Raw genomic sequence first — 57,671 nt, 5'->3', positions numbered from 1 at the left:
TATAACCAGCTTTTTGAGCCATTTCAATAGCATCAAATGTTTCAGTTAATGTACCAATTTGGTTAACTTTAATTAAGATTGAATTACCGATACCTTTTTCGATACCTTCTGATAATTTAACAGTGTTTGTAACGAATAAATCGTCACCAACTAATTGAACACGATCACCGATACGGTCAGTTAATACTTTCCAACCGTCCCAGTCATTTTCATCCATACCATCTTCAATAGAAATAATTGGATATTTATTAACCAATTCTTCTAAATAGTCAACTTGTTGTTCTGCTGTAAGTTTTGAACCATTTTCGCCTTCGAATTTAGCATAGTTATAAACACCATCTTCGAAGAATTCTGATGAAGCACAGTCAAAGCCTAAGAACACATCTTTACCAGGTTCTAAACCTACTGCTTTAATCGCTTCTAAGATTGTTTCAACAGCATCCTCTGTACCTTCAAATTTAGGAGCGAAACCACCTTCGTCACCTACTGCTGTTTCTAAACCACGGTTTTTAAGGATTGATTTTAAGTTGTGGAAAATTTCTGCTCCCCAACGTAATGATTCTTTAAATGTTTCTGCACCAACTGGTAAGATCATGAACTCTTGGAATGCGATTGGCGCATCAGAGTGAGAACCACCATTTACAATGTTCATCATTGGAACTGGTAATTGTTTACCATTGAAGCCACCTAAATATTTATAAAGTGGTTGGCCTAATAAATCAGCTGCTGCACGTGCTACTGCAATAGAAACACCAAGAATAGCATTTGCGCCTAATTTACCTTTATTTTCAGTTCCGTCTAATTGAATCATCATTTTATCAATTGAAACTTGTTCTAATACTGAAAATTCACCTTCAACTAATTCAGGTGCAATAATTTCATTTACGTTTTCAACAGCTTTCGTTACACCTTTACCTAAATAACGTGATTTGTCTCCATCACGTAATTCAACTGCTTCGTGCTCACCAGTAGACGCACCTGATGGTACAAGTGTGCGACCAAATGCACCGCTTTCAGTTAATACTTCTACTTCCACTGTTGGGTTGCCGCGTGAGTCAAGGACTTCGCGAGCATAAACATCTGTAATAATTGGCATTTTTGTAATCTCCTTTATAAATAAGTAGTTTAGAAATATTAAATTTCATCTTTATTATAGCTATAAATACTATAAATACAAATAATTTAATTACTTCATTTTGATTATGCGTGCCATCAGTCATTTAAGCAAATCTTAAACAATGACACGCCCTTATATTTCTGGTCTTTGGACCATATTGTGTTTATATTATTTTAATGCTTGATAAGTGATTCGCCAGTCATGTCTTCAGGTTGTTTTACTTGTAACAAATCTAATAGTGTAGGCGCTAAATCACCTAGTCGACCTGTTTCACGTAAAGTTTCACCCTCTTTAGTAACAATCACTGGTACAGGGTTAGTCGTATGTGTTGTCATTGGTTGCTCATCATCAGTGAGTACCATATCTGAGTTACCATGGTCAGCTGTAATGATGGCATGACCACCCATATCAATAATTTTATCTACGACTTCACCTAAACACTCATCAACTGCTTCAATCGCTTTGATTGTAGGTTCAAGCATACCACTATGCCCCACCATATCAGGATTGGCAAAGTTTAATAAGATTAAGTCTAAGTCACCTTTATTCAACTCTTCAATCAGTGCGTCTTTGACTTCATAAGCACTCATTTCTGGTTTAAGATCATAAGTTGCAACTTTAGGTGAGTCAATCAATCTACGACGTTCACCTTCGAATTCATCATTGCGACCACCACTCATAAAATAAGTGACATGCGGGAATTTTTCAGTTTCCGCTATACGTAACTGTTTCAAGCCATTATCTTGTGCAACTTCACCAATTGTATTTGTTAAGTCGACTTTTTCAAAAACAATTTTTGCATCTACATTATCATTATATTTTGTAAATGTAGCGTAAAATAAGTCATTAACTTGGTCTACTTTAAAGCCTTCAAATGCTTTATCTGTAAAGATTTCAGACAGTTGACCAGCTCTATCAGGACGGAAGTTATAGAAGATGACTGCATCTCCATCATTCACGCCATTATTTTGATCTTTGATGATAAATGGTTCGACAAATTCATCAGTTAAATCTTTAGCATAGTTTGCTTCAACACCAGCTTTAGCTGATTCAAATGTTTCTCCACCAAAGTTACGAATTGCGTTATAAGCTTTTTCTTCTCTATCCCAGCGTTTATCACGATCCATTGCATAATAACGACCTGAAACAGATGCGAATTGGCCAATGCCTAATTCTTTGAATTTAGCTTCTGTTTCTTCGATATATTTAAGTGCTGATTTTTGGTCAACATCACGTCCATCTAAGAACGCGTGTACATAAACGTTGTCAACGCCTTGCTTTTTGGCTAATTCTAATAAAGCAAATAGATGCTTGTAATGACTATGCACACCACCATCTGACAATAAACCAAAAATATGAAGTGCTGATTGATTGCCTTTTACGTGTTGAATCGCCTGGTTCAATACATCATTTTCAAAGAAATCGCCATCTTCAATAGATTTATTGATACGTGTTAAACTTTGATAAACAATGCGTCCAGCGCCAATATTCATGTGTCCAACTTCTGAATTACCCATTTGACCTTCAGGAAGTCCAACATCCAAGCCACTCGCTTCGATTTGTGTTGTTGGATATTGATTATAATAACGGTCAAAATTAGGTTTATTAGCTAGTTTCACAGCATTACCATGCTCACTTTCTCTATTTGCAAAACCATCTAAAATAATTAATGCAGTTGGTTGTTTAGCCATATTATTTTGCACCTTCTAACAATTGTACAAAATCGTCCACTTTAAGAGATGCGCCACCTACTAATGCGCCATCGATGTCTGATTCTGCCATGTATTCTTTTATGTTGTTAGGTTTAACACTACCGCCATATTGAATACGTGTTGCTTCAGCAACTGATTGTCCTGATAAGTCTGCAATCGTTTCTCTTACAAATGCACACATTTCATTGGCATCTTTTGCAGTTGATGATTTGCCAGTACCGATTGCCCAAATTGGTTCATATGCAATGACAACTTGTTTCAATTGTGTTTCAGATAATCCTTCAACCGCTTTTTTCACTTGGTTACCAACAACTTCATTAGCTTTGCCACTTTCGCGTTCTTCGTCTGTTTCACCAACACAAATAATTGGAGTCATACCATGATTGAATACGGCATGTGCTTTTTTGTTAATATCTTCATCTGTTTCATGGAAGATTTCACGACGCTCAGAGTGTCCAATAACAACGTATTTTACGCCTAAATCAGCTAATGCTACTGGTGATGTTTCACCTGTAAATGCACCATTATCTTCATAAAAAGCATTTTGTGCACCAATTTGTAAACCTTGTGCTTTACCTTCATTAACTGCTGTTACTAAGGCATCTAATTGAATTGTTGGAGCACAAATGACAGATTCTACCTCTTTAGTATCTGGTAATGCTGGTAATTCATTAATAAAATCTTTAGCCTCTTGAACTGTTTTGTTCATCTTCCAGTTACCCGCAATAATTGGTTTTCTCATTATATACACTCCTATTAGTAAATTATGATTAATGTTTAATCAAGTTTTGCTCGTAAATTAACGATTATTTATTAGCAATCGCAACGACACCTGGCAGTTCCTTACCTTCAAGATATTCTAATGAAGCACCGCCACCAGTTGAAATGTGACTAAAGTCATCAGCATATCCTAATGAAATCGCTGCTGCAGCTGAATCGCCACCACCGATAATTGTGTTTGCATCTTTCATTTCAGCAATTGCTTCACAAACCCCAATTGTACCTTTTGCGAAATTACTGAATTCAAATACACCCATAGGTCCATTCCAAACTACTGTATGAGCGCCTTGTAGTTTTTCTTTGAATAATTCTACAGTTTTCGGACCAACATCCATCGCTTCTTGGTCGGCAGGAATGTTATCAACAGAAACTTCTGTAATCTTCGCATCATTAGAAAATTCTTTTGCAACTTTACAGTCTACAGGTAATACAATTTGATCTCCTGCTTTTTCTAACAATTCTTTTGCAAAGTCTACTTTATCTTCTTCTAATAAAGATAAGCCGATTTCTTTACCTTGCGCTTTGAAGAATGTGTATGACATACCGCCACCAATAAGCACTTTATCTGCAATTTTCAATAAGTTAGTGATTACACCAATTTTATCTGAAACTTTAGCGCCACCAAGAATTGCAACTACAGGTTTATCTGGGTTTTCTACAACACCACCGATATATCTAATTTCTTTTTCCATTAGATAACCTGCTACAGTTTCTAAGTGAGCTGCAATACCTACGTTTGACGCATGTTTACGGTGTGCCGTTCCAAATGCATCATTTACAAATACATCACCTAATGATGCCCAGTATTCACCTAATTCAGGGTCATTTTTAGACTCTTTTTTACCTTCTAAATCTTCAAAACGTGTATTTTCAACTAATAGCACATCACCTTCATTTAAATCTTTAATTGAGTGCTCTAATTGTGTTCCACGTGTTTCAGGAACAAATGCCACGTCTTTATTTAATTTTTCAGCTAATGCATTAGCTACAGGTTTTAAAGTTAATTCTGCTTTATCACTTTCTTCTTTAACTTTTCCTAAGTGAGAGAATAAAACGACTTTACCACCTTGTTCAATAATATATTTTATAGTTGGTAAAGCTTGAACGATACGATTGTCGTCCGTAATTTCACCGTCTTTCATAGGTACGTTAAAATCTGCACGTACAAGTACAGTTTTACCTTTTAACTCGATATCAGATACAATTTTTTTTGTCATGTAATCTTCCTCCTTTAGATGGATGAATAAAGTAAAATAAGCGGAGAAGCGTTGAGCTCCCCGCTTACTCCTAAGCTTATTGATTCAATTTCACAACGCTATACTTGTTAAACTAAAGTGAGCATCAAATTATTTAGCGTGACTTGCTAAATATTCTAATGTGCGTACTAATTGTGAAGTGTATGACATTTCGTTATCATACCAAGCTGCTACTTTAACTAATTGACGATCTCCAACAGTCATAACACGTGTTTGAGTTGCATCAAATAGTGAACCGTAAGTCATTCCGATTACATCAGAAGAAACGATTTCATCTTCAGTATAACCGAATGATTCGTTAGATGCATTTTTCATTGCGTTATTTACGTCTTCGATACTTACATTTTTATCTAAAACTACTGTTAATTCAGTTAATGAACCAGTTGCAACTGGTACACGTTGTGCTCCACCGTCTAATTTACCATCAATTTCAGGAATTACTAGGCCGATAGCTTTAGCAGCACCTGTTGAGTTAGGGATAATGTTTTCAGCAGCTGCACGTGCACGACGTTTGTCACCTTTTCTATGAGGCGCATCTTGTGTGCTTTGGTCACCAGTGTAAGCATGAATTGTAGTCATGAAACCTTCGATTAAACCGAATTCATCATTCAACACTTTAGCAACTGGTGCTAATGAGTTAGTAGTACATGAAGCACCTGAAACAACGTCTTCTGAACCATCTAAAGTATCATGGTTAGTGTTGTAAACGATTGTTTTCAAGTCACCTTTAGCTGGTGCTGAAATCAATACTTTTTTAGCTCCTGCATTGATATGTGCTTCTGCTTTTTCTTTATCTGTAAATAAACCAGTACATTCTAATACTACATCGATATCTAAGTCTCCCCAAGGTAATTTGCTTGGATCTGGCTCAGAAAATGATTTAACTTCTAATCCGTTAACGCGGAAACCATTCTCTTCAACTTCAACTTCTCCTGTGAAGCGACCTTGTGTAGTGTCATATTTTAATAAATGAGCTAACATTTCATCATCTGTTAAGTCGTTTACTGCTACTACATCGATTCCTTCTACATCTTGAATTCTTCTGAATGCTAAACGACCAATTCTACCAAAACCATTAATTGCTACTTTAACTGCCATTATAATGGCCTCCTTTAAAATGATATTTAAAAAGTGGAATCACTTTTTATTACTATTATTCGCGATAATACTTGCCGCTCCTTCATCTGTGATTAACACAGTGTTTTTGGGTGCAATCGAAAGATAAGCTTTAATTGCCTCTCCTTTTGATTTACCCCCAGCAACGGCAAAGATAAACTTTTTCGATACAAGGTCTTCTAATTGAAGTCCGATTGTTTTTACTTTGTGAACGATCTGCCCTTGTTCATCGAAATAATATCCAAATGCTTCTCCCGAGGCATTGTGATGTTGAAGTTTTTCAATAACTTCACTAGGTGATTGACGTCTACGCGCCATCTTCAGCGCATCACCAATGCCGTGGATTGTAATATTTGCTTCTTTAATTTTTTCTAAAGTGTGTATCACTGAAGGCTCTAACATAAGTGTATTATACGTTGTTTCACTGACATTATCTGGTACATAAAGCGTTGTATAATCTCCATCTGTTTGCTGAGCCATACTGGCTGCAATCGTATTGGCTTGATATACAACGTTTTCACCAAGCCCACCTCTTGCAGGTACAAAAAATACGTCGTAAGGTTGCCGATGCATAGCTTCACTTACGTATGCCATTGTTGAGCCACCAGTAACTGCTACAGTTGCATGATCGTATAAAACATCTTCAACTAGCTGTCCGGCTTGTTTAGATAATTCAATTTTAACCGTTTTATCAGTGTCTGAATCACCAGGAATGACATAAACATCTTTAATGCCATATTTTTCTTTGATAATTTGCGCAAGGTGATGATCATCTGAATAAACGTTAAAATAACTATTGAGTTGGCGTACTGTCGTTTCACCAGCTTCAGTGATTTCCATACCTGTAGGTTTAACTTTGATAAGTGCTTGTTTCTTTAAAACATCTGTTTCAGAACGCAACACTCTTTCAGTTAAATCCATATATTCACTTAAACTACGTCTACCGACGGGTTGATACTGAGCGATAGTAGTGAGTATTGAAAAACGACGATACATCTTTTCAACAATTTCTGGGACAAGCTTTTGTTGAATTTTTATCAAGTTCTTCACTACTAACCTCCTCCGTTTCTATATACAAGGGTCAAGTTCTAACCATAGATTGACTTTTTACGTCCCTACTGGGACAAAAAAATATAACCTCTTATATTTGCTATAATACTACTATACATTTAAAAAAGCAAGAGAAATACTTCGGTCTTAAATAAAGTGAAATTTATACTTTTATAGTTCTATTCTCTATAGAAATATTTTACCCATTTTCTTTTTTTATTAATCATTTTCCACATGACATTTTTTAATTATATGTTAAACATAACATCATCAACATGCGTTTCTTTGAAACAATCTCCAATTATGCTTAAAATAAATATAAACTTAATGAGTTATTTTTCAGGAGGAATATACATGTCTAACAATAAACACCCAGAAGTTATAGACCCAGAAGATAAAAGATACAAAGATGACGATTACTTTAAACAAACGAAAGAACATTCTCAAAAAAATCCATATCAATCATTTAATTACAACAAACACATTGGTTGTCATTTAGGTCCATTTGGTTGTTTAGGTGGCTGCTTATCAATCATACTGCTATTGTCATTCATTTCATATTTAGTGAGCTTTTTATTTTAATCATTCCTTTTTTGTTTCATATGATTCTTACTACAAATGATAAGCTGCGTTTCATTTTAGTGCTTAATTCACATTAATATTTATAAAAAACACGCACTGTATGTGACAGCGCGTGTTCTAGAAATATAATTTTCTTTTTATATTTAATCTTCATCAGATGATTGCGAACTTTTTTCTGTGTTTGAATTATTATTTTGAGTTGAACGTTGTTGAGTATTTTGTTGCGTACTGCGTTGTTGAGTAGAAGGTTCACTCGTCTTCTCTTCTGTTGAAGGCTCAGATGTGCGCTCTTCAGTAGAAGGTTCACTCGTCTTTTCTTCTGTTGTTTTTTCTTCTGTTGAAGGTTCGCTTGTTTTTTCCTCTGTTGAGCGTTCTTCAGTAGTACGTTCTTCCTTTGTTTTTTCAGGTGAATCTTTTTCTTCCGTAGTTCTTCTTTCTTGTGTTCTAGGTTGCTGTGTCTGTTGGGTTTGTTGCGTCTGTTGTGTCTGAGGAACTTGTTGTGTTTGTTGTGTCTGTTGGGTTTGTTGTGTTTGGTTTGTTTCTTCAGTTGATTTTTCTTTTTTCTTGTCTTTTTGTTCCTTAGTTTTTTCTTTCTTTTTGTCTTTTTCTTCTTGTTTTTGGTCTGCCAAACGTTCATTGGCTTTATTTGAATGATCTACGAATGCAAAAATTGCAAAAACTAACCCACCTATAAGTAATAGGACAATCAATCCACTGATCAGTTTTGCGAAACCACTCATTTTTTTATTATCTTTGTCATCAAAATTGTTATTTTGATTATGCTTAGGCATATGCTCCCCTCACTTCAATTTATATCAAATCATCATTTTCAAATGGCATTTAACTTCATGTTAGAACTATATTTTACACTATTTCTTTGATTAAACAACCTTATTAACCACATTTTAATGTAGATGTTACTTTGATTTCCAAACTATAGTAAAATAATCACATACAACACTTTTATTGTTGCTTCAACTTAATACTAATCTAATTTCGAATATTGTTTCAATACTTTTACTTAAATTATTCTTTTACTATCAATAATATCATAACAGGATGTGACTAGATTTTGAAAAAGTACGACTTATTTAATGAATCAAATCAATCACAAAAAAAGCCTACCCATTTGCGTCATATGATGAGCGAAAATGATAATGATGAATCAAAAATCCCAATTAAAACACGCTATAAACTTTTTATACTTGTGCTATTTTTGCTTTTAATCGCTTTTGGCATTATCGGCTTATTTATTTTATAATATGTAGTACTTCAATTACACTATTATAATGACATCAAAATAATTTCTACCGATTCAATGATGTATATTAAGAATCACAAAAAATTAGGCCTACACGATAATCGTATAGGCCTCTACTAAAGGGAGTCAAAATTTTACCTTCGCTAGTATATTATGGGGTATACTCGAAATAATTAAGAGATGATTAATTAATATCGAAGGTACCTTTATTATAACGACATATGATTTTATTTTAAATACATCTTAGACATAGTAAATGACATATTTTTGAACAAAATTCGAATAAATTTTGTCATACTCTTTATGAGATTTACTTGCATTTAAAGCCTGAACGATTCCATACTATAATTCTATGAGGTGATACTATGAAACACTATCTAATTACAGGCGGTACTGGTCTAGTAGGTACTCAGCTAATCGAGGCAATACAACAAAGTGATTCCAAAATCACGATATTAACAAGACAAAACAATGCTACATCACATCCTAAAATCACATATGTTAACTGGTCAGAACCGAATTGGGAAAGCCAAATTCCAGATATTGATATCGTGATCAATTTAGCCGGTGCTAGCTTAAATAATCGCTGGACCTCCTCACATAAACAAAATATAATGTTAAGTCGATTACAATCTACTCAGGCACTATACGACCTTTTTAAAAACAGAAAGCAAAAGCCAGCTGTATTCTTTAACGCCAGCGCAGTAGGTTATTACAAACCTGATTTAACACGTACATATACCGAGCTGTATCAAACATTACCATTTGATTTTTTATCTGAAGTGGTATATCAGTGGGAACGTTTAGCACGTCAATTTGAATCATTAGGCACACGAGTAATTATTGGCAGATTTGGAATGGTACTATCAAATCAAGGTGGTGCATTACCATTGATGAAATTACCTTATGATTTAAATGTCGGTGGTAAAATAGGTAGTGGTAGACAATGGTATTCTTGGATTCATATTGAAGATTTAACAAGAGCGATACTCTATACCATAAATAATGAAAAAGCACGCGGCGTATTTAATTTCACATCACCTATTGCAGAACATCAAAATATGTTTGGTTATACCATTGCAAGAGAAGTTCATCGCCCACACTATACATGGGTACCTTCATTTGCACTCAGACTTATCTTAGGTGAAATGTCGACAGTTGTACTTGATACTCAAAAAGTTTTACCTAATAAGTTGCAAGCACTAGATTTTGAATTCAAATACCCAAATCTGAAACTAGCACTAGAAAATTTAGTTCATTAAGAAAGGGACTATTTAAAAATGAAACAAGATAGTATTAGCCATATCTTATTATTCATTGCAGGTTTACTCCTCATCACCAATGGTATTTTGGCATTTGAAAAACCTGCTATTATGATCGTCATTTCTATATCTTTAGTAATCATTGGATTATTGACGTTAGTCATTTCGATTATTTTAATTTATAAAAAGAAACAAAATCTCTTAAATAAACACTAATCATACTTTCAAAATATTATTAAAAAAACAAGCCACACATGTCAACCACATCGTATATGCATCATGCATTTTAGAAATGGTCGTACATTGTCGTGACTTGTTTTTTGTTACTTGTATGTCATTATTATCTTACGCGATATATTATGATTCTGGCACCATAACATCATCGATTAAACCGTATTCTTTAGCTTCTTCTGCTGATAAGAAGTTATCACGGTCAGTATCTTTTTCAATTTGTTCAATTGATTGACCTGTGCGCTCAGCTAAAATTTTATTTAATTTAGCACGTGTTTTCAGAATATGATTAGCGGCAATTTCAATTTCAGTTGCTTGACCTTGCGCACCACCAAGTGGTTGGTGAATCATTACTTCAGCATTTGGTAAAGCAAAGCGTTTACCTTTTGCTCCTGCTGCAAGTAAGAATGAACCCATAGATGCAGCCATACCAATACAAATCGTTTGCACATCTGGTTTAATGTGTTGAATTGTATCATAAATAGCAAATCCAGCAGTTACACTACCACCTGGTGAGTTAATGTAAAGATAGATATCTTTTTCAGCATCTTGTGCTTGTAAAAATAATAATTGTGATACGATAGAGTTGGCTACGTTGTCATCAATTTGTGAACCTAACATAATAATACGGTCTTTTAATAAACGTGAGTAAATATCATAAGCACGTTCCCCACGGTTTGTAGTTTCAATTACTGTAGGTATTAAATTCATTAATATTGCCTCCTTATTTCTAACTGATAAATTTATTTTAACCTAAAAGTCAAATATGGTCAAAAAATAACGCTTAGAATTTCATTAAACATTATAAATTATTGTTGACCAACACTTATAAGATTTGTACACTAATATTATTGTTATTTACCCCTCGTAGTGTAATGGATAACACATAAGATTCCGGTTCTTAGAATAGGGGTTCGATTCCCTTCGAGGGGATATTTTGGATAATCTTCCTTAAAACCATCAAACTGAACATTGAAGTTTTCGGGCTTTCATTGACATTTACTATCCGTTGATGAAAGTCTTTTTTTATTTTCACACCTTGAAAAATACCAAACCAGTAGATTTGAAACTCGCTGTTATTCAAAACGCTTAAATTTCAACATTTAAGCGTTTAAGATTTTGTGAAAATGATTTTGTATTTATTTATCAATATTTAATAACTTAAGCATAACACTATTACTTTACATTGATAAACGTGCTGCCTAAGACATCTCGCACATCATGAATAACTAAAAAGGCATTTTCATCTACTTCATTGACTAATTTTTTCACTCTTGTCACCTGAGATTGCGGCACAACAACATATAACATCGTTGTTTCCGTTTTTGCATAACCACCTTTTCCATTTAATAAAGTTGAGCCCCGACCAGTAAAGGAATTAATTTTGTCACTGATGATTTCATTCTTATTAGATATGATTGTAACGCCTTTTTTAGGATTAAAGCCTTCAATTATAAATGAAGTCGCTCTTTCAGTAATGAATAGCATAATAATCGTAAACAAGACATTCTTTAATGGTAACACCATCAAGAATGATAAGACGACAATGCCATCTAGAATAAAAATACCTTGTGATGTCTTCATTTCTGAGTATTTACTTATAATTTTAGCAATTACGGATGTGCCTCCAAGTGTACTCCCTGTAGAAATTACTAGTCCAGCACCTATTCCTATAATTGCACCACCAAATACAGAATTTATAACAAAATCATCTATCCCTAAATTAATATTTTCAGTTACTCGTAAAAAGAATGAGAGTGCCGTGTTTGAAATAACGGTATAAACAGCGATTGTTTTACTTAAATACTTCCAGCCGATAAAAACGACTATTGTATTAATAATCAAAGAAGACCAAGCTGGAGAAAATCCCAAAGTGTATTTTAAGGCTAGCGCAATACCTACCGTACCGCCATCACCCAAATTCGATCCAAGTAAAAAGCAATTTACACCTATAGCGTTGATAAACGTTCCAATTAAACATAAGATGATACTTTTATAATGATTTTTTATTAATGCTGTCATTGATTCACTCCCATTCCATTTCATTTAAATTTTAATCATGTCACAGACTATCTGCCATAACCTGTACTAAATATGATACTTAGCTGTATCTAACCTTAGACTGCAATAGCATACGCTTTATCGTCATAATCTATTTGGTGTCAACAAAGTAAATTGATGCTTCAGAAAATACAACTCCGTTTGAAACATATTAAAAAAGACACCTCATATGAGGCGTCATATATAAATCTAATTAGCATATTATAATATCAAAACGCAGTTTTTTTCAATAACATTTTAATATATTTTTAAAATTAATTTTATCACTGGTAATAAACGCCATTTTCTTTTACAGACAAATGATTAAAGTTCAATTGTTTCACCACTACGAATTTTATCAGCCATTTGGTTTAATTTTCTTAAACGATGATTGACACCGGATTTAGAAATTGTACCTGTAGACATCATTTCGCCTAATTCTTTCAGAGAAATTTCTTGATGCTCTATGCGTAACTTCGCTATTTCCCGTAATCGATCAGGAAGATTATCTAAACCAATTTCTTGGTCGATTAGTTGAATGCTTTCGACCTGCTTCATCGCTGCACTAACGGTTTTATTTAAATTCGCCGTTTCACAATTGACCAATCGATTTACGGAATTTCTCATATCTCTAACAATACGCACATCTTCAAATTTAAGTAATGCCTGATAGCCACCGATTAAACTCAAGAAATCAGAAATTTTTTCAGCTTCTTTTAAATAAGCAATGCTTCCTTTTTTTCGTTCTAGATGTTTAGCATTGAGTTCATATTCATTCATTAAATTCGTAATACCTTCGGAATGGTCTTCATACAATGAAAATATTTCTAAATGATAAGAAGATGTTTCTGGATTATTCACTGATCCACCCGCAAGAAAAGCACCTCGTAGATAACTTCTTTTCATTTCATCTTCACGAATCATCGCTTCATCTATTTCATGCGTAAAGACACCATTTTTCAATATACCTAATTCATCTAAAATTTCTTTAGCACGTGCTTTAATTCTACAAATATAAATATTGTTCTTTTTTAATTTCATTTTTTTTCTTACAAGTAGCTCTACTTCAACATTAAACACTTTTTTTATTAAGGAATATATCCGTCTTGCTGTCGTAGCATTTTCAGTTTGAACATTAATCACAAATTGTTGATTGGAAAGACTGAGTGCACCATTCATCCGTATAAGCGCACTGAGCTCTGCTTTTGCATTTGTTTCATCTACTTCTATTCTAGTCAGTTCATTTTTCATTTCTGATGCAAAGCTCATACATCTTCAGCCCCTTCTTATCTAAGTTTAATACTTAGTTTTTTTACGATTTTATTTATCTCGTTTAAATTCAATCGTTTCTGTCTCTCTCATAGCGATCTCGTAAATCATTTTAGACAAGACCTCTGTATTGTGTCGAACATAATTTTCTTGTGATACTTCCACCAAGTTTTCGTGCGTAAAAACTTTGATGTTTTGTGCTTCCATATCACTCATATTGCATTTAACTGGAACTGCCCCATCTTCTTTATAACGTTGTAAGACATCAGTGTTAAAAGTTTGGGTACTACATATAGCATAGTTTATACATTGACGACCCATGTGATTATGTATTGCTTCGACATGATCTAAGGCAGTGTAATGATTGGTCTCACCAGGTTGTGTCATAACATTTGATACATATAGCTTAGGCGCATCACAATTTAATAACGAATCCGCAATACCTTTAACGCATAAATTTGAGATTACACTTGTATATAACGAACCTGGTCCTAAAACGATTAAGTCTGCATCCTCTATCGCTTCAACCGCTTCTTCCATAGGTTCTACATTTTCTGGTTCTAAAAATACACGTTCGATTTTTTTATTTTTTTTAGGAATTTTTGATTCACCATAAACAATTTCGCCATCTTCCATCACTGCATTTAAGCGTACACTAGAATTTGTAGATGGTATCACACGGCCTCTTATATTTAAAATTTTACTTAATTCTTTTACTGCATGGCCAAAATCATCATTCATATTCGTTAATGCAGCTATCAATAAGTTGCCTAAAGAATGACCTTCAACTTGATTTTCTTTAAAACGATATTGAAACAATCTTTCAATTGTTGATTCAGAATCACTGAGTGCTGAAATTACATTTCGTATGTCACCTGGTGCAGGAATATCCATTTCATTTCTGATTTTCCCCGTACTACCTCCATCATCAGCAACTGTGACAATCGTTGTAATATCTATCGGGAAGTCTTTTAAACCACGTGCTAAAACAGATAAACCTGTACCACCGCCAATAAGTACAAGTTTAATTCTTTTCATTTTTTCGTTTCACGCCACTTTCAATTTGAGCATCTCTATGATGCACATATACATTATAGTCAAAATTTTCATTAAGCTCTGCACCAATACGTTTTGCTAAAGCTACAGAACGATGCTGGCCTCCAGTACAACCAATCGCTATCACAAGTTGTGATTTACCTTCTTTTTTATAACCTGGAATCATAAATTTTAATAAATCCATTAATTTCTCATAAAAAATATTTGTTGCTTTCCATTTCATAACGTAATTATATACTGCTTCGTCTTCACCAGTTAATGGTCTGAGTTCATCTACATAATGCGGATTTGGCAAAAATCTCACATCAAACACTAAATCTGCATCCATTTGAATACCATGTTTAAACCCAAAACTTGTTACATTGATATTAAATGTTTGATAATTACTTTGATTAAAGTAATCTCCAATGCGCTTACGAAGCTCTTTAGGTTTCATAAATGATGTATCAATCGTATAATTTGCTAAACTTTGAATTTCAGCGAGTAAGCTACGTTCTTCTTCAATTGCTTCAATTAATGAGCGCTGGCCTTGTTCGTTTAATGGATGTGCACGTCGCGTCTCTTTATAACGCGAAATCAACTTTTCGTTGGATGCTTCTAGGAACATCATATCAACGATAATGTCTGAGTTGCTTTTGATTTGATCGATTTCTTTAATCAATGATTTGAAAAGTTCTTTCCCTCTTAAATCAATGGCAATGGCAACCTTTTGCAACGAAGGATTTCCTTGACCCATTAATTCTACAAACTTCGGCAATAGTATTGGAGGTAAATTATCTACACAAAAATAACCGATATCTTCTAAACTTTGAATTACAACCGACTTACCTGCGCCAGACAAACCAGTCACAACTAATAATTCACTTTTAGTCACTTCTTTTTCTTCTCGTTGCATTGCTTTACACCATCCAAAGATTATTTTTTATATTCCATTTATAGTATTGGAATTTTTTATCCATATACGCAATCGTTTTAACTTAGTCAGTTTATGACCACTATGCTATCACATTATATTTTACATGAAAAACGACTTTGGTAGTAGTTTTATCACTTAATTCACCTTAACTGCTATTGCAGACTGACTTAAAAGTAACAAAGTTGTTGCCAAAAATGTTAAAGGACCTTTATCTTCTTTTCGATTCACATCATTTATGAAAACAGCATCCCTTTACGACGTTTTAAAAATCATCACGCATACATCTGCATAATAAAACTAAAACGCACAACTAGCGAATACTTCAACCCTAAAATGCGATTATGTAAAAAAGCTAGAATGCTCAACCTACATGATTCGTGTAAGGTTGGTACATTCTAGCTCTGTCTGAATCTCGTTATTATTTAATTAATTACAGTAAATAACGCGTTTATGCCTATGCTTCTATAACATCTTTTAATTCTTCAATATATGAAATTGCACTTTGTGCTGCAATACTGCCATCGCCTGTTGCAGTTACGATTTGACGTAGACCTTTTGCACGTACGTCACCAGCAGCATATACGCCTGGTATTTTCGTACTCATATCTTCATTAGTAACAATATAACCTACTTCATTTGTAATGCCTAAATTTTCAAATGGTGCTGTTAGTGGTTTCATACCAATGTATACGAAAACACCATCAGCATCTAATGTTTGTTCAGCACCATCTTTAGTAGATTCTAAAGTAACTGAACCAACTTTGCCGTCTTTTTCATTGATTGTTTTTAGAGTATGGCTCCAAATAAAATCGATTTTATCGTTTTTAAATGCACGATCTTGTAAGATTTTTTGCGCACGTAGTTCATCTCTACGGTGTACGATTGTTACACTATCAGCAAATTTTGTAAGGAATGTACCTTCCTCAACTGCTGAATCTCCACCACCGATGACAAATAATTTTTTGTTTTTGAAGAATGCACCATCACATACTGCACAATAACTTACACCGCGACCGCCTAATTCTTGTTCACCTGGCACACCAATTTTTTTATATTCAGCACCAGTAGATATAATCACAGCTCGTGCAGTAATTTCACTGTTCCCAAGATTTATAACTTTGTATTGACCTTTGTCTTCTATTGATTTGATATCACCATATTGATATTTTGCACCAAATTTTTTAGCATGTTCAAACATTTTAGTTGATAAATCTGGCCCTGTTATCATTTCAAAACCTGGGAAATTTTCAACTTCTTCTGTATTTGCCATTTGTCCACCTGGCATACCACGTTCAATCATTACAGTACTTAAGTTTGCACGCGATGCATATACGGCAGCAGTCATACCAGCTGGTCCTGCGCCTACAATTGCAACATCAAAATCCACTTGTTCAGCCATTTAAATTGCCTCCTGTTTATTAATTCATTATACGCATTATATACGATTTCTTGCATTTCATAAAATTATATGCTTACCAAATAATCTATCGTTTTATTCAAACGATAAGCTGTTATATCAAACCATTCCAATACTTGTTGCTTCGTTATCTTAGCATCCATACTACGATAATACATATAAACAAAAGCTGCCACATAATCATCTACATATGTTAAATCTGCTTGTTCTGCTATAATTGCCTCTGCTTTATCAATCCATACAATAAATAATTCTGCGTTATTTTTCAAATATTCAATATTATACAACATTAACATGCCTCTATGAATGAAATCTAACTTATTTAACTGTAAACCTTGAATAAGATAAGTTAAATATAGTTTTTCATAATCATTCATATCTTCTAAGACAGCCCATATATCTTGTGTGAGTAGTACTTCACGACCCTTTAATTGATTTAACAAGAAAATCCCGTATAACCTATGATGACTATCATCACTTAATAATAGTGGTAACACTTGCTCGTTAAAGTACGACTTGCTTTGTTCAATGACCCAAGGTGCATAACCTACATCTACCTTAGATATTTCTTGTAACTTGGACCAAAAAAACTTGCTATCTTCAATATGATTGAGATGATAATAATTATGGCTCAACGCATTATACATTTGTATAGAAAGAAATTTCCCTTTTCTATAAAGAGGTTGTAATAATTTTTGGGAAGCTTCATATTGTTTTAAATAACATAGGACAATACCTAATTTGAATGATTCATCATCATTCATAGGTACAACTTTACTTAAAATATTTAAATAACGTTGATACTTTTCTTGTTCATTAGTGTTATACAATAATAATGTGTAATGGCAAAGCGCATGTACATCAGTATTGTCCTCATTAAGTAAACGTTCAAACATTACTTTAGCAGTATCATATTCATTGAGATAAAGGTAACACATAGCTAATAAATTTCTAACCACTCGATGATCTTGAATCGCTTCATTTTGATTCAAAATAAAATTTCTTGCTTCAGGTAGTCTACCTTGTGAGAATAAATATTGAAAAATGAGTTGAACAGCAAATAATTGACATTCAATCTCAATCTTTTCTTCTGAGTTATAAGTAACTTCAAACATTTCTTCTAGCTCTTCTTGGTAATCATCATCTTCTGCTAAAATGACGTAATTCATTCCAAATAAAAAAGCTTTATTTGCTTCATTTAGTGTAATATTCAGTTGACTGAGTTGATAGTAACTATCCATGACTGATTCTTGCTTTGCAATCATTTCATAAAAAATATGTTCTGCTCTATTGTTATAACCAAGATGTGCGAGACACTCTGATAATTTTACTTTAATTTCAAAAACATCAAATTCCTGGGGTGACATTTCAAGCACTTTTTCATAGTATTCTGCTGCCTTTTTATAATCTTGTTGTTGATATTTTTGGTCCGCTAATTTCCTATAAAAAGGACTGTCAAGCTTCATTGAAATAATTTTATTGTTGTTTTGCGCCATCCATGTTCACCTCCTGTATTTAGTCATTGTTTCAGTTGCATTGGATTTCCGTACGCCAATGTGTGATTTGGGATATCTCTAGATACTACAGTACCAGCACCAACTTTCACATAATCCCCAATTTTTACACCAGGCAAAATGGTTACATTGGCTCCGATTAACGTATGATTTCCAATATCAACATGCCCTGTTCGAAATTCATTTACTAAAAATTCATGCGTCAAAATAGTTGTATTATAACCTATGACACAGTTTTCACCAATCGTGATATATTCAGGATGCAATAAATCAGGTACGACTTTAAATGCAAATGCACTATGTCTACCTATATTCATATTTAATAAATTGCGATACATCCAATGCTTTAATTTCACATTAGGTAAGTAGCGACAAACTTCAACAATCACTGTTTGCTTAAACATTTTGAGGCGGCTTATATAACGATACATATGCCACAACGGATTTTCACCGTCAACTTTTAACTTTTTTAAGTCACGCATTATATTCTATCACTTCACCTTTTGCTTTGACCATGTTAAAGGGCCAACATCTTTATATCGTGGTGCATTATATTTCATTCTTCTAACTATCATAAGGACAATTCCAGCAACTATAAGCACGACAGACATCAGTTGAGCAACACGTATATCTCCAGTGAGCATTAAACTATCTGTGCGCAAACCTTCTACAAAGAATCTACCTATAGAATACCAGATAAGATATAGTGCGAAAGTATCACCTATACGTAAGTGTTTTCTTAATGAAATTAATATAACAAAACCTAGAATATCCCATATAGATTCGTATAAAAACGTCGGTTGGTAGTATTGTCCATCAATATACATATTGTCAATAATAAAGTCCGGTATATGGATATTTTCTAAAAATGATTTAGACACAGGACCTCCATGGGCTTCATGATTCATAAAGTTACCCCATCTACCAATACCTTGTCCTAAAATCAAACTTGGCGCAATCACATCACCAATTTGAAATGGATTGATATTTTTTTGTTTACACACGAAAATACCTGTGATAAAACCACCAATTAGACCACCGTGGATAGCGATACCACCATACCAAATCATTGGTATTTCTATTGGATGTTGTGCATAGTATGGCCATTGAAAAATAACAAAATAGATTCTGGCTGCGATAAAACCAAAAATCGCACTCCAAAAGATGATATCAATCAATATATCTTTATCAAAACCTATGTGTTTAACACTTTCTTGAGCGATAAAATATCCTAATAGTATACCTGCGGCGATGATAATGCCATACCAATGAACCGAAATAGGACCAAGCTCAAATGCGATTGGATCAATATAATTCAATAACATCATTGATTCTCCTTATTGTTGCTACCGTTACGCATAATTTCAGCATTTAAGCGTTCATTGAATTCTTCTGCAGTGTTAATGCCCATAATATTAAGTCTGTAGTTCATGGCTGCAACTTCAATAATCACTGCTACGTTACGACCTGGTCTAACCGGTATCGTCTTTTTAGTAATCTCAGTATCTAAGATGCGCAATGTTTCCTCATTCAAGCCAACACGGTCATACAATTTATCTTTATGCCAATTTTCCAAATGAATATTTAAACGTAAACGCTTTTCAGTCAAAATGGAACCTGCACCAAACAGTGTCATGACATTAATAATACCTAAACCTCTAATTTCTAATAAATGCTCTATTAATTTAGGTGGCCTACCAATCAATTCATCTTTACTTATTTCTCTAATTTCTACGTTGTCATCCGCGACAAGTCTGTGACCACGCTTGATTAATTCAAGTGCTGTTTCACTTTTACCAATGCCTGAGTCTCCTGTTATAAGCACACCGACACCATACACATCTACCAACACACCGTGCAATGAAGTTGTTCTTGCCAGCTCATGTTCTAAGAAAGTCGTTAAACGACTCATTAATTGCGTTGTTGCAACTGTTGATGTGATAAGCGGTGTATCAAACTCTTTTGCTGATGCTACAAGCTCTTCTGGCGGTTCTAAATCTCTTGTCACAATAATTGCTGGTGTTTCTGGCCGGCATAATTTTTTCATACGTCCTTTGCGCTCTTCATCAGGTAGTAGGTTATAAAATGACAACTCTGTTGTCCCTAACAACTGAATGCGGTCGGATGCATAGTGAGAAAAATATCCAGCCATTTCTAATCCTGGTCTTGATATATCTGTATTTTTTATTTGTTTATTTAAGCCTGACTCTCCAGCTATAAGCTCAAGGTTAAAGCGTTCAATTAAACTCTTTGTTGTTAACATAGATTCACCTCTATTAATATTTCTCCTGAAATTACATATGTCATTATCATATCAAAAAGGACTGATAATCTATATAAAAAAGTACAGAAGTCCAAAATAAATCCTATCGTAAACATCATACCTTATATTATTTATGAATGAAATTACTGTCACTGATTTAAACATTTAATTTATTTTAAATCATTTTAAATTATTGCGTTGACCACCCAACATGTCTAAATAAATTAAAATATTAGGTATCAAAAAATACTCCATACATTCTGACATATGATGATGTCTACTTGTATGGAGTAACTAATATTTTATATGTTATTACAAAGTTTATTCAATATAACGTTATGCTTGAACAGTATCTCTTTCTAAAACTGGTTTTAAATATTGACCAGTATAGCTACCCTTCACTTTTGCGATATCTTCTGGTGTGCCTGTTGCAACAATTGTGCCACCACCATCACCGCCTTCTGGACCTAAATCAATAATGTGATCAGCCATTTTTATAACGTCTAAATTGTGCTCGATGATAACAACTGTGTCACCATTATCAACCAATTTATTTAATACTTTTAACAATCGACTAATATCATCAACATGTAAACCAGTGGTTGGTTCATCTAGAATATAGATAGAACGACCTGTAGAGCGTTTATGCAATTCTGAAGCAAGTTTAACACGTTGTGCTTCACCACCAGATAATGTCGTAGCCGGTTGTCCTAAAGTAACATAACCTAAACCAACATCAACTAATGTTTTCAATTTACGATGTATTTTAGGCACATTTTCAAAAAAGTTTGTTGCTTCTTCGGCAGTCATAGCCAAGACATCTGCAATGTTTTGACCTTTGTATGTTACTTCAAGCGTTTCACGATTGTATCTAGTACCATCACAAACTTCACAAGGCACATAAACATCTGGTAAAAAGTGCATTTCTATTTTAATGATACCGTCACCTTTACATGCTTCACAACGACCACCTTTAACATTAAAACTAAAGCGACCTTTAGAATAACCTCTCACTTTTGCTTCATTCGTTTGTGCAAAAATATCTCGTATATTATCAAAAACACCAGTATAGGTTGCTGGATTAGAACGTGGGGTTCTACCAATCGGTGATTGATCAATATCAATAATACGATCAAGTTGGTCTATACCGTTAATTTCATCATAATCTCCTGGTTTGACTTTAGATTTATTAATCTTCTTAGCTAATGACTTATACAATACTTCATTGACTAATGTACTTTTACCAGAACCAGACACACCTGTAACAACATTCATCGTTGAAAGCGGAAAGTCTACACTAACATCTTTCAAATTATTACTTCGTGCACCTTTAACACTAATCTTTCTATCCGTAACTTCACGACGTGATTCTGGCACCTCAATTTTTTTCTTACCACTCAAATATTGACCTGTTAATGAATTTGTATTTGCCATAACTTGTTTAGGCGTACCACTAGCAACAATTTCACCACCGTGTTCACCAGCACCTGGTCCTACGTCTACTAAGTAATCTGCAGCACGCATCGTATCATCATCATGTTCAACAACGATTAAAGTGTTACCTAGATCGCGCATTTCTTTTAATGTGCTAATTAACCGATCATTATCACGTTGATGCAAGCCTATAGAAGGTTCATCTAAAACATATAATACACCAGAAAGCCTAGAACCAATCTGAGTTGCCAAACGTATGCGTTGCGCCTCACCACCTGATAAAGAGCCAGATGCACGATTTAAGGTTAAGTACTCTAAACCTACGTTATATAAAAATTCTAATCTCGAATTAATCTCTTTTAGAATTTGATTGGCAATTTTTCTGTCTTGTTCTGACAATGTGATATGTTCATAGTTATATAATGCATCTTTAATTGAACGTTCTACCACTTCACCAATGTTTTTCCCATCCACATATACTGATAAGGCTTCACGGCTTAATCGTTTACCGTGGCAAGTTTCACAAGTGAGTTCTGTCATGTATTTGCTCATCATTTCTCTTACAAGTTCTGAAGGAGAATCATGATAACGTCTATTGATATTATTAATCACACCTTCAAACGCCATTGTACGTTTTCTCGTTTGGCCATTTCGTTGCTTGAATGTAAATTCAATTTCTTTATCTTTGGAACCATAAAGAATAATATCCTTTTGACGTTCAGTTAATTTTTTGAATGGTTTGTCCATATTTATTTTATAGACTTCACAAACACGATTTAATAATGTTGGATAAAAGTCTGAACTTGATGATTCCCAGGCAACGATTGCACCTTCATTCAATGATTTTTCTTTATCAGGAACGACTAAGTCTAAATCGACCATCAGTTTTTGTCCTAAACCATCACAAGTTGGACAAGCACCGAATGGGCTGTTAAAACTAAACATTCGTGGTTCTAATTCTCCGATTGAGAATCCGCAAATGGGACAAGCATGATTTTCGGAAAATTTTAACTCATCGCCACCAATAATATCTACGATTAAGTTACCTTCAGCTAATTGCAACGCCGTTTCTATAGAATCTGCTAGACGGGTTTCAATACCTTCTTTGATTACAAGGCGATCTATGACAACTTCTATCGTATGATTCTTATTTTTATCTAAATTCGGCACTTCATTAACATCAATAATTTCGCCATCAACACGCACACGTACATATCCCTTTTTACTAATATCATCAATTAATTTTTCGTGCGCACCTTTTCTATGAGTTACTACAGGCGCCAGTAATTGAATCTTACTACGCTCTTCAAGTTGTAATACTTGATCGACCATTTGTTGCACAGTTTGAGATTCAATTTCGATACCATGATTAGGGCAAAATGGCTTCCCAACACGCGCATATAACAGACGAATATAATCATAAATTTCAGTAACTGTAGCAACCGTAGATCTTGGGTTTTTACTCGTTGTTTTTTGGTCTATTGAAATCGCAGGAGATAAACCTTCAATTGTATCGACATCTGGTTTATCCATTTGTCCTAAAAACTGTCTTGCATAAGCACTTAATGACTCTACATATCTACGTTGACCTTCTGCATAAATCGTATCAAAAGCCAATGAAGATTTGCCTGATCCAGATAAACCTGTCATAACTATAAGTTTATTTTTAGGTATTTCAATATCAACATCTTTTAAATTATGGGCACGTGCCCCTTTAACTACAATGGATGGTTGTTTCATTTTCGTCACCCTTCTGCTTTTAATTCAAACAACATATCTCTGAGTTCAGTTGCTTTTTCAAAGTCTAAGTCTTTAGCTGCTTGCTTCATTTCTTTTTCTATATTATCAATCGTTTTCTCACGCTCTTTTTTCGTCATTTTCTTAGGTACTTCCGTACGTTTTGCTTCGTTTGTTTCATCTGTTTCAACAGTAGCACTGATCACATCATGAATTTTTTTATTAATAGTAGTTGGTGTAATATTATGTTTTTCATTATATGCTTGTTGGATCGATCTACGACGCTCTGTTTCATCAAGTGCATAGCGCATTGAATCCGTAATTTTATCACCATACATAATCACTTCACCACCACTATTACGGGCTGCACGACCTACTGTTTGGACAAGTGATCTCTGAGAGCGTAAGAAGCCTTCTTTATCTGCATCTAAAATAACGACTAGTGATACTTCTGGTATATCAATACCCTCTCTTAATAAGTTAATACCAACAATCACATCGTAGGTACCCACACGTAAATCTCGAATAATTTCAATTCGCTCTAAAGTTTTAATTTCTGAATGTAAATAATTCACTTTAATGCCTGCTTCTTTCATATACGTGGTTAAGTCTTCACTCATCTTTTTAGTCAATGTCGTTACTAAAACACGTTCATTTCGTTCAATACGCGTTTGTATTTCGCCAAGCAGATCATCAATTTGATTTTCTGTAGGTCTCACTTCAATTTTAGGATCTAATAATCCTGTTGGACGAATGATTTGCTCCACCATTTCATCTGTATGTTCTAATTCATAAGGTCCTGGTGTAGCAGATACATATACGAGTTGTTTCGTTTTTTCTTCAAATTCTTCAAATTTTAACGGTCTATTGTCTAAAGCACTTGGTAGCCTAAATCCATGATCCACAAGTACTTGTTTACGCGCACGGTCACCATTATACATACCTCTAATTTGTGGTAATGTCACATGTGACTCATCAATCATCACAAGCCAGTCATCTCCAAAATAATCAAGCAATGTATAAGGCGTGGAACCCATGGGTCTAAGTGTCAAATGTACAGAATAATTTTCAATACCTGAACAAAATCCCATCTCTCTCATCATTTCCAAATCATAATTCGTTCTTTGTTCTAAGCGCTGAGCTTCAAGCAATTTATTCTCAGAACGTAATTCTGATAATCGCTCTTCAAGTTCATTTTCAATACGTTGGATGGCAGATTTCATTTTTTCTTCTCGTGTAACGAAGTGGGAAGCTGGGAAAATAGCAAAATGATCGCGCTCTCTCAACACTTCTCCAGTTAAGTAATTAACCTCTCGTATTCTATCTATTTCATCTCCGAAAAATTCAACGCGAATACACATTTCTTCACGAGAGGCAGGAAATATTTCTACAACATCTCCTCTAACTCGGAACGTACCGCGTCTGAAATCTATATCATTTCTTGTGTATTGCACATCTACTAATTTTTTAAGTAACTCGCTTCTGTCCATTTCCATACCTACACGAACACTAACCACTAAGTCCCGATATTCTTCTGGATTACCTAAACCATAGATACAGCTCACACTAGCTATGATAATGACGTCATCTCTTTCAAATAGTGCACTTGTCGCAGAGTGACGCAATTGATCAATTTCATCATTAATTGACGCATCTTTTTCAATAAATGTGTCAGTTGATGGTACATACGCCTCTGGTTGATAATAATCGTAGTAACTGACAAAATACTCGACTCTATTTTCAGGAAAGAATTCTTTAAATTCACTATATAATTGTCCTGCTAACGTTTTGTTATGGGCGATGATTAAAGTCGGTTTACCAACTTGTTGAATCACATTACTCATTGTAAATGTCTTACCTGTACCCGTAGCTCCAAGTAAAGTCTGATGTCTCTTACCCGCATTCACACCATCTACAATTTGTCGAATCGCTTCTGGTTGATCACCTTTAGGATCAAAATTCGATTGTAATTTAAATGGGTAGTGTTCCATAATGACACATGCCTCCTATTATATTTCTATCCGTTCGAACATAGTTTAAATATCTCATTTAATACGCGACTTACTATAGTGGCTGTAACTATATTTTACTTAAGTATACTATTAACAGTTTACATTTTAACAGATTTATTACTTTCAATACAAACATTTGTTCGCAAAAATGATATTTCACTAAATAAAAACAAACACAGTATAATACCATGTTTGTTTGCGTTCATAAATTTTTATTCAGATAAAATGAAGTTAAATAATTATATACCTTTCATCATGCTATTACAATTAAGTTGCTTAACGCTTAATACTTAATCATCTTCTTTTTTATGGAGTTCTAGTTGGTCAATAATTAAGTAACCTGCTAATAATGAAGCAACATCTATAAAAATAATCCATTCATCATGAAAAAATCCTTTTTCAATTGAAGTACCTATTAAAATCAAAGTTAAAATCGTACCTACCCATTTACTCCTAGTCAGTACGCTAAACAATACGACAAGTATGCATGGAAAAAAAGATGCAAGTATATACCAGATCATTCATGTCACCCGTTCCTATTATTTAAAATAGACATCGTTGTTTCTCGTAATTCCGATTTTGGTATAAATCGCTCTGTAAGCATTTCAGGAATAATATTTTCTATAAAATCTTGTACTGAATTCAAATGATCAAATTGCATGATTGTTTCTAATGACATTTCGTATATTTCAAAAAATAGTGGTTCAGGGTTACGTTTTTGAATTTCACCAAATGTTTCATATAACAAATCAATTTTATCAGCAACTGATAAGATTTGACCTTCTAGCGAATCGTCTTTTCCTTCTTGCAGTCGCTCTCGATATATGGATTGATATTGTTCTGGTATTTCTTCGTTTATAAAATGATCTACCATTTCTTCTTCTACTTGTGAGAATAATTTTTTTAATTCTCCACTCGCATATTTGACTGGCGTTTTTATATCTCCTGTAAAAATTTCGGCGAAATCATGGTTTAAGGCTTTTTCGTATAAGCTTTTCCAATCTACTTTATTGCCGTGATATTCTTCTACTGTGCCTAAATACTGAGCAATTTTAGTCACTTTAAAAGAATGTGCAGCAACATTATGCTCAAAATATTTAAATTTCCCAGGCAATCGTATTAATTTTTCTAAGTCTGATAAACGTTTAAAATATTGATGTACTCCCATGATAGCGCCTCCTCATTTATTTAATGATTGATTATACTTGATTTTATAATATCATTCCATATGTAAAATGTCTTTTTAATGCCGTTAAATATCATCAAATCGTTCTAATTTTAAAATATAACTTACTTTTTTGTCTTTCAAGTTTTACTCATTTTACAAGATTCAAAAAAATAAGACTGTAATAAATTTTAGTGAAAATCATATTGAGTGTGAAAAATACTGATTCTGACACGTTTAGCCTGCACGAAGGGCCTCTAAAATAATAAGCCCGAGACATGTTTATGTCCCGGACTATACATTAAGAATATTGTTACAATTGCAGATAAAACTGCTAGATATAAGTTTTTATTTTTTAATGAATATAATTATATTGTCCTGAATTGTAAATCGTTCTATAGGATTTTTGTCCCAAGCCTTGCATGTTCATCTCTGAAACTAAAATGGATCCATCACTGTTTTGACGTTCTACAATCCCTACATGACCATAATTTCCAGCGCTACTCTGTAAAATAGCACCTACTTCAGGTGTAGAATTAACCACATAACCATTTTGACGCGCAGCCGATGCCCAGTTATTAGCATTGCCCCATAAATTGCCTATAGATTTACCAAGTTGTTGACGTCTATCAAAAGCGTAGTATGTACACTGTCCCCAAGCATAATAATTCTGCCCACCAGCTACATAGTGTTTTGATTGATAGCTATTGTTGTGAAGGTTGTCACCATTTGAAGGGGTATTGCGCGCATCAACACTATGATTTGACCAAGATTGCTGCTTTACTGGTATATAATCGTTCGCTAATCTTGTGAATGCATTACTGTTTTCAGTTGTTACCCCTGTTGTGAATGGATCATTATTCGAGTCACTTTGTGCGTATGCACTCTGTAGTTGGTTGTCTAAATGTGACGATCCTTTTTCAGAAACTGCAATGAGTTGACCAGGATAAATTGTTTCAGTAATGAAGGGATTTAATTGATAAAGTTCATTTAAACTGAGGTGATGTTTATTCGCAATACTTTGAAGTGTATCGCCTTCTTTAACTTCTACAATATCTTCGTCAGGTAATACAAGCGTTTGCCCAACCTTAACCGACTGCACAAATTCCATATGATTCAATGATTGTATCGTATGAGTCGTTGTTGCGAATGCATGCGCTATATTTGATAAATCCGTATCTTCTTTCACTGTATGTACTTGATCAGCTGACGCTAGACCATTCATTCCAAAAAACAGTGCTGCAGAAGTTACAGAAAAAGTTAAGCCTTTCTTCATGATGTATTTCAATCCTTTGCTGTCTAATTTTATTCAATATTTAATCAATCATAATATAGCATATTCTCTGAATACTTTTACCCTTGTTATCGTTTTGTAATGCAAAAGATATTTTTGAATGAATCCCCTTTTAACGCTTTAATCATAGCTTTCTTATCTTTATCACAATAGTTTTAATCACCTTTGAATATCTGTTAACTTTAACTGTAATATTTAAGTTTGTATTTTACATATAAGTAGTAGTTTATCTAAAAATTACTGAAATAAATTAAGCAGTCGTTTCGTATGAACGTGTCAGTCTTGCCTACTTTATACTGCTATAAAAAATATGAGTAAGTTAGAAAACAATAAGTGATACATTGGTTTCTAGCTCACTCATAAAGTTATGAATAATACTTGTTCTATTTAAGTATTAATCTTTTTCTGAATGATTCAGATTCATTTGCTTGCGTAGATAAGCTTCGATAAACGGTCCTAAATCACCATCCATGACTGCATCGACTTTACCGGTTTCTTCGTTTGTTCTATGATCTTTAACCATTGCATATGGATGGAATACATAAGATCTAATTTGACTTCCCCAACCGATTTCTTTTTGTTCTCCACGGATTTCGGCCATTTCTTGTTCTTGTTCCTCAATTTTTAATTGATATAGTTTAGACTTCAATGTTTTCATTGCAGCCTCTCTGTTTTTGATCTGTGAACGTTCATTCTGGTTATTTACCACAATACCTGTTGGATGATGGGTAATTCTAATAGCAGATTCGGTTTTATTGATATGTTGACCACCTGCGCCCGAAGCTCTAAATGTATCAACAGTAATATCATCAGGATTGATTTCTACTTCTATTTCAGTGTTATTAAATTGTGGTATGACATCACATGAAGCAAAAGATGTATGTCGACGACCAGATGAATCAAACGGTGATATGCGTACGAGTCGATGTACACCTTTCTCGGATTTTAAAAAACCATATGCATTATGACCTTTCACAATCATTGTTACACTTTTTACGCCCGCTTCATCTCCAGGTAAATAGTCTGCGATTTCAACTTTAAAGCCTTTTTGCTCACAGTAGCGTTGATACATTCTCAACAACATATTTGTCCAATCTTGTGATTCAGTACCACCTGCACCAGGATGCAATTCAATAATTGCATCATTCGCGTCATAAGGCCCATCTAACAATAATTGTAGTTCAAATTGGTTTAATTCGTTTTGAAAATGAGTGACGCTCGCTTCTAAATCGTCTTTCATCGACGTATCGTCTTCTTCTAACAATAATTCTCGTGTCGTTTCCATATCTTCTATATTTGCTTCTAAATCTCTGTACGCATTGACAACAGATTTTAAAGCATTATTTTTATCTATTACGTCTTGCGCTTTATCTTGATTATCCCAAAATGAAGGATCCGCCATCATTTCTTCGTATTCTTGTATGTTCGTCTCTTTTTCTTCTAAGTCAAAGAGACCCCCTAAGTTGTTCTAACTTTTCTTTATAAGCATCTAAATTACGCTTAATTTCAGATAATTCCATTATGCATCTCTCCTAAATTTTTCGAATGAAGTATAATTGCTAAATTAATTACTAGACTATCATACATATGATACAAAATATAAACTGTTAATTTCAACTTAAGCACCAAATCATTGCTAGCTTATGTTAAAAAAAACATCTTTCACAGTTAAACGCTACAATTTAACTGTAAAAGATGCCTGACATATAAAAATAATTCAAATAGTGAAATCCTGTCTCACATGTGTATCATATTAGATAAACTTAAGCGCCATGACAGTTTTTATACTTTTTACCACTACCGCAAGGACATGGGTCATTTCTACCTATATGTTCATCTTTAACATAAGGCTCTGCTTTCGCTTTTTCTTTTCCATCTTCTGCTGATACATGCTCAGCTTTACCAAAATCAGTTGTCTTATCACGTTCTACGTCATCTTCAACGGAAATCACTGATTTTAGAATATATTTACTTACGTCTTCTTCAATGTTTTGCATCATAGTATCAAATAATTGGTGACCTTCATTTTGATAGTCACGTAGTGGATTTTGTTGTCCATACGAACGTAAGTGAATACCTTGACGCAATTGATCCATTGTATCGATATGGTCTGTCCAATGTGTGTCAATAGAACGAAGTAAAATCATACGTTCAAATTCATCAAACTGACTACCAATTTTTTCTTTTTGCTCTTTTAATGCTATTTCTATTTTTGACCATACAACCTCAAAAATATCATCATTATCTTTTCCATTAATATCTTCAACTTTTAATTCGCCTTCATTCAAGAAGACGTCTTCTACATAGTTGATGAATGGTTCATAGTCTGGGTCGTCATCTTCTTCATTTACATAATATTGAATACTTCTTTCTAATGTAGAGCGTAGCATTGCGTTAATTAATTCGCTACTTTCGTCGCTGTCAATAATATCATTACGTTCGCTATAGATAATTTCACGTTGTTTACGTAGTACATCATCATACTCAAGGACACGTTTACGAGCGTCAAAGTTATTACCTTCAACACGTTTTTGAGCTGATTCAACAGCACGAGAAACCATTTTAGATTCAATTGGTGTTGAATCATCCATACCCAATCGATTCATCATATTTTGTAAACGTTCCGAACCAAAGCGCACCATTAACTCATCTTGTAACGATAAATAGAAACGGCTATCACCTTTGTCACCTTGACGACCTGAACGACCACGTAATTGGTCATCTATACGACGTGATTCATGGCGCTCTGTACCAATTACTGCTAAACCGCCAATTTCTTCAACACCATCACCTAATTTGATATCCGTACCACGACCAGCCATGTTGGTAGCAATTGTCACTGCACCGCGTTGGCCAGCACTTGCGATAATGTCCGCTTCACGTTCGTGATTTTTCGCATTTAAGACATCATGACGTACGCCATGTTTTTTCAATAAGTTAGAAATATATTCACTTGTTTCAACGGCAACAGTCCCTAATAAGACTGGTTGACCTTGTTTGTGCTTTTGAATGACATCTTCTACAACTGCATCAAATTTACCTTTTTGACTGATATAAATTAAATCTGGCTTATCAATACGTTGTACTGGTCTGTTCGTAGGAATTTGTGTAACTGTCATATTGTAAATATTTCTAAATTCTTCTTCTTCTGTTTTTGCAGTACCTGTCATACCAGATAATTTATTATACATTCTGAAGTAGTTTTGGAATGTAATTGAAGCCATTGTTTTGGATTCGTTTTGAATTTTCACACCTTCTTTAGCTTCAATCGCTTGGTGCAATCCTTCTGAAAAACGACGTCCAGGCATTGTACGTCCTGTAAATTGGTCAACAATCAATACTTCGCCGTTGTTCACCATATAATCTACGTCTCTTTGTAACGTAACATGCGCACGTAACGCTGTATTAATATGACTGATGATATCAACATTTTTCACGTCGTAAAGGTTATCAATTTTAAACATACGCTCTGCTTTATCAATACCTTGTTCTGTTAATTGCACAGCTTTTGTCTTTTCATCATAATTATAATCATCTTCGTTTTTAAGCATTTTAGCAAAAACATTTGCTTGCGTATAAAGTGACGTTGACTTCTCTGCCTCTCCTGAAATAATAAGCGGCGTACGTGCTTCATCAATTAAGATTGAGTCTACTTCATCAATAATCGCAAAATTAAGTGGTCTCATCACGCGTTCTTCTGCATAATTCACCATGTTATCACGTAAGTAGTCAAATCCTAATTCGTTGTTGGTACTATAAGTAATATCACATGCGTAAGCTTCTCTTTTCTCTGCAGTAGTTTTACTATTTAAGTTCAAACCAACACTTAATCCAAGAAATTCATATAATTCTGCCATTTCTTCACTCTGTACACTAGATAAATATTCATTGACTGTAATAACATGTACACCACGTCCTGTTAACGCATTTAAATAAACTGGCATTGTCGCCGTTAACGTTTTACCTTCACCAGTTCTCATTTCAGAAATGTCGCCACCATGAATGGCAATACCACCCATAACTTGTACTTTATAAGGAATCATGTTGAATACACGCTTTGATCCTTCTCTTACCAATGCAAAGGCTTCTGGTAAAATATCATCTAAAATTTTATTTTGCTTTTTAATATCGTCTTCTGCTTGAACTTGCGCTTGAAAATTTTTCGTCTTTTCTTTAATTTCTTCATCAGTTAATATCGACATATCCTCTTCTAGTGCAAGGACTTTGTCGGCTAATTTACCAAGGCGTTTTATTTCTCTTTTATTGCCATCTGCAATTTTTGATAAAAAACCCATTCTGTTCGCTCCTTTAGCTATATAACTCTTAGTTTACAACAATTTATAATATCATTTATAAGCCTAAATTTACACTTATTACGTTTATCGTGCCATCTATACTATATTTACTTACATGTTTTTGAATACAAATTATAATATTGACTCATTTAAAATATACACAACATACATGTTCACTTTCAAATTATTACATAATAACACAGCAAAAAATGAGCGTCCATGATTTCACTCAATCATGGACGCTACTACTTTTATAAATATGACACTAATTTAATTAAATTATTCAGTTGTTTCAATTAGCCCATATTTGCCATCTTTTCTTTTATAAACTATGCTCGTACCATCTGTTTCACGATCTGTAAAAATGAAGAAATCATGGCCCAATAAATCCATTTGCAATACTGCTTCTTCAGAATCCATAGGTTTTAAACTGAAATTTTTTGAACGAATAATCTCAATTTCACTATCATTGTCATCATTTTGAAGATTTTCTGCTTCTTGTTCTTCAGGTAATGATGCAAAAGCTTCTTGTTCGTCATTTTTTCTATTTTTACGATTTACACGCGTTTTATATTTTCTAACTTGTCTTTCCAATTTGCTATTAATTAAATCAATACCAGCGTATAAATCATCATGACGTTCTTCCGCTCTTAGCGTAACATTTTTCAATGGAATAGTTACTTCTATTTTAGTTGCTGAGTTTTGGTACGTTTTAACTTTAACGTGTGCAGTTGCATTTGGCACATTGTTAAAGTAACGTTCTAATTTACCAATTTTCTCCTCAATATAGTTGCGAATCGCATCAGTAATAGTGAGGTTCTCTCCGTGAATTTCAAATCTGATCATAGTAATCGACTCCTTTAAAACCTCTATATTGGTAATAGTGCTTATTTCTATAATACCACGAATAACCTAGCGTGCAAACGTAAACACATCGAATTTTCTGATTTTTCTATCAAGTAATAGCTGTGCCGCATTATGAACCGTTAAGCCTGTAGTATAAATGTCATCGATCAATAAAATACATTTTCCTTTTAAATCCACACTTTGTTCCATTACAAAAGGATTGGGTCGTTGCATACGTTTTTCTTTACTTAATTCTGATTGTTTAATATGTGAGTGTGTGGCAAGCAGACAATAATACTTAACTTTTTGTATGTCTAATACTAGTTGTACGGGGTTAAATGTTCTTTCTTTATCTCTAAATAAAGGGGACGGTATGGGGATAATGTAATAATATTTGTAATGAGGCAATTTAACTTTTTCTGCGATTACTTCTGCGATTGCAACATCTCTTTGAAATTTATATTGTTGAATCATTTCTTTTACAATACCGTCATATCGGTAATGACAATACAATTTATTCATTAATTTAAACTTCGAAGCTAACTCGGCACAATCCGAACATAATATTTCAGTTTCATTGCGTAACTTCAAACATGTTGCACATCGATTCGTCGTCTTTAATTTCATTACCTCCCAGAGATGATTGCAATCATCGCACAATTTTGAAGCCTTTTTGTAAAACGTAAATGCATTTAAAGGTTCTGAATAATAGATGTGACAATATAAACATGTCGCAGTCAATCTATCCACCTTCTTTTTTGTGCAAGTTGATTCATTTTCCTTATCTGATATTGAGCTTTAATCATAGATAGTGTGATCCCTTCATGCAAACAAAATACACTTCCTGTAGGTGCTTCTGCTTTTCTTCCAACTCTTCCTGATATTTGAATGATGGCACTCGTTTCAAACTGATGACTGTTTATGATTACAACATCGAGTTTTGCCATAGTAAAGCCTCTTTCTAAAATGGTAGTGGTGAAAACAACGGTATGTTCCCCGTTTCTCAAACGTTTCACCTTATCAAAACGAAATACATCATTGCTGTAGACATATGTTAAAGATGGAATTTCAGCTTTATATAACTGATACAGTTGTTTCATTAAAGTAATATTGTTAAAAAAGACTAGCGTATATCGTCGTTGATTGACTTGATGTTGTAAAAATCGTAATAATTTATATTGCTTCTTATTGGGATTGATTCTAAGGAATTTAAATTGAGGCACGGGTAAAGGATGTCTATGAAAACGCGCAGGTAATTGAATAATTTCTAAATTGCTAATTTGTTTCATTAAAGCTTTTGTTGGTGTGGCAGTCATTAATATATGACAGTGTTTTAACTTCGAGGCATGCTGCAATGCTTGTATTAACGTTGGTTCTGTAGGTAAAGGAAAGGCATCTACTTCATCTACAATTATCACATCAAAATGTTGTTTGAAACGATAGAGTTGATGAATTGTGGCGATAACAAAATGGCCATTATATTGTTGCTGTGATGATTGATGCAATACATCTATTTTTTCTTCGTGAAAAGCTGACTTAATCCTCATACTGACTTCTAAAACAACATCAACTCGAGGAGATACAATTGCGACATTATAACCGTGGTTCCGCGCAAATTTAATTCCTTCAAATATCATCTCAGTTTTACCTGCACCTGTGACTGCATGGAGCAATAGTGAACGAAAGCCTGCAATCGCTGATACAATTTTGTCAGATGCAAATTGTTGTTGTTCTGATAATTTGAATGGTAATTGATAATGACAAGGTGTCATTACATTCTGACTTTCTATGATATAGATTTCAGTTATATTATCCATTCTACCCATATTGATACAATTTCTACAGTAGACAATCTCCTTATCTAACACTGTTGATAGATATTTGTAAAAATGCGTTTGTCGGCGTGAGTGACATTGAGCACATGTCCAATAGCCATTATCTAATACCACACCTTTCGTTGTTTGCTTTATACGTTCATCTGTTAATAAAGATTTATCATTAATCATTCTTCCATAATATTTAATTGTATGTTTCCTCCAAACCAAAAAGCGAGTCAAAAATTAAATTTCACTTTAATTTCAAAGACCCGCTATAAAATAAATGATTTATTTGTTAGTCGTACAGTAATTTAAATGCTAAACAACTCATTTGTCATATTATGGTTGGCATCGATGACTGAACGAAGTGTTGGTTTCACTATACATCTCTTGCAAAAAATACTACTTTTCTTAAAAATGATAATAATACTTTTGAATCTATAATTTAGTCTATACGAATAGATCTACCAGTGAAACCTAAGCCCATACCGCCTGGACCTAAATGAGCTGCGACCACAGGGCCTAAATTTGAACGGTGTACTTTATATTGTGGATAGTTTTTTTGTAATTCATTGTACAGCCAGTCTGTATCCTCTTGAACATCTCCACCTATAACTAATAACGTAACCTCTTCATAATCTTTAACGATATCAATCACTTTATTGATAATTTCTTTAAGCGCACGTTTTTTAGTACGTATTTTTTCATCTGGCAAAATTAAACCGTCTTCAAACCTTAAGACTGGTTTCATTTTTAACATCGTACCAATCCACGCCTGGGCTCCAGTAATACGTCCACTTTTTTGCAAGTTTTTTAAATCGTCTACCATCAATCTCGCACCAGTGACTTCTCGCATTGCTTCAAGCTCTTTAATGATAGCGTGCGGTGTTTCATTTTGTTCAATTAATTCAATTGCTCGTAATACGAAACTCCCCATTGCCATAGCTGAAATTTTCGAATCAAACGTATGAACATTAATACCTTCAACCATTTCACCCGCTTGTGTAGCTGTTTGATAAGTACCACTGATACCTGAAGAAAGGAAAACGCCTATGACATCCGTATAGCCTTCATCACGTAATTGTTCGTATTTAGTTACAAATTCACCGATTGCCGGCTGACTTGTCGTAGGAATTGTTTTAGATGCTTTCATTCTTTCGTAGAATTCATTTGCTGAAATAGATGCATTTTCTTCAAAATTTTCACCGTTATCAAAAGTTACACTTAGTGGCGCAATATTTATATTATATTTATCAATTAATGTTTGAGATAGATAACTCGTTGAATCTGTTAATACAGCAATTTTCATCATAATCCTCCTCAATTATACTCACAACTATGATACATTATTTTATATTAAAAGAAAATTTATTTTTACATTAAACTTGAATTCAGAACCGTGTATAATAATAGGTATTGATCGAAACTATGACTGGAGTGTTTAAATATGGATGAATCAATCATAACAATAAAGCAAGAACATATGATAGAAAATGTAATTAGCAAATCACGCTTTATTGCCCATATCAAACCTGTTGAATCTGAAGCAGACGCTAAAGACTTTATCAACTTGGTAAAATCAGAACATCGGGAAGCGACACATAATTGTTCAGCCTATACAGTTGGAGCACAGATGAATATTCAAAAAGCAAATGATGACGGAGAGCCAAGTGGAACTGCAGGCGTACCAATGCTTGAAATATTAAAAAAACTAGAAGTTCACAATGTTTGTGTCGTAGTTACGCGTTATTTCGGTGGTATAAAATTGGGCGGCGGTGGTTTAATAAGAGCATATAGTGGTGCTGTGAGAGATGTTATTTATGAAGTAGGACGTGTTGCTTTGCGTTCAGCAATACCAACTACAATCACTATCGATTATGATCTTACAGGTAAATTTGAATATGAATTAGCACAAACATCATTCTTCTTACGAAACACAACCTACACAGACAAAGTGAGTTATCAAATAGACGTGGTAGAAGCGGAGTATGACGATTTTATTGCTTTTCTAAATAAAATCACTTCTGGTAACTATGATTTAGATGAGCAAGCTATCATTAAGCTACCATTTGACATACCAACAAACTAAACCATTTCCATTTCAGTTTATGACCTTTCAAAAATGCATAACTGTCATACAATTATCAGGTAAACATAAACTTACCTCTATACATTGATGCATGTGATGAATGTATAATTTGAAAAATTAAGTATTATCAGTCGTGGCTTTGTAAATCATTGTTAATCATATAAAATTAGAACCTGAGATATTCATATCTCAGGTTCTAATTAGGTAGTTTATCTATTCATCTTCTTTATGTCGCTCTTTATTTTCAATTAATTTTAAGAGCGGTCTATAATCATCATCGATTAATCCTGTAAATTCAACAATGAGTTCAATCGTAATGAGTATGAGCACAAGCATCATGAGTACACCCCATGGTTGTGATAAATACAAAATAATACTTGAAAGACTAAATAACAACGCGATTGAATATATCAGTATTACTGTTTGACGATGTGAATAACCTAATTCTAGTAATTTATGGTGTAAATGCGATTTATCCGCTTGCATAATACGTTGCCCTTTTTTCACACGTCGTATCATAGCAAATAAAGTATCTATGAACGGTACTGCTAAAATAACAATCGGGAAAAATAAAGACACAAACGTAATATTTTTGAAACCTAAAAGCGAAAGAAAACCAACAATAAAACCAACAAGCAATGCGCCGCTATCACCTAAAAATATTTTAGCCGGATGAAAATTAAAACATAAGAAACCTAATAGCGCACCGATAAGCACACTACAGATCATTATGATAAATATATTTGCCTGTAATATTGCGATGAAACCAATAGTCATCAGAGCGATAGTTGCTACACCAGATGCCAAACCATCCAATCCATCAATTAAGTTAATCGCATTGGTAATCGCTACAATCCATATCACAGTAATTGGAACACCTAAAATACCAAAATGTATTGTCGGTCCAATCGGTAATGAGATGAAATCTATGGTTACGCCGTAGTAAACGACAACCAGTGCTGCAATCACTTGTCCTAATAATTTTAAGATTGGCGTTAAATCATAGATATCATCTATTAACCCTACTAAGTAGATTAATACTGCTCCAATGACAAGTGGCTTCACCTCTGTTTCAATTGGATGCCCTAACCAAATCCCCAATAAAAAGGAAAGTAGTATCACAGTACCTCCTAAGACAGAAGTTGGTTTTTTATGTACTTTCCTAAAATTAGGCTGGTCAACGACGCCCAATTTATGGGAAACCTTTATGACAATGGGAGTAAGTATTAAACTGACAATCATTGAAAAAATGATTAATAATAACGTATACATCAGTTCACCTTCATTAATTTAAGTCTTTATAATTTTGAATTTGAGTTTAAAGTCTCTATAAATATTCTAAATATGAAATCATATTTGGTTATGGATATACACTTGTATATTTTCAAAACATAGTTCACTTGATATATGTATCGAAAATTCTATAAACGATTCAATTAAGTCTATAATACACGATGTACTTTTAGTAATACAAATAGTAATGTAATCATTAGCAGAGTTCAACGCCGAAATTCACTTTCTTTTTTATAGAATAATCAATTTATATATTTTACAATCACTCAAATAAGTATTTTAACATGAATTTTAAACGAATGTTATTAATTTCTAAATATCAATGATGACAAAATGTAACTTTTCACTTACAATGACTAAGTGTTTATTTAAAGGAGCGTAAGAAAAATGTTTGAAGCTATTATTTATAATATTGCGGTCACTGTCGCAGGAATTTATTTATTCCACCGATTACAGTACTCTGAAAATAAGAATATGGTGTTTTCAAAAGAATACGTCACGATTTTAATGACCATTGTAGCATTATTATTATCTGTTAAACCTGTCCCTATCTTTAATGAGTATGTCCTCTATTTATCTTTTGTGCCGATTTTATTTTTAGGTAGATATACAAATATGGTTTATACAGTTTTAGCAGCGTTTATCGTATCTTTAGTTAATGTATTAATTGGTGATTATACGATTATAACTGCAATGATTTTAATTGTAATAGCCATCATTGTTGGAGCAATAGGTCCATTTTTAAAACAAAATGATATTATCTCATTACAAATACTCAACTTAATTACGCTAGTCATATTTGTCATCTTATCATTGATTAGTCCGTATTATGAATTTAAAGAAGTACTATATATGATACCGTTATCATTCGTTTTAACCATCACTTCTTCGATTACATTCGTAGATATTTGGCATTTCTTCTCATTAGTAAATCGCTATGAGAATGAAGATAGATTTGATTATTTGACTGGTTTAGGCAATGTTAAAGAATTCGATAGACATTTGAATGAAACTACACGCATTGCAGAAGAAAATGATGAAAGCTTAGGTTTACTACTCATTGATATTGATGGTTTTAAAGATGTTAACGACATGTATTCACATGATTCAGGTGATGCTGTATTACGACAAATCGCACAATTATTAAAAAACTATGTGCCTGAACAATTTAGCATTTACCGTAATGGTGGTGAAGAGTTTTCTGTAGTATTATATGACTACACACTAGACCAATGTGTTAAGTTAAGTGAAAGTATCCGTAAAGGCGTTGAACAATCTACTTTCCATTTACCAAACAAAGAAATGATTAAATTATCAGTCTCTATTGGTGTCGGATACCTAACTAAAGATGATTATAAATCTCAACGTACCGTCTTTAAAGTTGCAGATGATATGTTGCATATGGCTAAAAATGAAGGTCGTAATCAAGTGATGTTTAACCCTATAGTTAAATTATAACTAAATAAATGTATTTTCAAAGCTTGGGATAATTTAAATTATATATCTCAAGCTTTTTAATTTATATCATGGAACGGTCTATTCAAATATGGCGAATTCAACATAATCCATAACAAATCACTTTTGAAAGTAACGTGCTTAAATCGTTAGTGTACACATGCAAATATGCTTAAGCTATAACAACTCATATGCATGACTTCAATATTTTTTATAATTAAACATATCATTTATAAATTTAAGTTTGTTACAATATAGGTGGTTAATGATAATAACAATCTGTACTGAAATAAATACTATTGAAAGTTACCTTAGTACACGGTAAACTTTCTATTGATTGATTTACAAAAAATTTAGGAGGTGCCCAGCTATGTCTGATTCGATCACTATCATTGATGAAGATAAAGTGATTGACGTTGTGCTCATCGCAGGCAGAATATTGCTTGAAAGTGGCGCTGAAACTTATCGCGTTGAAGATACGATGAATAGAATTTCAGCAAGTTTTGGCTTAGATGATACGTATAGTTTTGTAACATCTACAGCGATTATATTTTCACTCAATAACCGTACAAATACAAGACTTATCCGTATACGTGAGCGTACGACTGATCTAGAAAAAATAGCATTAACAAATAGTTTATCTAGAAAGATTTCTAGTAATCAATTAAGTATAGATGAAGCAAAATCTGAACTCATACATTTACATCATGCATCACTACAGTTTTCATCTATCACTAAATTTTTTGCTGCCGCCATAGCTTGTGGCTTCTTCTTATTTATGTTTGGTGGAGTTATGAATGACTTCTTTTTTGCAATTCTTGCAGGAGCTGGTGCATTTTTAACTTTTGACTTTGTTCAACGTTATATACAAATAAAGTTCTTTTCAGAATTTATTAGTGCTGCAGTTGTGATTACGATAGCAGCTTCATTTTCAAAATTAGGTATGGCAGCAAACCAAGATATTATTACCATTGCAGGTGTCATGCCATTAGTTCCTGGTATTTTAATTACAAATGCTATTCGTGACCTTATGGCAGGAGAACTCATCGCTGGTATGTCTCGCGGTGTCGAAGCGGCACTAACATCATTTGCTATAGGCGCTGGTGTTGCAATCGTATTATTAATATTTTAAAAAGGAGTGCTCAAATGGTCATTGGCTATTATGTCTTACAGTTTATTATTAGTTATTTAGCAACGATGCTATTTTCTGTTATTTTTAATGCACCTCGACGTCTCCTTTTAGCTTGTGGTTTCGTTGGTGCTATGGGATGGATTATTTATAAAGTAACCCTTGATTTAGAATTAGGCAAAGTTATGGCTTCATTTCTAGGGAGTTTTATATTAGCAATTATGAGTCATACCATGAGTAGACGTTATAAAAGACCAGTCATCATCTTTATTGTGCCTGGCATTATTCCGCTTGTCCCTGGAGGACTTGCGTATGAAGCAACACGTTACTTAGTGAGTAACCAATATACACATGCCGTCAATACATTTCTCGAAGTAACACTTATTTCGGGTGCAATTGCTTTTGGTATTCTGTGTGCAGAGATTATTTATTATATTTATACACGCATAAAACAACATATTGGTAAAATGAATGGTAAAATATATAAGAAATCATATAATATGAATAACAGAGCATAAGGGGTGTTTTTATGAAAAATGATATTATTGAACGACTTACGCGATATGTCAAAATTGATACACAATCTGATCCACTTTCAAATTCAACACCTTCCACTAAAAAGCAGTGGGATTTATTGGATTTATTGAATGATGAATTAACTGATTTGGGTTTAGAAACTGATGTTGATGAAAATGGCTATTTATTTGCAACATTAGAAAGTAATGTAGACGAAGTTATCCCGACTGTCGGTTTTTTAGCACATGTTGATACTTCACCTGATTTCAATGCCACAAATGTCAATCCACAAATCATTGAGCGTTATGATGGGAAACCAATTCAGCTTGGTGATACAAATCGAGTTTTAAGCCAAGATGTCTTTCCTGCAATGAAACAAGTAGAAGGACATACTTTAATGATCACAGATGGTACTTCGCTATTAGGAGCAGATGACAAAGCTGGCGTCGTTGAAATTATGGAAGCTTTAAAACATTTGACGTCGCATCCAGAAATCAAACATGGTCGTATCAGAGTAGCTTTTACACCGGATGAAGAAATCGGTAAAGGGCCACATGCATTTGATGTCGAACGTTTTAATGCTGACTTTGCATATACAATGGATGGTAGTCAATTTGGTGAGTTACAATACGAAAGTTTTAACGCTGCAGAAGCGACTGTAACTTGTCATGGCGTGAATGTTCATCCAGGTTCCGCAAAAGATGCGATGGTCAACGCTGTACTTTTAGGCCAGCAATTCAATGCACTTTTACCACAAAATGAGGTGCCTGAACGTACAGAAGGTTATGAAGGTTTTTATCATTTAATGAAATTTGATGGTGATGTTGAGAAAGCAAAGCTTTACTATATTATTCGTGATCATGATAAACATGAGTTTGATTTACGTAAAAAACGTTTAGTAGAAATTAAAAATGATATCAATAGTCATTTTGAAGATGAACCCATTGAAGTTGAAATAAACGATCAGTATTACAATATGGGAGAAAAAATCAAGCCTATGCCACATGTTATAGATATTCCTAAACGTGTCTTTGACAAATTAGATATCCCAGCTAATACTGAACCAATCCGTGGTGGTACAGATGGTTCACAACTTTCATTTATGGGAATGCCAACCCCTAACATTTTTACTGGCTGTGATAATTTCCATGGTCCTTTCGAATATGCATCTATTGATGTCATGGAAAAAGCGGTTGACGTTATAGTTGGTATCGCCCAAGAAGTAGTAGTAACTTATCAAAATAATAAGTAATATTAGTACCATATAGAGCGCTAGCTCAGGTAATCCTTAATATTGCCGCTCAATTTATTGCGTTATTAAGGCTTATGCTTGAGCTAGCTTATGTAATCACTTTTTACTTGCCAGGGTGGAACGACGAAATCTTTTTAATATAATCAGATTTCTGTTCCATCCTCTTTTTTAAATTTATGTTTTATCATTTTGGTTATGCATACATTTCTAGTCCACGTTCCCATACCTTTTGCAATGTTATGCTTGCTTAAACCTACAATGCCATCAGGTGTCATCGTTATAATGGTGCTATTTTTCATCATCTCCAAACGCTATTAAAAAAACCGTCAATTTCTATTGTAAATCTACAGAAATTGGCGGTTTTACTTGGTACAAGTTGTTCAGGACAATTTTGCCGATGTTAAATTAGTAATTTTATCGTTCTAGCACATCTATAGACAACGATGCATACTTGTTTTATTGATTAACATCAAATTGTGTTTTCAATAACTTAATCGCTTGAACCGTATAATGTCTAATTTGAATGCCCATTTTAAAATCTGTAAAGGATTGCGGCATTTCGATAAATGTATTAAACATTGCTGTTACACCCATCGATTCAAACAAATCAAATTTATCATCAGTAGCACAAATGGCAATCGACGGTTTATTATATTTTGTAGCTAACTCAGCTAAGCGAACGGTCGTCGTTTCTAAAATTTGATCTTGTTCGTTCACACCTTCACCAAATATTATTAAATCTGCTTGTTGAATTAATGATTCTAAATGTGTAATCTGATCCACTAGTTCATTACTTGTCATAATCTCAGCATCATATAAGCCGTTTAACACTGCAGCTATACCTCCACCAGCGCCACCTCTTTGAATAGGTCCTAGTGCGATTTTCAATTCAGCTTTAAACATCTCACTTAAATACCAAATTAAATTATCTACCTCAGCCGCTTCTTGATGCGAAATTTGGTAATTTTCATATGTTTGCATAATTTCACTATTTTTACCATATAATTTACTATCAAAATCTGACATAAGTTGAATTCTCATATCTTTCAATTTTGGATTAACTTGAGAAACATCTATACGTCTAATATATTTTAGTACACGACTGCCTTGCGTAACATCGATTTCTTGCGCTTCGTCATCATAAAATTTAGCTCCGAGTGCTTGAAGCATGCCAGCACCACCGTCAAAACTACCAATAGCACCTAACGAAATAATTAAATGTTCAGCACCATTTTCTATTGCATCAAGTATAATTTCACCTAAACCATAACTTGTTCTTTCTATAATTGGTCGTTGTCCTTTTAAAAATAGATTGCCTTCAATAATTGTCATGCCATTATCTGTAATACCATAAACTGCTTCTACTTCATTCATATCTGCATCATGGGCAACCACTCTGTATTTGGTACCTGATTGCCATAAAAAGACAGAATCCATCAATTCATGCCGACCATTAAACAACGGTACTTGTACGATATCCGCTTTCTCTATTTGGCTAGCAACCGCTTCTTCTACATACCGATTGGCTTGATAGCTAGATATAATACCATTAAATTCATCCATCGCTACTAATACTTTCATTTTGTCACCTCTAATATTCATATTACCTTACATTTTTCATAGCTTTATTTTTAAATTGACTCGAATACCACGCCTGATAAAATGATCAATATTCAATTACCGTGGATTTATGACTAATTCAACTTTATATTATACATGCCAAAACACAATTTTTCACATTATAAGAAACGCTTGCTAAACCTTTTAATATAACTTAAAGCTTAACAAGCGTTTCTTTTTTAAATATTTATTTTTTTACTCTTCAGCGCCTGCCAAAGATTTCACATTAATATGATCGTGACTTGCATTCCAAATCGCTTGTCCCTTCACAAAATAAAATGCTTGTGGCGATTCATGTTTTACATTCGTTTTTTCTTCTATATAATCTGATAAAGCTCTTTCTTGTTGTACGATTAAATAATAACCATCCATATCTCTTTCATATAAAAATTTGTTAAATTGATCAATAGCATTGGCTGAAATAGGACATGTTTCACTATGTTTCAGCACAAATACATATTTATTTTCTTCTAAAACTTGCTCAAACTGGTCAATCGAACTCAGCTTTATAGCCATTCTATTCACCTCTAAAAATATTTAACACACCACATTGTATCTAAAAGTGTGAAATTCCAATGATATTCACATATCATTGTTTCCAATTATACACAATTACCTTTTTATTGTTAACAGTTTATTACAAATCTCATAACTTAACTGGATAATTTATTATTGATATTTACCTTTTATTTCGGCATACTTTTTATTAAAATCCTTATCATATTGTTTTAAATCTTTACTTTCTTTCGGTAATTGATTAATGTCTATTTTAGCTATTGCTTCACCAATTTCAATTGTCTCTTCTCTTGTTTCATAGTAATTTTGTAAGCTGTAGTACATCTCAATCGTATTTTTACGCGCATCATTCACATAACCATCTGTAATTTCTGCCTTATTTAAGTCTTTAATTTGTTTTTTTATTAATGGCATAATTTGATTTTCAATGGCTTGTTGCTCTGATTTAGCACTTCTAGCATTCGATTCTTTTTCCGCTGTATTTTTTAAATCTTTATTATTTTGTTCTAACTTCTCTTTAAAGCCTTTAACACTTTCACCTGCATTATTAGCTTTTTTCATATTTTCTTCTACTTGTGATCTATTCTTTTCGAAAAGTTTTGTATAATCTAAAATATCTTCATTTGCTTTAACTGACTGATTGTATAAATCAACAAATGTTTTAAGTTCATCAATCGCAGCTTTTTTCTTTTTGATTGATGTTAAATATTTAGATTTTAATTCCTTGGTTTCTTCGGACTGTGCTGGCAGATTTTTTGTAGCTTTCTCATATGCTTCAAATTTAGGTATTAACTTGCTATTCAAATTGTTTTGCAATTGATTAAATTCTTTTTTGTTTTTATCAGTCATATCTGTTTTACTTAAATCATTAATGTTTTCTAAATCAATAGAATCCATTTCTTTATTGAACGCCTTTTCTTTTTGCTTTACATCATTTAAAGTGCTATCAAAATCTTTAAATTCGTTGGCACCTTCATGTCCGCAAGCAACAATTACGACAGCAAAACAAACTAATAAAACAAAGCACATTAATTTTTTCATTTCTGCACTCCTTATCATTACGTATTATACAGAAACTTATTTAACTTGAAAATAATATATGATATATTATTCCAGAATTTATAGTTTAACAATTTATTTTGATCATTTAAAGGAGTGATTTAATTCAATGTATTCGGATGTTCAACCTTTTATCAAAGAAGATGTTCAGCAAACTTTTATTAAACAATATAAGATGCTACGTCATAAATTATTGACCCTTTTAGATACACCAGTAAAAACAACACATCATATTGGAGGGACTAGCCACTTCAACTACCCTACTGAACCTATTTTAGATGTATTAGTAGGGGTAGATGATTTACATGATATCACTGCTTTAGATGAAAAAAGACTAAATTATCAAGGTTTTTATAGACTTCATCATCCATATCACAAAAAAGTAGTTATGGCTCAATTTAATAATCTCATTGATTTAAAACAAATTGCTCGATTACATATTGTTCAAATAGACTCACAACTTTATAATGATTATCTGAAGACAAATTATTATTTAACAATCAATGCATCTTCAGCAACTCACTTCGGAAAACAAAAGTACAATTTAGCAACTGATACAGCGCCAATTCGTGAATACGAAAATCAGAAACAATTACTTTTTAAACAACTACTCCGTGAAATTAATAAAGATTTATCGAACACACATCACTAACGTTTAAACATTAAAAGAATAAATAAACTGAATCGTTTTCAATAAAGCGATATACTGTTTAGCAAACAAGTTAAATCATTGGTATAATATATAAATGAATTCAACAGGAAAGGATGTTCTATAATTGCATAAAGATGACATCTTAAAAGAATTAGAAGCAATAGTTCCAAAAAATATTATAAAAGTTGACGAACCACTAAAACGCTATACATACACTGAAACGGGAGGTCAAGCAGATTATTACTTATCTCCAACGCAAAATGAGCATGTACAAGCTATCGTCCATTTTGCTTACACAAACGATATCCCCGTCACGTATTTAGGGAATGGTTCAAACATTATTATCCGAGAAGGTGGAATTAGAGGCATTGTCATCAGTTTACTCCAGTTAGATTATATTGATGTTTCAGATGATGCAATCATCTCAGGAAGTGGTGCTGCAATTATTGATGTATCACGTACTGCACGAGACAATGCACTAACTGGATTGGAGTTTGCCTGTGGTATCCCAGGGTCAATTGGCGGTGCTGTATTTATGAATGCGGGGGCTTATGGTGGTGAAGTCAAAGATTGTATCGATTATGCCCTATGCGTTAATGAAAAAGGAGACTTAATCACACTAACAAACAAAGAGCTTGAGTTAGATTATCGTAATAGTATCGTTCAAAAAGAACACTTAGTTGTATTAGAAGCTGCATTTACATTAACGCCTGGCAATCTACAAGATATCCAAGAGAAAATGGATGATTTGACTGAAAGAAGGGAAACAAAACAGCCACTAGAATATCCATCTTGTGGCAGCGTCTTTCAACGACCACCAGGACATTTTGCTGGTAAATTAATACAAGATTCAAATCTACAAGGCTATCGCATAGGTGGCGTAGAAGTATCAAAGAAACATGCAGGTTTTATGGTAAACGTAGATAAAGGTACTGCAACTGATTACGAAGATTTAATACATCACGTACAAAAAACAGTTAAAGCTAAATTTGATGTTGAACTTCATCCAGAAGTTAGAATCATCGGTGAGCATCCTATTGAACGTTAGGAGTGTTATAAGATGCCAAAAATATATGGTGCAACTGTAGATAGCGAGACACGTTGTACACACTACCATACACCGTTAGATGTAATAGCAATTAAATTCAAATGCTGTAATAAATATTATCCATGTTATAAATGTCATAATGAAGACACCTCTCACCCAATACAGAGATGGGAAACTGAAGAGTTTAATACAAAAGCTATTTTATGTGGTGTATGTAAACATGAAATGACAATCAATGCATATATGTTGATTGAAGCTTGTCCAAACTGTGATGCCCATTTTAATAATCGCTGTAAATATCATTACAGCACGTACTTTTCTATATAATTGGCGTTTAACAATAAGAGCGAGACAGAAATTTATTTTTCTAATTTCTGTCTCGCTCTTTGATATATTCAAATATCGTAAATCCATCCTAAACATGGTAAAGGCAAATTCTCTTAAACACTATCTTCTTATTGAATGTTTATTTTGTCCTTTACAAATTGTACAAACGCTTCTGCATCACCTTTTTGTATATCTTTCATCGGCATTGGTCCAATATTAAATGTGAAATGAATGCGACCGTCTTCGTATGTAATTTTCTCTACTTCATCATAACCTATACTTCTATAATAGAATTCCCCATTCATATCTACATTTAAAATAATGCGTTCGTTTGTAGCAATAAACGCACCTTCAAATTCTGTAGAACCTTGTACAGAATACTCTATCGTACCCAATACACTAGGTCCTTTCTTTTCTGTTGGAAATAAATCATTTGGGTTCACATTATCTAAAATCATTTTTATGTCACCTTCTTTTACTATTTTTATTCATTATACAAGTTTTTAAATCAATTTATTACTTAAGTGCTCAATGTCATTTTAGTACTGAGCCAAGCGAAAAGCAATTGAGATTAATCAAGCGCATTCCTGTCACATTTAATAACTATTGGTAAGCAAGACTATACCATATTAAAAAAGCAGTGAATTCACGTTTAAAGTGATTTTCACTGCTTTTAGTATACGTTATTAAGACAATCCCCACTTATGACTATTACTATTTTTTATCTATTGCTTTCTCAACTTCTTCAATTTGTTTAATTGCAGTTGTTGTTGAACCACTTGAGAAGTACCAAAGTTTTGGATCCAATTCATATACTTTATTATGTTTAATCGCATCAACATCTTTGATGACATCATTGCTCAATGCTTTTTTAGCAGTAGATTTACCTGCTACAGCTTGTCCGCGGTCCATCGCAAAAATAATACCAGGATTTTTTTCTGCAACATATTCATTTGTAACATTTTGTCCATGATTACTTTCTTTAATTTCTTTATCTGCTGGTGTAAAGCCCATTGTATTAAATATCATAGAACCAAAACGTTCACCTGGACCAAATGTTGATAATTCACCTTCATTTACTAATAAATATAACGCTTTTTGATCTTTTAAATCTTTTGTTTTTTCTTTTATACCTGCGATTTTATCGTCTAATTTTTTATTAAGAGACTTAACTTCATCTTCTTTTTGATAAATTTTACCTATTTTTTCAGCGTTGGCTTTAAGCGACTTAACTTCATCTTTATTATCTACGCCTATGTAAACAACTTTAGCATCTGGTGCTGCTTTTTTAAATTCATCCAAGTTTTTTTGGTTAGCTGTACGTCCAGATATGAATATTACCTCAGGTTTTGCTTCTGCAACTTTGTCAAAATTCACTTCTTTCAAACTACCAGTATTTAAATATTTATCACTTTTAAATTCACTTAAGAAATCTGGTAATGATTTAGCATCTTCACCTTTAGGAAGTGCTTTAACTTTATCTTCAAGCCCTAACTCTTTTAATGTATCTAATGCACCATAATCAAAGACAACTGCATTTTTAGAATTTACTGGAACATCAACTGATTCTTTTACAGATTTTGCGTCACTGCCATCACGCTTTTCGCCATTAGCTTTATAATTATTTTCTATCTTAACTGTTTTATTTGATTCATTATTATCTGATTTTGTGTCAGATGACTTTTTGTCGTCTGAACCTCCATTATTACATGCTACTAATAAAAACATTAAACCTATAACCATAAATAAAGCAAATTTCTTCATATGTTTAATCCTCCTGGAATAATAAAGTTAATCACCATTTCAATATGCCTTTTAAAATGAACAACGTTGCAGTTGCATCACTCCCTTCATTAACAACCATTTCATTTTAGACTGATTGTAATATCGATAGTTCATACTCTGCTGTTTCTTCATCAAAATATACACAAATACGTTGTCCGCGAATGTCTTCAATTTTAACGTCCATATCATATAGTGTCTTAAGCGTATCTTCTTGTATAACTTCATCTTTAGTACTTGCTTTGACCATTTCTCCATCTTTCAATGCAATGATGTCATCTGAATAGCACGAAGCAAAATTAATATCATGTATGACAACAACAATAGTTTTATTGAGTGATTTAGCAAGTTGACGTAATGTTTTCATAATTTGAACTGAATGTTTCATGTCTAAATTATTTAATGGTTCATCAAGCAAAATATACTCTGTGTCCTGTGCTATCGTCATAGCTACATATGCACGTTGTCGTTGACCACCTGACAATGTTTTTAAGTAACGGTGTCTAATTTCTTTAAGATTCAATAACTCAAGGGCATACTCAACTTGCGCTCGATCCGCCTCATTTAAGCGTCCTTTCGAATATGGAAATCTTCCAAAATTAACAAGTTGCTCCACAGTAATATTTAACTCAGTATGATTGGCCTGTTTCAAAATAGATAATTTTTTAGATAACTCATTACTTTTATATTCAGATATAGCTTTCCCCTCAATCTCAATAGTTCCTTTATCGAAATCAATCAAGCGTGTGATTGCTGATAATAAGGTACTCTTACCAGCGCCGTTTGGACCTATCATTGAAGTTAAACGCCCTTTACTGATTTCTACATTAATGTCATTTAAAATCGTTTTATCTTGAATCGTTTTAGTCAATCCTTGAACACGTATCAATTCGCATGTCTCCTTTTAATTAATAGATAGATAAAGTACGTTCCACCTACTAAGTCTATAATGATACTCACTTGCGTCGTCGCTTCAAATAAATTTTCCACTACACACTGTGCAATAAATAAACTCAACCAACTTAAACAAATCGTTGCCGGTAATATATATTTATGTTCATAGGTTTTCATCAATTCGTGTGCTAGATTAACTGTTAACAATCCTAAAAATGTAATTGGACCTACCAATGAAGTAGAGATGGATACTAATATCGCAACAAGTATAAGTAATAATCTTGTAATCATTTTATAAGACAAACCTAAATTAATTGCTTGGTCTTTGCCTAATAAAAGTACATCTAAATATGGTATCGCAATCACTGTAATAAGGATTAATATCATTAATATAACTCCGCACAGCATCACCAATTTACTATTGGAAGCATCAAAATTGGCAAACATTGAACTCTGAACTGCCAAAAAGTCTTCAGGATTAATAATCAGTTCTAAAAATCCAGTGATACTTCTGAAGAAAGTGCCTAAAATAACTCCTATGAGTAAAATAAAGTATATTGACACATCACCAATTCTAAAGATGCCTTGAAATAGTAATAATGAAAATACAACCATTACTAACAGTGAAGTAGCAAAACTTAAATATATATTAGTAACAAATGCAGACTGTACACCAAACACAAATACTAGCAATACTTTCACAAACATATATACAGCATCAAGCCCCATAATCGACGGTGTTAACAAACGATTCGTTGTAATTGCCTGAAAAATGACTACTGAAGCTGCAATTGCTCCACCTACCAATAGCATAAGTACTAATTTTCTAAAACGGCTGATAAACTGGTATCTAAAAATTTCGAAATCAATACCGATGAAAAGATAAATTAAAGCAACACATAAAGTGATAGCGATTAATATCATTAACTTTGATTTAGCACTAATCTGCATAATTATGTCTTCCTTTCATCAATAAGATTAAGAAAATAATCGTGCCAAAAACACCAATTGTTAAACCAATATTTATTTCATATGGATAGACAATAATCCTACCAATTATGTCAGAAAACATAACAAATACTGCCCCTAACATTGCTGTATGAGGCAATGCTTGTTTTAAATGATCACCTCTAAAAATTGACACAATATTCGGAACAATGAGGCCTAAAAATGGTAATGTCCCCACTGTAACAACTACAAGCGCTGTTATAGTCGCAGTGATAAATAAACCAATATTTATTATTTTTTCATAGTTAACGCCTAAGTTATTACTAAAATCTTTCCCCATCCCTGCAATCGTGAAATGATTAGCAAATATATATGTAAGTATTAATAAAGGAATGCTTAAGTATAATATTTCATATCTACCACTTGTAATGATAGCAAAATTTCCGTTAAGCCAGTTGCCTACACTTTGTACAGTATTCGTTCTTAGAGCAAGAAATGTCGCTAAGCTAGACACAATACCACCAAGCATAATACCTAAAAGTGGAATAAAAATAACATCTGTGAATCGTATGTACTGTACTAATTTAACAAATAAGAATGTGCCACCGATGCTTAATATTACTGCAAATATTAATTTAATAATAATATTCTCTTGTGGAAAAAATATCATTGATATTAAAATACCTAACTTGGCCCATTCCATTGTCCCTGCTGTCGTTGGACTCACAAATTTATTTTGCATCATCTGCTGCATAATAAGTCCAGAAAGCGCTAAAGTACTGCCAGATATTAAGATACTTATAGTTCTGGGGATCCTACTAGACACGATGATATTTACTTGTTCATGCGTTAAATGAAAAATATCAGTAATCGATACTTTACTAACGCCTATAAATAAAGAAAGGATAGTTAAAAAGAATAAAATAATAGCTAAGACAACGCCATTTAGTAAAAATTTCATAGTGAGTAATTAATCCTTTCATAAACGCTATATCGTATTGAATGTGATAATCATTATCAATACCTATAAATTAAATTTTATCATCTTTGCAAGTAAATTCAATAGCAATAATAGAGATTATCAAAACAATTCTCCATTTATGTCAAAAATAACTAAATTAGAAACTAAGACATTTAATCAAGTACTTTCATTTTATACTCAAGTATTTATAGAAATTTTTGTCGTTTCACTTGAATCACTCATTTAACTATTACGTAAGACAAAATTAGTGTTCGAATTAATTGTATTGGCATAAAATTTGTAAATTGTAGTACATCGAACGAAACTTATACAAATTAAAAAAACGTCAATTTCTATATAATTTCAATAGAAACTGACGTTTATTGGTGATTAAAAATTGCTTATATTTCAGACATCTGCAATCACTAAATTTTATATTATTATGATAGTTGAAATGGTGGCAATTTAGTCTTCAAAAATAAAATCTTCATCTTGTAATGCTTCAACGTTTAGCGCTAATGTATAACCATCACCTTTAACAGAGAAGAAATCATGGTTTTTTGTAGATGTATCTAGCGCATTTTCGATAATTGGATTAAATTCTCTCTCTTCAAAGTACGGATCAAATCCAAGGTTTGATAATGCTTTGTTACCATTATATCTTACATAGTTAAGCACATCTTCAGTTAAACCGATGTCATCATATAAAGATTGTGTATAAGAAACTTCGTTTTTATATAATTCATCTAATAGTTTATACATTTCTTGATCTGCTTGTTGTTTTTCACTTTCAGACAATTCATTTCGTAAACTTTGCGCATCCATCCCAGTAAACACACCATGAATAGATTCATCTAATAAAATTTTACGAATGATTTCTCCTGAGGTTGTCATTTTACCTTGCCCAGCTAAATATAATGGGTAATAGAAACCAGAATAGAATAAAAATGTTTCTAGAAAAACACTTGATACACGTGCGATATATTGATCATAAATCGATGCTTCTTTACCCCATAATTTATGATAGTTATTTACAATTTTATCCGATTTAAATTTCAAATGTGGCTCTTCTAGGACCCATTTATCTAATAAGTAGTTTGTTTCGCTAGATGGTAATAAAGTTGTAAAGATGTGAGAATAACTTTTAGCATGAATTTGTTCCATCATCGCCATAAAAGAATAAACCGCTTTTTTACGTAAATCTGTAGTATGTAACATGATTAATGGCATGCCATCATCTGCTTGGTGTGTATCCAGACCAGTTAAACCTGCTAATGCTTTTTTAAATGCATTTTTTTCTTCATCGGATAATGTTTTCCAACTTGCAATATCTTTTGAAACTTTAAATTCAGTTTCTACCCACATTTGCGAAATATTTTGTCGCCAAAACATATTTGTCATATCTTCTTGAGTATTCCAATTGACTGCTTTCATTTAGATAATTCCCCTATCTAGTAAATATTTATTTGAATTATAAAACACAGAAAGTGGGACAGAAATCTAAATATATCTTTAGATTTTCTATCCCTCTGCATAAGTGACTCTATTTCTATAATGTTGATACACTTTAATTTAAATCATGTTCACTTAATGCATTACCTTTTTGTTTTTAAAACATATGCGATATTTCAAGATTCATATTTCCTTGTTCATTAAATTAGATAGCCTCGTTTTATATTGCACAACTCGTACATTCTTCAACACTTAATAATTTATTTCTAGTGTAATATAAAGATTTCAACCCTTTATGATGTGCATAAACATATAATCTAGATAATTCACGTGTTGATATCTCTGAGTTTACATAAAGAATTGTAGAAATACCTTGATCCACATGTGTTTGGATCGTAGCAATTAAATCGATTAATTTCATTTGATCAGTATTGAATGCAGATTTGTAATACCACATTGTTTCTGGTGATAAGAATGGCATTGGATAAAACGTTTCTGCATTACCGTAAGTACGACGCTCAATTTGGTCAACTATCGGCATAACTGAACTTGTCGCATTTTGAACATAAGAAATGCTTTGTGTTGGTGCAATCGCTAAACGATATGCGTGGAATAAGCCGTGAGTTTCAACTTCTTTTTGTAATGCTTTCCAATCTTCCGGTGTAGGAATTTCTAAACCTTCAAATAATTTACGTACTTTTTCATATTTTGGTGCAAACGTTTGCGAAGTGTAAAACTCAAAATATTTCCCATTCGCATAATCTGATTTATCAAAGTCTTTAAATGTTTCTTGTCTATCTTTTGCAATTTCCATAGATCTTTCAATTGAATAATAGTTCATCATCATGAAGAATATGTTAGCAAAATCTTTTGCTTCTTCAGATTCATAACCAATTTTATTTTTAGCTAGATAACCATGTAGATTCATAACGCCTAATCCAACTGAATGTAATTCACTATTAGCTTTTCTAACACCTGGCGCATTTTGTATATTTGCTTCATCACTGACCACTGTCAATGCATCCATGCCTGTGTGCACTGAATCTTTAAATTTTCCAGATTCCATAACATTAACAATATTTAAAGATCCTAAGTTACAAGATATATCACGTTTTATTTCGTCTTCGATACCATAATCGTTAATAATAGACGTTTCTTGTAATTGGAAGATTTCTGTACATAAGTTACTCATTTTAATTTGACCAATATTAGAGTTAGGATGTACTTTATTCGCATTATCTTTAAACATTAGATAAGGATAACCAGATTGCAGTTGTGTTTGTGCAATCATATTTAGCATTTCACGAGCGTCTTTTTTCTTTTTATCAACATTTGGATTGGCTACTAAACTTTCGTAGTATTCATCTAAATTAATGTCATCTAACGTTACACCATATTCATTATAAACTGTATGTGGTGCGAACATATAAAAGTCTTTACCTTCTTTTGCCAGTTCAAAGAATTTTGAAGGTACAATTAAACCAGTAGAAATAGTTGATAATCGCAAATCTTCATCCGCGTTAACTTTTTTAGTATCTAAAAATTCTTCTACATCATAATGGAAAATATTTAAGTACACTGCACCAGCCCCAGGACGTTGTCCTAATTGGTCAGCATAGCTAAATCCACCTTCAAGGGATTTAGCAACAGGTAATACACCTTTTGCCACGCCTTTAATACCTTTAATCGCTTCTCCTCTAGCACGCAATTTAGATAAGTTGATAGCAACACCGCCACCAATTTTACTTAACTGTTTCGCTGTAGAATCTATAAAATTGATTGAATTTAAACTGTCGTCTACTTCAAGTAAGAAACATGATACAAGCTCACCACGACGCGCACGCCCAGCATTTAAAAACGTTGGCGTTGCTGGTTGGTAACGTTGTTCAATCATAGCTGAGATAAGTTGTCTAGCTGTCGGTTTATGACCATTTGCTAGATATAGTGCAACAATCACAACATGTTGCTTATAATCTTCTAAGAACTGTGTTTTATCGTTTGTCTTCAACGCATAGTCTTTAAAGAATTTACTTGCTGACATATAACTGGCAAAACGAAAGTCAATACTTTTAGCATAATCTGTAATTTCTTGTAAATCCGCTTCTGAATATTTTTCAAAAACGTCAAAATAAAAATCGTTATCCACGAGATAATGTAAGCGTTCAATTTCAGTATCAAAATAGATTGTCTTATCTTGAATCTCTTCTAAATAAACTGCTAGCGCTTCTTGATCCTTTTCCAAATTAAAGAAACCATTATCTTTTCTTTTTGTAACCTCATTGTTTAATTCAATATGATTGTATTTCTTCTCGTCCATAATCTTCATTGAAATTTCCCACCTTATCTTTAAATTCATCTATATCATCTGCAGTGCCCTGTACTTCAAACTTCAATAATAATGGAACTTGGTAACGTTCCGAAATTGATCGTCCAGCTTTTGCGAAATTTTGTCCCCAATTACGGTTTCCGCTAGCTGCAACAGCTTTTAATAAATCATCATTTACTTCTAAAAACGCTTGAACTGGTTGGGGTACCTCACCAAATCCTATTGTCCCAGTGACCAAAACGAATGGCTCCTCAATTCTCTCTGAACAATTATTTTGCGTGATTTCCATAACATTTGTCAGTTCGGTTTTTTTTATAAATCTGCGCACATTGCCGGAAAACGAAAAATATACCACTTTCATTGGCTCACCTTCTTTCTAATAGAAATACGTAAGTTGGAAAATCAAAAATTGTAAGGCTTTCGAGGTGTTGCTTTTGAATGTATTAAATGATTGAAATAACCACTATATATAGTAACTTGTAATTCTATAAGTAGGTATGTAAAAACTCAATATTTAAGTATTAATGCCTTATTTGTCATTATTTAAAGCCTGAAACTGTGTGATTTTACTTAAAATTTGATTTATTATAAATAAATTGACCACGTATCAAAACACAATATATAGTGTTTCGTCCTGGCCATTAATACTATATTATGTGTTTCATTATACATAACTCATCGCCTTATTAAAAGTCTTTAATTTATGTCAAAACAATGAAAACAGTATGAAAATGGCACCAATTCAACCTTAAACTCAATTTTAAATTTTTAAAAAATATTTTTTCGACTTTTAGAGGCTCAATGCTTGCTTTTTTTAATTTCTTTTTAAAGCTTGATATATCTGGATTATCTAGCCATAGGCCTTATATATTGCGCTTCATATATTATATTTTAGAACTAATTGGTATAC

General features: G+C 33.1%; 53 protein-coding genes and 1 tRNA gene (1 of these 54 running past the window's edge). 13 read left to right on the top strand and 41 right to left on the bottom strand.

Annotation, left to right across the window (positions count from 1 at the left end; translation table 11 throughout):
* From eno to CD150_RS12160, 6 genes are all read right to left on the bottom strand, one after another.
* Positions 1-1,096, bottom strand: partial view of a surface-displayed alpha-enolase gene (eno, locus tag CD150_RS12185; protein ID WP_046207453.1) — the 5' portion only. 209 nt of this gene lie to the left of the window's left edge; 1,096 of the gene's 1,305 nt are visible here — the first part of the coding sequence; it begins with the start codon at positions 1,094-1,096; the stop codon falls past the left edge of the window.
* Positions 1,097-1,290: 194 nt separating this feature from the next.
* Positions 1,291-2,808, bottom strand: coding sequence for a 2,3-bisphosphoglycerate-independent phosphoglycerate mutase (gpmI, locus tag CD150_RS12180; RefSeq protein ID WP_046207452.1), 1,518 nt, complete (start codon positions 2,806-2,808; stop codon positions 1,291-1,293).
* 1 nt (position 2,809) lies between these two features.
* Positions 2,810-3,571 (bottom strand): triose-phosphate isomerase, encoded by a 762-nt coding sequence (gene tpiA / locus CD150_RS12175; RefSeq protein WP_064209491.1) that lies wholly within the window; start codon positions 3,569-3,571, stop codon positions 2,810-2,812.
* Positions 3,572-3,635: 64 nt separating this feature from the next.
* Positions 3,636-4,826 (bottom strand): phosphoglycerate kinase, encoded by a 1,191-nt coding sequence (locus tag CD150_RS12170; RefSeq protein ID WP_046207450.1) that lies wholly within the window; start codon positions 4,824-4,826, stop codon positions 3,636-3,638.
* 129 nt (positions 4,827-4,955) lie between these two features.
* Positions 4,956-5,963, bottom strand: a complete 1,008-nt coding sequence (gene gap / locus CD150_RS12165) for a type I glyceraldehyde-3-phosphate dehydrogenase (RefSeq protein WP_019469448.1) — start codon at positions 5,961-5,963, stop codon at positions 4,956-4,958.
* 39 nt (positions 5,964-6,002) lie between these two features.
* A complete protein-coding gene (locus CD150_RS12160; RefSeq protein WP_226857817.1) occupies positions 6,003-6,977 on the bottom strand; it encodes a sugar-binding transcriptional regulator in 975 nt (324 codons plus the stop codon).
* Positions 6,978-7,385: 408 nt separating this feature from the next.
* Between CD150_RS12160 and CD150_RS12155 the strand changes: the two genes are divergently transcribed.
* Entirely contained in the window at positions 7,386-7,613 is a 228-nt protein-coding gene (locus CD150_RS12155) for a hypothetical protein (protein WP_073343090.1), read from the top strand.
* A gap of 143 nt (positions 7,614-7,756) precedes the next feature.
* On the opposite strand, the gene CD150_RS12150 is transcribed toward CD150_RS12155, so the two are convergent.
* Positions 7,757-8,404, bottom strand: a complete 648-nt coding sequence (locus CD150_RS12150; RefSeq protein ID WP_070039124.1) for a DUF4887 domain-containing protein — start codon at positions 8,402-8,404, stop codon at positions 7,757-7,759.
* A gap of 281 nt (positions 8,405-8,685) precedes the next feature.
* Here CD150_RS12150 and CD150_RS12145 point away from each other — a divergent pair, with 281 nt between their 5' ends.
* The 3 genes from CD150_RS12145 to CD150_RS12135 all read left to right on the top strand — a co-directional run bounded on the left by CD150_RS12145 (position 8,686) and on the right by CD150_RS12135 (position 10,352).
* Positions 8,686-8,874 (top strand): hypothetical protein, encoded by a 189-nt coding sequence (locus CD150_RS12145; RefSeq protein ID WP_064209494.1) that lies wholly within the window; start codon positions 8,686-8,688, stop codon positions 8,872-8,874.
* Between the two features lie 365 nt (positions 8,875-9,239).
* The gene (locus CD150_RS12140) at positions 9,240-10,136 is read left to right on the top strand and encodes a TIGR01777 family oxidoreductase (RefSeq protein ID WP_064209495.1); all 897 of its coding nucleotides are present in this window, start codon (positions 9,240-9,242) and stop codon (positions 10,134-10,136) included.
* Positions 10,137-10,154: 18 nt separating this feature from the next.
* Positions 10,155-10,352, top strand: coding sequence for a hypothetical protein (locus tag CD150_RS12135; protein WP_073343093.1), 198 nt, complete (start codon positions 10,155-10,157; stop codon positions 10,350-10,352).
* Between the two features lie 141 nt (positions 10,353-10,493).
* Here the strand turns inward: CD150_RS12135 and clpP are convergent, their stop codons facing one another.
* Positions 10,494-11,078, bottom strand: coding sequence for an ATP-dependent Clp endopeptidase proteolytic subunit ClpP (clpP, locus tag CD150_RS12130; RefSeq protein ID WP_046207443.1), 585 nt, complete (start codon positions 11,076-11,078; stop codon positions 10,494-10,496).
* Between the two features lie 150 nt (positions 11,079-11,228).
* On the opposite strand from clpP, the gene CD150_RS12125 reads away from it, so the two are divergent.
* Positions 11,229-11,300 (top strand) — tRNA-Arg (locus tag CD150_RS12125).
* Positions 11,301-11,543: 243 nt separating this feature from the next.
* Here the strand turns inward: CD150_RS12125 and CD150_RS12120 are convergent.
* From CD150_RS12120 to fakB1, 20 genes are all read right to left on the bottom strand, one after another.
* Positions 11,544-12,389 carry a YitT family protein gene (locus CD150_RS12120; RefSeq protein ID WP_046207442.1) on the bottom strand — a complete coding sequence of 282 codons (846 nt, stop codon included), beginning with the start codon at positions 12,387-12,389 and terminating at the stop codon, positions 11,544-11,546.
* 342 nt (positions 12,390-12,731) lie between these two features.
* Complete coding sequence (gene whiA, locus CD150_RS12115; RefSeq protein WP_046207441.1) at positions 12,732-13,676, bottom strand: DNA-binding protein WhiA; 945 nt, start codon at positions 13,674-13,676, stop codon at positions 12,732-12,734.
* Between the two features lie 51 nt (positions 13,677-13,727).
* A complete protein-coding gene (gene mgfK / locus CD150_RS12110) occupies positions 13,728-14,714 on the bottom strand; it encodes a gluconeogenesis morphogenetic factor MgfK (RefSeq protein ID WP_070039122.1) in 987 nt (328 codons plus the stop codon).
* Complete coding sequence (rapZ, locus tag CD150_RS12105; protein WP_046207439.1) at positions 14,701-15,627, bottom strand: RNase adapter RapZ; 927 nt, start codon at positions 15,625-15,627, stop codon at positions 14,701-14,703. The genes mgfK and rapZ overlap by 14 nt, the downstream gene beginning before the upstream one ends.
* 475 nt (positions 15,628-16,102) lie before the next feature.
* Complete coding sequence (gene trxB / locus CD150_RS12100; protein WP_046207438.1) at positions 16,103-17,047, bottom strand: thioredoxin-disulfide reductase; 945 nt, start codon at positions 17,045-17,047, stop codon at positions 16,103-16,105.
* A gap of 65 nt (positions 17,048-17,112) precedes the next feature.
* Complete coding sequence (locus CD150_RS12095; protein WP_073343161.1) at positions 17,113-18,561, bottom strand: tetratricopeptide repeat protein; 1,449 nt, start codon at positions 18,559-18,561, stop codon at positions 17,113-17,115.
* A gap of 23 nt (positions 18,562-18,584) precedes the next feature.
* Positions 18,585-19,061, bottom strand: coding sequence for an acyltransferase (locus CD150_RS12090; RefSeq protein WP_073343164.1), 477 nt, complete (start codon positions 19,059-19,061; stop codon positions 18,585-18,587).
* Between the two features lie 9 nt (positions 19,062-19,070).
* Positions 19,071-19,907, bottom strand: a complete 837-nt coding sequence (gene lgt / locus CD150_RS12085; RefSeq protein WP_073343168.1) for a prolipoprotein diacylglyceryl transferase — start codon at positions 19,905-19,907, stop codon at positions 19,071-19,073.
* A complete protein-coding gene (hprK, locus tag CD150_RS12080) occupies positions 19,904-20,842 on the bottom strand; it encodes an HPr(Ser) kinase/phosphatase (RefSeq protein WP_046207434.1) in 939 nt (312 codons plus the stop codon). Before hprK ends, lgt begins: the two co-directional genes overlap by 4 nt.
* 336 nt (positions 20,843-21,178) lie before the next feature.
* On the bottom strand, positions 21,179-24,016 hold the full coding sequence (gene uvrA / locus CD150_RS12075; RefSeq protein ID WP_073343171.1) for an excinuclease ABC subunit UvrA: 2,838 nt from the start codon (positions 24,014-24,016) through the stop codon (positions 21,179-21,181).
* A 5-nt stretch (positions 24,017-24,021) separates the two neighbouring features.
* Positions 24,022-26,007 carry an excinuclease ABC subunit UvrB gene (uvrB, locus tag CD150_RS12070; protein WP_174894801.1) on the bottom strand — a complete coding sequence of 662 codons (1,986 nt, stop codon included), beginning with the start codon at positions 26,005-26,007 and terminating at the stop codon, positions 24,022-24,024.
* 308 nt (positions 26,008-26,315) lie between these two features.
* Complete coding sequence (locus tag CD150_RS12065; protein ID WP_019469490.1) at positions 26,316-26,546, bottom strand: CsbA family protein; 231 nt, start codon at positions 26,544-26,546, stop codon at positions 26,316-26,318.
* Between the two features lie 5 nt (positions 26,547-26,551).
* Positions 26,552-27,193: a YfbR-like 5'-deoxynucleotidase gene (locus CD150_RS12060; protein WP_019469491.1), complete on the bottom strand. Its 642-nt coding sequence runs from the start codon at positions 27,191-27,193 to the stop codon at positions 26,552-26,554.
* A gap of 352 nt (positions 27,194-27,545) precedes the next feature.
* Entirely contained in the window at positions 27,546-28,466 is a 921-nt protein-coding gene (locus CD150_RS12055; RefSeq protein WP_073343177.1) for a COG3942 and LysM peptidoglycan-binding domain-containing protein, read from the bottom strand.
* 412 nt (positions 28,467-28,878) lie between these two features.
* Positions 28,879-30,004 (bottom strand): peptide chain release factor 2 gene (prfB, locus tag CD150_RS12050; RefSeq protein WP_103161627.1). Its coding sequence is split into 2 segments (ribosomal slippage): positions 28,879-29,931 and positions 29,933-30,004, totalling 1,125 coding nucleotides; the frame shifts between segments, so codons are not numbered across the junction.
* Positions 30,005-30,247: 243 nt separating this feature from the next.
* The gene (gene secA, locus CD150_RS12045) at positions 30,248-32,779 is read right to left on the bottom strand and encodes a preprotein translocase subunit SecA (protein ID WP_046207429.1); all 2,532 of its coding nucleotides are present in this window, start codon (positions 32,777-32,779) and stop codon (positions 30,248-30,250) included.
* A gap of 279 nt (positions 32,780-33,058) precedes the next feature.
* A complete protein-coding gene (hpf, locus tag CD150_RS12040; protein ID WP_046207428.1) occupies positions 33,059-33,625 on the bottom strand; it encodes a ribosome hibernation-promoting factor, HPF/YfiA family in 567 nt (188 codons plus the stop codon).
* A gap of 66 nt (positions 33,626-33,691) precedes the next feature.
* Positions 33,692-34,252 (bottom strand): ComF family protein, encoded by a 561-nt coding sequence (locus CD150_RS12035; protein WP_240621236.1) that lies wholly within the window; start codon positions 34,250-34,252, stop codon positions 33,692-33,694.
* 110 nt (positions 34,253-34,362) lie between these two features.
* A complete protein-coding gene (locus tag CD150_RS12030; RefSeq protein WP_073343186.1) occupies positions 34,363-35,631 on the bottom strand; it encodes a DEAD/DEAH box helicase family protein in 1,269 nt (422 codons plus the stop codon).
* A 256-nt stretch (positions 35,632-35,887) separates the two neighbouring features.
* Positions 35,888-36,751, bottom strand: coding sequence for a fatty acid kinase binding subunit FakB1 (gene fakB1, locus CD150_RS12025; protein ID WP_046207425.1), 864 nt, complete (start codon positions 36,749-36,751; stop codon positions 35,888-35,890).
* Positions 36,752-36,889: 138 nt separating this feature from the next.
* Between fakB1 and CD150_RS12020 the strand changes: the two genes are divergently transcribed.
* Positions 36,890-37,531 (top strand): YigZ family protein, encoded by a 642-nt coding sequence (locus CD150_RS12020; protein WP_046207424.1) that lies wholly within the window; start codon positions 36,890-36,892, stop codon positions 37,529-37,531.
* Between the two features lie 213 nt (positions 37,532-37,744).
* Here CD150_RS12020 and CD150_RS12015 read toward each other — a convergent pair whose 3' ends face one another.
* Complete coding sequence (locus CD150_RS12015; protein ID WP_070039105.1) at positions 37,745-38,803, bottom strand: glycosyltransferase family 4 protein; 1,059 nt, start codon at positions 38,801-38,803, stop codon at positions 37,745-37,747.
* A 408-nt stretch (positions 38,804-39,211) separates the two neighbouring features.
* Here CD150_RS12015 and gdpS point away from each other — a divergent pair, with 408 nt between their 5' ends.
* From gdpS to pepT, 4 genes are all read left to right on the top strand, one after another.
* Positions 39,212-40,282: a GGDEF domain-containing protein GdpS gene (gene gdpS / locus CD150_RS12010; protein WP_046207422.1), complete on the top strand. Its 1,071-nt coding sequence runs from the start codon at positions 39,212-39,214 to the stop codon at positions 40,280-40,282.
* A gap of 367 nt (positions 40,283-40,649) precedes the next feature.
* Positions 40,650-41,411 (top strand): threonine/serine exporter family protein, encoded by a 762-nt coding sequence (locus CD150_RS12005; protein ID WP_046207421.1) that lies wholly within the window; start codon positions 40,650-40,652, stop codon positions 41,409-41,411.
* A 14-nt stretch (positions 41,412-41,425) separates the two neighbouring features.
* Positions 41,426-41,926: a threonine/serine exporter family protein gene (locus CD150_RS12000; protein ID WP_046207420.1), complete on the top strand. Its 501-nt coding sequence runs from the start codon at positions 41,426-41,428 to the stop codon at positions 41,924-41,926.
* 11 nt (positions 41,927-41,937) lie between these two features.
* Entirely contained in the window at positions 41,938-43,176 is a 1,239-nt protein-coding gene (pepT, locus tag CD150_RS11995; RefSeq protein WP_073343189.1) for a peptidase T, read from the top strand.
* Positions 43,177-43,319: 143 nt separating this feature from the next.
* Here the strand turns inward: pepT and CD150_RS13495 are convergent, their stop codons facing one another.
* The 4 genes from CD150_RS13495 to CD150_RS11980 form a co-directional block, all read right to left on the bottom strand.
* Positions 43,320-43,475: a hypothetical protein gene (locus CD150_RS13495; RefSeq protein ID WP_164996910.1), complete on the bottom strand. Its 156-nt coding sequence runs from the start codon at positions 43,473-43,475 to the stop codon at positions 43,320-43,322.
* Between the two features lie 157 nt (positions 43,476-43,632).
* Positions 43,633-44,757: a glycerate kinase gene (locus tag CD150_RS11990; protein ID WP_103161626.1), complete on the bottom strand. Its 1,125-nt coding sequence runs from the start codon at positions 44,755-44,757 to the stop codon at positions 43,633-43,635.
* Positions 44,758-44,991: 234 nt separating this feature from the next.
* Complete coding sequence (ytxJ, locus tag CD150_RS11985) at positions 44,992-45,312, bottom strand: bacillithiol system redox-active protein YtxJ (RefSeq protein WP_019469507.1); 321 nt, start codon at positions 45,310-45,312, stop codon at positions 44,992-44,994.
* A 153-nt stretch (positions 45,313-45,465) separates the two neighbouring features.
* On the bottom strand, positions 45,466-46,353 hold the full coding sequence (locus CD150_RS11980) for an EMYY motif lipoprotein (protein WP_073343194.1): 888 nt from the start codon (positions 46,351-46,353) through the stop codon (positions 45,466-45,468).
* A gap of 127 nt (positions 46,354-46,480) precedes the next feature.
* Between CD150_RS11980 and CD150_RS11975 the strand changes: the two genes are divergently transcribed.
* The 3 genes from CD150_RS11975 to CD150_RS11965 all read left to right on the top strand — a co-directional run bounded on the left by CD150_RS11975 (position 46,481) and on the right by CD150_RS11965 (position 48,398).
* Complete coding sequence (locus CD150_RS11975) at positions 46,481-47,023, top strand: GrpB family protein (protein ID WP_046207416.1); 543 nt, start codon at positions 46,481-46,483, stop codon at positions 47,021-47,023.
* 124 nt (positions 47,024-47,147) lie between these two features.
* Positions 47,148-48,071, top strand: a complete 924-nt coding sequence (murB, locus tag CD150_RS11970) for a UDP-N-acetylmuramate dehydrogenase (RefSeq protein WP_046207415.1) — start codon at positions 47,148-47,150, stop codon at positions 48,069-48,071.
* Between the two features lie 12 nt (positions 48,072-48,083).
* Complete coding sequence (locus CD150_RS11965; RefSeq protein WP_070657651.1) at positions 48,084-48,398, top strand: CHY zinc finger protein; 315 nt, start codon at positions 48,084-48,086, stop codon at positions 48,396-48,398.
* A gap of 128 nt (positions 48,399-48,526) precedes the next feature.
* Here CD150_RS11965 and CD150_RS11960 read toward each other — a convergent pair whose 3' ends face one another.
* The 8 genes from CD150_RS11960 to nrdI form a co-directional block, all read right to left on the bottom strand.
* Positions 48,527-48,856 (bottom strand): PH domain-containing protein, encoded by a 330-nt coding sequence (locus tag CD150_RS11960; RefSeq protein WP_046207413.1) that lies wholly within the window; start codon positions 48,854-48,856, stop codon positions 48,527-48,529.
* Between the two features lie 256 nt (positions 48,857-49,112).
* The gene (locus CD150_RS11955; protein ID WP_073343197.1) at positions 49,113-50,162 is read right to left on the bottom strand and encodes a ferrated catecholamine ABC transporter substrate-binding lipoprotein SstD; all 1,050 of its coding nucleotides are present in this window, start codon (positions 50,160-50,162) and stop codon (positions 49,113-49,115) included.
* Positions 50,163-50,268: 106 nt separating this feature from the next.
* Positions 50,269-51,069, bottom strand: coding sequence for an iron ABC transporter ATP-binding protein (locus CD150_RS11950; RefSeq protein WP_046207411.1), 801 nt, complete (start codon positions 51,067-51,069; stop codon positions 50,269-50,271).
* Positions 51,066-52,025 (bottom strand): iron chelate uptake ABC transporter family permease subunit, encoded by a 960-nt coding sequence (locus CD150_RS11945; protein WP_073343200.1) that lies wholly within the window; start codon positions 52,023-52,025, stop codon positions 51,066-51,068. The genes CD150_RS11950 and CD150_RS11945 overlap by 4 nt, the downstream gene beginning before the upstream one ends.
* A complete protein-coding gene (locus CD150_RS11940; protein ID WP_073343203.1) occupies positions 52,015-52,983 on the bottom strand; it encodes an ABC transporter permease in 969 nt (322 codons plus the stop codon). The genes CD150_RS11945 and CD150_RS11940 overlap by 11 nt, the downstream gene beginning before the upstream one ends.
* Positions 52,984-53,448: 465 nt before the next feature.
* Complete coding sequence (gene nrdF / locus CD150_RS11935; protein WP_019469517.1) at positions 53,449-54,417, bottom strand: class 1b ribonucleoside-diphosphate reductase subunit beta; 969 nt, start codon at positions 54,415-54,417, stop codon at positions 53,449-53,451.
* A 238-nt stretch (positions 54,418-54,655) separates the two neighbouring features.
* On the bottom strand, positions 54,656-56,761 hold the full coding sequence (nrdE, locus tag CD150_RS11930) for a class 1b ribonucleoside-diphosphate reductase subunit alpha (RefSeq protein ID WP_046207408.1): 2,106 nt from the start codon (positions 56,759-56,761) through the stop codon (positions 54,656-54,658).
* A complete protein-coding gene (gene nrdI, locus CD150_RS11925) occupies positions 56,724-57,122 on the bottom strand; it encodes a class Ib ribonucleoside-diphosphate reductase assembly flavoprotein NrdI (protein ID WP_046207407.1) in 399 nt (132 codons plus the stop codon). The genes nrdE and nrdI overlap by 38 nt, the downstream gene beginning before the upstream one ends.
* Between the last annotated feature and the right edge of the window lie 549 nt (positions 57,123-57,671).

The sequence above is a fragment of the Staphylococcus ureilyticus genome, from assembly GCF_002902235.1.
In the GTDB taxonomy this organism is placed as follows: Bacteria; Bacillota; Bacilli; order Staphylococcales; family Staphylococcaceae; genus Staphylococcus; species Staphylococcus ureilyticus.
The sequence above is the reverse complement of the archived record's forward strand: the minus strand, read 5'-3'. Positions and strand labels throughout refer to the sequence as shown.

Coding starts and splice junctions, on each gene's coding strand:
- gpmI (WP_046207452.1), bottom strand. CDS start 2,808: ATGGCTAAACAACCAACTGCATTAATTATTTTAGATGGTTTTGCAAAT.
- tpiA (WP_064209491.1), bottom strand. CDS start 3,571: ATGAGAAAACCAATTATTGCGGGTAACTGGAAGATGAACAAAACAGTT.
- CD150_RS12170 (WP_046207450.1), bottom strand. CDS start 4,826: ATGACAAAAAAAATTGTATCTGATATCGAGTTAAAAGGTAAAACTGTA.
- gap (WP_019469448.1), bottom strand. CDS start 5,963: ATGGCAGTTAAAGTAGCAATTAATGGTTTTGGTAGAATTGGTCGTTTA.
- CD150_RS12160 (WP_226857817.1), bottom strand. CDS start 6,977: ATGTATCGTCGTTTTTCAATACTCACTACTATCGCTCAGTATCAACCC.
- CD150_RS12155 (WP_073343090.1), top strand. CDS start 7,386: ATGTCTAACAATAAACACCCAGAAGTTATAGACCCAGAAGATAAAAGA.
- CD150_RS12150 (WP_070039124.1), bottom strand. CDS start 8,404: ATGCCTAAGCATAATCAAAATAACAATTTTGATGACAAAGATAATAAA.
- CD150_RS12140 (WP_064209495.1), top strand. CDS start 9,240: ATGAAACACTATCTAATTACAGGCGGTACTGGTCTAGTAGGTACTCAG.
- CD150_RS12135 (WP_073343093.1), top strand. CDS start 10,155: ATGAAACAAGATAGTATTAGCCATATCTTATTATTCATTGCAGGTTTA.
- clpP (WP_046207443.1), bottom strand. CDS start 11,078: ATGAATTTAATACCTACAGTAATTGAAACTACAAACCGTGGGGAACGT.
- CD150_RS12120 (WP_046207442.1), bottom strand. CDS start 12,389: ATGACAGCATTAATAAAAAATCATTATAAAAGTATCATCTTATGTTTA.
- whiA (WP_046207441.1), bottom strand. CDS start 13,676: ATGAGCTTTGCATCAGAAATGAAAAATGAACTGACTAGAATAGAAGTA.
- mgfK (WP_070039122.1), bottom strand. CDS start 14,714: ATGAAAAGAATTAAACTTGTACTTATTGGCGGTGGTACAGGTTTATCT.
- rapZ (WP_046207439.1), bottom strand. CDS start 15,627: ATGCAACGAGAAGAAAAAGAAGTGACTAAAAGTGAATTATTAGTTGTG.
- trxB (WP_046207438.1), bottom strand. CDS start 17,047: ATGGCTGAACAAGTGGATTTTGATGTTGCAATTGTAGGCGCAGGACCA.
- CD150_RS12095 (WP_073343161.1), bottom strand. CDS start 18,561: ATGGCGCAAAACAACAATAAAATTATTTCAATGAAGCTTGACAGTCCT.
- CD150_RS12090 (WP_073343164.1), bottom strand. CDS start 19,061: ATGCGTGACTTAAAAAAGTTAAAAGTTGACGGTGAAAATCCGTTGTGG.
- lgt (WP_073343168.1), bottom strand. CDS start 19,907: ATGATGTTATTGAATTATATTGATCCAATCGCATTTGAGCTTGGTCCT.
- hprK (WP_046207434.1), bottom strand. CDS start 20,842: ATGTTAACAACAAAGAGTTTAATTGAACGCTTTAACCTTGAGCTTATA.
- uvrA (WP_073343171.1), bottom strand. CDS start 24,016: ATGAAACAACCATCCATTGTAGTTAAAGGGGCACGTGCCCATAATTTA.
- CD150_RS12065 (WP_019469490.1), bottom strand. CDS start 26,546: ATGATCTGGTATATACTTGCATCTTTTTTTCCATGCATACTTGTCGTA.
- CD150_RS12060 (WP_019469491.1), bottom strand. CDS start 27,193: ATGGGAGTACATCAATATTTTAAACGTTTATCAGACTTAGAAAAATTA.
- CD150_RS12055 (WP_073343177.1), bottom strand. CDS start 28,466: ATGAAGAAAGGCTTAACTTTTTCTGTAACTTCTGCAGCACTGTTTTTT.
- secA (WP_046207429.1), bottom strand. CDS start 32,779: ATGGGTTTTTTATCAAAAATTGCAGATGGCAATAAAAGAGAAATAAAA.
- hpf (WP_046207428.1), bottom strand. CDS start 33,625: ATGATCAGATTTGAAATTCACGGAGAGAACCTCACTATTACTGATGCG.
- CD150_RS12035 (WP_240621236.1), bottom strand. CDS start 34,252: ATGAAATTAAAGACGACGAATCGATGTGCAACATGTTTGAAGTTACGC.
- CD150_RS12030 (WP_073343186.1), bottom strand. CDS start 35,631: ATGATTAATGATAAATCTTTATTAACAGATGAACGTATAAAGCAAACA.
- fakB1 (WP_046207425.1), bottom strand. CDS start 36,751: ATGAAAATTGCTGTATTAACAGATTCAACGAGTTATCTATCTCAAACA.
- CD150_RS12020 (WP_046207424.1), top strand. CDS start 36,890: ATGGATGAATCAATCATAACAATAAAGCAAGAACATATGATAGAAAAT.
- CD150_RS12015 (WP_070039105.1), bottom strand. CDS start 38,803: ATGTATACGTTATTATTAATCATTTTTTCAATGATTGTCAGTTTAATA.
- gdpS (WP_046207422.1), top strand. CDS start 39,212: ATGTTTGAAGCTATTATTTATAATATTGCGGTCACTGTCGCAGGAATT.
- CD150_RS12005 (WP_046207421.1), top strand. CDS start 40,650: ATGTCTGATTCGATCACTATCATTGATGAAGATAAAGTGATTGACGTT.
- CD150_RS12000 (WP_046207420.1), top strand. CDS start 41,426: ATGGTCATTGGCTATTATGTCTTACAGTTTATTATTAGTTATTTAGCA.
- pepT (WP_073343189.1), top strand. CDS start 41,938: ATGAAAAATGATATTATTGAACGACTTACGCGATATGTCAAAATTGAT.
- CD150_RS13495 (WP_164996910.1), bottom strand. CDS start 43,475: ATGAAAAATAGCACCATTATAACGATGACACCTGATGGCATTGTAGGT.
- CD150_RS11990 (WP_103161626.1), bottom strand. CDS start 44,757: ATGAAAGTATTAGTAGCGATGGATGAATTTAATGGTATTATATCTAGC.
- ytxJ (WP_019469507.1), bottom strand. CDS start 45,312: ATGGCTATAAAGCTGAGTTCGATTGACCAGTTTGAGCAAGTTTTAGAA.
- CD150_RS11980 (WP_073343194.1), bottom strand. CDS start 46,353: ATGAAAAAATTAATGTGCTTTGTTTTATTAGTTTGTTTTGCTGTCGTA.
- CD150_RS11975 (WP_046207416.1), top strand. CDS start 46,481: ATGTATTCGGATGTTCAACCTTTTATCAAAGAAGATGTTCAGCAAACT.
- CD150_RS11965 (WP_070657651.1), top strand. CDS start 48,084: ATGCCAAAAATATATGGTGCAACTGTAGATAGCGAGACACGTTGTACA.
- CD150_RS11960 (WP_046207413.1), bottom strand. CDS start 48,856: ATGATTTTAGATAATGTGAACCCAAATGATTTATTTCCAACAGAAAAG.
- CD150_RS11955 (WP_073343197.1), bottom strand. CDS start 50,162: ATGAAGAAATTTGCTTTATTTATGGTTATAGGTTTAATGTTTTTATTA.
- CD150_RS11945 (WP_073343200.1), bottom strand. CDS start 52,025: ATGCAGATTAGTGCTAAATCAAAGTTAATGATATTAATCGCTATCACT.
- CD150_RS11940 (WP_073343203.1), bottom strand. CDS start 52,983: ATGAAATTTTTACTAAATGGCGTTGTCTTAGCTATTATTTTATTCTTT.
- nrdF (WP_019469517.1), bottom strand. CDS start 54,417: ATGAAAGCAGTCAATTGGAATACTCAAGAAGATATGACAAATATGTTT.
- nrdE (WP_046207408.1), bottom strand. CDS start 56,761: ATGAAGATTATGGACGAGAAGAAATACAATCATATTGAATTAAACAAT.
- nrdI (WP_046207407.1), bottom strand. CDS start 57,122: ATGAAAGTGGTATATTTTTCGTTTTCCGGCAATGTGCGCAGATTTATA.